Genomic DNA, 56,298 nt, shown 5'->3' on the forward strand with positions numbered 1-56,298 from the left:
GCCGATGCGCGAACCGCCGACGACGCCACGCTCGGCGCGGGCATCTCCGGCGACGACACCGGCTGCGTCACGGCATCGTCCAGTGGCGCCCTGGTCGCATGGGCGCGGCGGCCCGAGGCGCTGGCGGACGATTGCGAGCGCGCGGCGCTGATCGTGACGATCCGGCAACCGCCAGCCGCCTGCGGCGCCTCGGTGATCGACGGCGAACGGTTGGGGCGGCAGGGCGCGCTGGCGCTGCGGCGTGGCCGTGACGGTTTTGTCGTCGACGCCGTCAAACCCGGAGGGATCGACCGTCCCTGGTCAAAGGCGATCGCCGAGGATGGCGAGACCGACAGCGCCGTCCTTGCGCCCGCGCCCCGCGCCGTCGATGCGACGCCGTCGGACGCGGATCTGCAGGCGGAAGAGTGAGCCGCACCGCATCAATGCTCGCTCGGCGCGGGACTCGTCGGCAGCTCAAAGGCGCCGAGGTGAAATTCCTCCGGCGCCTCCGGCTCCGAGGGCAGGTTGACCAGCGTGAAGGCGGCCTCAGGATACTGCCGCCAGATCGCGAGGTCGTCGGCGCTCACCGTCAGCCAGCCGAACCTGAACATGTAGCGGCCCGGTTCGGTGACGCGTCCGGCGCGTTGCCAGGTGACCTTGTTGACCACTGTTCGCTCCCCCATGGATCGACATGCCTCCGCCGGCCGCGACCGGCGGAGCATTTCATCGGAAGAACTCAACCGATGAAAAACGATGTCGTCGTAGCGGTTGCGGCGGCCGCGGGCGCGCGTTCCGCAGCCGGCTGAAGCACCGGCAATTGCAGCACGGTGACGCGCTGGCCTTCGCACAACTGCGTCACCAGCACGCGGCTTCCGTCCGGAAATTCGATCGCGTCGTGGTGACGATCGGGTACATCAGGCTCGATCTGGTTGAACTTGCCGACCCGCCAGCCGAGCGTTCGCATCCAGACCCAGCGCTTGTCGTATTTGACGTCCTCAGCGAACGCCAGTTCGGTGCCGGGAAGCATGCAGACCGCCATCGCGGGCGCGAGTTCTGATGCAAAGCCGCGGGTCGACGTGCCGCGGAAGGTGGTGGTAATCAGCGTCTCTCCGACTTTGGCGGGGCGCGATGCCACGGCGTGCAGACTATAGTCACACATCGGATGGCTCCCTCGATTGAGATAGCTGACCCGTGTCTGCGGGAGGCACAGGCCTCTATCAGATTGGACATTGACGGCGAGTCTCGCCCGCCTTCGGGGCAATTCTACGACTCCCGCGTCAGCGCTTCCATCACAAATGCGCTAACGCGTCCTGGTTCCATATCCGCAACAAAAAACCCCGGCTGAGAGCCGGGGCTTTGCTTGAGGTCGACGGTGCCGCTCGACCGGAGCCGATCAATACTTCCGGTACAGCCCGATCAGCTTGCCCTGAATCCGGACCCGGTTCGGCGGCAGGATGCGGACCTCATAGGAGGCGTTGGCGGGCTCGAGCGCGATCGAGGCGCCGCGGCGGCGGAAGCGCTTCAGGGTGGCTTCCTCCTCGTCGATCAGGGCCACCACGATATCGCCGGTGTCGGCGGTCTCGTTGCGCTGGATCAGCGCCATGTCGCCGTCGAGAATACCGGCGTCCACCATCGAGTCGCCGCGCACTTCGAGCGCGTAATGTTCGCCGGAGCCGAGCATGTCGGGCGGAACGCTGATGGTGTGGCTGCGAGTCTGCAGCGCCTCGATCGGCGTACCGGCGGCGATCCGGCCCATCACGGGGACGGCAACCGGGCGATTGCTGTCCTCCTCGGCGGCGGCGCTGGCGGTGCGGACCTTGCCCAGCGTGCCCTCGATGACGCTCGGGGTGAAGCCGCGGCGGCCGTTGCCGTTACCGGCCCCGGAGAGTTCCGGAAGCTTGATGACCTCGATGGCCCGGGCGCGATTCGGCAGGCGGCGGATGAAGCCGCGCTCTTCCAGCGCGGTGATGAGGCGGTGGATGCCGGACTTCGAACGCAGGTCGAGCGCGTCCTTCATTTCGTCGAAGGAGGGCGGCACCCCGGCCTCCTTGAGCCGTTCGTTGATGAAACGCAGAAGTTCGTACTGTTTGCGCGTAAGCATCGCGAGCATTCCCCCGGTTGACGGCGTTCGTCCGGTTTCGAGACTTCAGGTCCGGATTGCCGAGAGTTCCGAAACTCCCGCTTGTAGACACTAATTCTCGAAACAAATCATGAACGGACACTATATGTTCGATATGTGTTCCGCAACCACTTAATTTCCGGTGAACATGGGGAGGGATTTGGCAGCAGGTGTCGCGCGCGGCCTCACTCCGGCAGCCGCAAGAACTCGCAAGGCGCCCCCTTCGGGGCGGCGGCGGCAAACGGCGGACGTATCACAAGTGCCCGTGCCGCAGCGAGATTTCCAAGCAGCGACGAGTCCTGCTGATTGACGGGCACAGCCGTCGGCGTGCCGTCGGCGCGCTCCTCGAGGCGGGCGCGCAAATAGTCTTCGCGCTGGTCGTTGGCGCCAAGATCGCGGCCGAGCAGGGCGGTCTCGCGCGTGTGATGGATGCTCTTGCGGCCCGAGAGCGCGCGAATCAACGGCACCAGAAACAGGTAAGCGCAGACGTAGGACGAGACCGGATTGCCGGGCAGGCCGATCACCCGCATCCCGCCGAGCCGTCCGTGCATCATCGGCTTGCCCGGGCGCATCGCGATCCGCCAGAACGCCATGGTGACGCCCTCGGCCTCCAGCGACTGCTTGACGAGGTCATGGTCGCCGACCGAGGCGCCGCCCGTGGTGATCAGGATATCGGCGCCGGAATCGCGGGCGCGGCGGATGCCTTGCGTGGTGGCGGCAACCGTGTCGGCGGCAATCCCGAGGTCGACGGTCTCGGCGCCCTCGGCGCGCGCCAGCGCGCGCAGCGCATAGCCGTTGGAATAAACGATCTGCCCGGGGCCGGGGATGTTGCCCGGCATCACCAGCTCGTCGCCGGTAGCGAGCACGGCGACCTTCGGGCGGCGGCGGACTGCAAGCTCCGGATAATTCATGCCGGCGGCGAGCGAGAGATCGCGGTCGGTGAGGCGGCTGCCGCCCGCAAGCAAAACGTCGCCCTCGCGGAAATCGACTCCGGCCGGGCGGATATGGCGCCCCATGACGGCGGCTTCGGTGATGCCGATGTGGTCGCCTTCGACGCTGGTGTCTTCCTGGATGATGACGGCATCGGCGCCGTCGGGAACGACGCCGCCGGTGAAAATCCGCACCGCTTCGCCGGCTGCGACAATTCGCTCGAACGGGCGGCCGGCGGCGACCTCGCCGATCACCTTCAGCCGTGCGGTGAGGTCACGGGCGTCGGCGGCGCGCACCGCATAGCCGTCCATCGCCGACATCGCCTGCGGCGGCTGGGTGCGGCGCGCGGCGACGTCGCGCGCCAGCACGCGATGATAGGCGGTATCGAGCGCGGCCATTTCCTCGGGCAACGGGTCGGCGCCCGCCAGAATGGCGGCAAGCGCGTCGGCAACCGGCATCAAGGCCACGGGCGAAACTCCCTCAAATTCCAGACTTAAATCCCGGGTGCGGTAATCCCGAGTGCGGTGAGTGCTTTTGCCACGTCATCCGTCGATGTCACGTGGACAGCAGCCAGGCCGCGCGCCCGCGCGCCCTCGATGTTGGCGGCGACGTCGTCGAAGAACAGGATTCGCGACGCCGGCACGCCGATCGCCTTTACCACATGATCATAGGCCTCGGCGTCGGGTTTTCTCAAGCCGATGGTCGAGGACAGGAATATCTCGCGGAAGTGGCCGAGCACGTCGGAATACGTTCTCGAGAAATGCGCGACGTGGGCCGGATTGGTATTGGAGAAGGCATAGAGCGGCATCCGTTTGGCGGCGTTTGCCAATAGCTGCGCGATGCCGGGCATCTCGCCGGCGAAGATCGCGTTCCAGCCCTCGAGAAACTGCTCGTCCGTGATGCCGATGCCAAGCGACGTGCGCAGGTTGTGGAAGAACGCGGCGTCGTCGATCCTTCCGACCTCGTGGTGCCTGAAACTGTCATCGACGACAAAGCGGCTGGCAAGCTCCGCCGGCGTGCAGCCGGCATGACCAGCCCAGCTTGCCATGACCTTGTTGAGATCGATGTCGAGCACGACGCGCCCGATGTCGAACAGCAGCACGTCAGTGGAGTGGGGGGCGAGCGGGGCGGTCATGGCAGTCGTTTACAAAACTGGACCATTCCGGGCAACGCCGGGGTGGCGTCAAGGGCGTCAGCCCGAACAATCCGGCGCTTAAGCCGGCGCGCGACCTGTGCTAAGCGTTGGCAAATTTGAGGAGAGTGATCGCATGACAATCTTGAGCCGAGTCTTCAGCCGGGTTCCGGGCCTGGTCGCCCTGATCGCGTTGCTGGCAGTCGTCATGATTTTGCCCGCCTCGGCGCAGGACAACCACGTTCAGAGATACGGCGAGAAAGACACGGAAAAGTCCGCAACCGAAAAAGCCGCCGAAAAGGAGGCCCAGAAGGCTTACGAGCGGTCGCTGGGCAATATCCCCGCGCAAAAAAGCACCGACCCGTGGGGAATTGTGCGCAGCGACGATGCGCCAAAGGCCGCCAAGGCCGCACCGGCGAAACCCAAGGTCAAGAATGAGGCCGCCAAGACCGACGCGACAAAGTCGGCCGACAGCAAGACCGGCGCCGCCGCGAAATAACAGAGAAGACGCTCCCGGCCCTGTGCCGGGCAATGCTGTCACCCGCGGGGTCCGGGGCGTCGAGTTGCGCAACCGTATCGTGGTGCCGCCGATGCACCAATATTCGGCCATCAAGGGCTTTCCGACCGACTGGCACCTGATGAACGCCGGCAAGTTCGCCGCCGGCGGCGCTGGCCTCGTGGTGGTGGAATCGACCAAGGTCGAGCGGCGCGGCTGCGGCACCGTCGGGGATCTCGGCATCTGGGACGATGCCTTTGTCGAACCGCTCAGCCGTCTCGCCAAATTCATCAAGCAGCAGAACTCGGTCGCCGGTATCCAGCTCGGTCATTCCGGCCGCAAGGCGCGCGCAACGCGGCCGTGGGAAGGCGACCGGCCGCTGCAGCGCTCGCCCGATATCGAGGATTGGGATGCCTGGTCGCCGGTGGCGCCGAGCGCGATCGCCCATAGCGAGAAATGGCCGGTGCCGAAGGCGCTGGAACGCCATGAGGTCAAGGATCTCGTGCAGGCCTGGGGCCACGCGGCGCGGCGAGCGCATGAGGCCGGCTTCGACGTGCTGGAGCTGCACGGTGCCCATGGCTATCTCGTGCACCAGTTCCTGTCGGAGCGCTCCAACCAGCGCAGCGACGAATATGGCGGTTCCGAAGCCAACCGGATGCGCTTCATTACCGAAATCACCGAAGCGGTGCGGACGCACTGGCCCGATCACAAGCCGTTGTTCGTCCGCCTGTCGGTCGAGGACAATGCCGGGTGGGGACCGGAACAGAGCGCGCGGCTGGCGAAGACGCTGAAAGCCAAAGGCGTCGACGTCATCGACTGCTCATCGGGCGGCATCACCGAGATGGCCCCGATCCTGGGCAAGGAAATCAAGTACAGCTACCAGGTCCCGCTGTCGGAATACGTCAAGCGCCACGCCGATATTATGACCATGGCGGTCGGCCTCATCATCCATGGCGACCAGGCCGAGCAGATCCTGCGCGACAAGCAGGCCGATCTGATCGCGGTGGGCCGCGAAATCCTCAACAACCCGAACTGGCCGATGGACGCTGCGCTGAAGCTCGGCGTCGACGGGCCGTTCCGCAACGTGCCGCCGCAGTTCGGCTATTGGCTCGGCACCCGCGCCAAGCGCGGTTTTGGTACCCAGCCCTCGACCTGGCAGAACGGGTTGCAGGAGGCGGGCAAGGCGATCCCGTAATCCCGCAGGATGGGTTGAGCGTAGCGATACCCATCACTTTCCGTCGACGCAAAATTGATGCGTTTCGCGAAGGGCTTAACCCTGTCCTGCGGCCTGAACGGATGCTGCTATCCGTCGAGGCCCGGCCGTCCGCCGGGACCTCCCAAAAGGTCCGTAATGGCCCGGTCATGAAGCGCCTTGATCCGACCAAAATGACGTTGTGTGCTCCGCCCGCCGGGTCAGGACGCCGATTCATGGGAATCGAGGCCGTTCATACCGAAAAGGACCGCTCGCGATGCGCAAGAACATTACCTTTCTGCTGGGCACGGCCACGGGCGTTTGCCTGACCCTTCTGGTCGCCGGACCCCAGCAACTGGCAACGGCGGCCAAGGCTGCGGTCGAGTCCGGCACCTATTCGAAACTCAATCTGTTCGGCGACGTGTTCGAGCGGGTCCGCTCCGACTATGTCGAGAAGCCCGACGACAGCAAGCTGATGGAGGGCGCCATCAACGGCATGATCTCCTCGCTCGATCCGCATTCGCGTTACATGAATGCGAAGGGCTGGAGCGACATGCAGGAGACCACGCATGGCGAGTTCGGCGGACTCGGCATCGAGGTCACGATGGAAGACGGCTTCGTCAAGGTGGTGACGCCGATCGACGATACGCCTGCCGCCAAGGCCGGCATCATGTCGGGCGACGTGATCACCCAGATCGACGACGACGCCATTCAGGGCCTCACGCTCGACCAGGCCGTGGCCAAGATGAAGGGCCCGGCCGACAGCAAGATCAAGCTGAAGATCGTACGCAAGGGCGCCGACGCGCCGGTCGACGTTGCGCTGGTGCGTGAAGTGATCCGGGTGAAGCCGGTGCGCTACCACACCGACGGCGGCGATGTCGGCTATATCAGGATCACCAGCTTCAACGAGCAGACCACCGACGGCCTGCACAAGGCGATCGCGGAAATCTCCAAGGAAATCCCGCAGGACAAGCTCGCGGGTTACGTCGTCGATCTACGCAACAATCCGGGCGGACTGCTCGATCAGGCGGTCTCGGTGGCGAGCACCTTCATGAACCGAGGCGAGGTGGTCTCGACCCGCGGCCGCACCCCGGAGGAAACCCAGCGCTTCACCGCGCGCGGCGGCGACCTCACCAAGGGCAAGCCGCTCGTCGTGCTGATCAACGGCGGATCGGCTTCCGCCTCCGAGATCGTGGCGGGCGCCTTGCACGACCACAAGCGCGCCACGCTGATCGGCACGCGTTCGTTCGGCAAGGGCTCGGTGCAGACCATCATTCCGCTGGGCTCGGGCAACGGCGCATTGGCGCTGACCACCGCGCGCTACTACACGCCGTCTGGACGTTCGATCCAGGCCCAAGGCGTCGTGCCCGACCTCGAAGTGCTTCAGGTGGTGCCGGACGAGTTGAAGACCCGCGCCGAACTGCAGGGTGAGGCGTCGATGCGCGGACATCTGGCGGCAGCCGAGGGCGCCGAGCAGACCGGTTCGCAATCCTACGTGCCGCCGTCTGAAAAGGACGACAAGGCGCTGACCGCCGCCTTCAACCAGCTCCGCGGCGTCACCGTGAACGCCAACGCGCCGACGGCGGCGAAGCGGCCGGTGCCGAACTAGGTCGTGAACCGATAAATCCGCAGGGCGGACGCTGCATCAAGGTCCGTCATGCCCCGATCACCTGCATGGCGGCGAAACGACGTTATGCGCTACAACCGGACGTCATTCGATCACTTCGTCGGCCCGCACCAGAAACGATTCCGGAATAATTAGTCCAAGCGCTTTTGCCGTTTTGAGGTTGACAACCAATTCGAACTTTGTCGGTTGCTGAATTGGCAAATCGCTCGGCCTTGTACCTTTTAGAATGCGATCGACATACCCGGCGGCGCGTTTGTACAGTTCGATGTTATCAAACCCGTAGGACACCAAGCCGCCCACCGTTGCGAAATACCGGAGTGGGTAAACCGCTGGCAGGCGGTGCAAAGCTGCGAGAGCAACAATCTCTACGCGATAAGTGGCAGTAAATGCATTAGGCAGCACGATCATGCCGCCATTCGCCTCTTTGGCAAACTCCCCCAGCCCGCGCTCTACCTCTGCGATTGTGCGCGCGCCAATCGGAACCATCTGCACACCCACCGAGCGGGCGAAGACTTCGCCTTCTCGCAGGTATCCGGCCGATGACGGATCGTCAGGGCTGTGAACCACCGCCACGCGCACGACCTCAGGAGCAATCTCCTTAACGGTCGCCAACCACTTCCCAGCCGTTGCATATTCAAAGCTTGTGAAGCCGGTGATATTGCCGCTCGGATGCGCGAGACTGGTAACCAGTCCACTACCTAGCGGCTCGACCACTTGAACAAAAACGATCGGAATGGATTGGGTCGCCCGCTGCATTGCCACGAACGCAACTGTAGTGACGGCCAGAATGATGTCCTGGTTGAGCTCAGCCAGCTCGGCCGCATAGGTCCGGGCGGCGTCCGCATCGCCTGCGGCCCAACGCACCTCAATTTGTGCGTTCGAGCCATCAGTCCAGCCCAACGCCTGAAGCCCCCGAAGAAAGGACGTGAGACGGGCTTGCCCCTCGGCATCGTTGGCGACCCCCATCAACACGCCGATGCGCTTCATCCGCCCGGGCTGCTGTGCGCCCACCCTGACGGGAAGGAGGGTTGCCGCGACAACACCGGTGATGAACTTGCGCCGTCGCATGGAGTCCTCGGATGAAACGCCTCATCAAGGTCCAGAGCCTAGCATTTTGCTATAGGACAGCCGGTAATAATGGGCAAGCAATCGGACCCGCACGCTGGAACCTAAGTCCGCTCCGGGGCAATCGCTACCGGGACGAACCGGCGGCCTGCGCCCTCTGATTTCGAGGGTGAGGTTTTCTTTCAAGCCTCGGGCGGATCACGCCGCGAGAATGGTTTCCGCTGTCATCGTCCGCCTTGTGCGCGATTGCGCACTGGGGCGGACGATCAAGTATTCCAGAGACGGCAGTGATGGAATCGATGAGCCGCGGCGTACTGGATCCCCCGCATGCAAGGGGGACGACAGTCGTGTGTGAGGAGATGGATTGCTGCCGCCTTCGCTCGCAATGACGATCATGCTCGACGCGACCTCAAGCGCTGCGTGCGACCGGCTTGCGCTTGCGGGCCGGACGCGCGGCCAAAGGGTCTTGCCGGTGCGTCGTCAGCAATGGCCTGATGTCGGCCGCGGGCTTCGGCGGACTGAACAGGTAGCCCTGCATTTCCGAACAACCGAGCGCACGCAGCAATTCGCGCTGCTGTTCGGTCTCGACGCCTTCGGCCGTTGTCGTCATGCGGCGGTCGGCGGCGATGTTGACCACGGCCTGGACGATCGAGGACGAGCCTTCCGGCGACGCGAGGTCGGTGACGAAGCAGCGGTCGATCTTGATCTTGTCGAACGGAAAACGCTGCAGATAGCTCAGCGAGGAATAGCCGGTGCCGAAATCGTCGAGCGCGATCCGCACGCCGATGTCGCGAAGCTGGTGCAGGATGGCAAGCGCGGCATCATCGTCGCGGATCAGCACGGCTTCGGTGATTTCGAGTTCCAGCCGGCTGGCGGCAAGGCCCGATGCGGCCAGTGCGGTGATGACCTTCAGCGCCAGCGTGCCGCTCTTGAACTGCACCGGCGAGACGTTGACCGCGAGCTTGACATGGTCGGGCCAGGTCGCGGCCTCGCGGCAGGCGGTGGTCAGCACCCATTCGCCGAGCTGGTTGATGAGGCCGGTTTCCTCGGCGATCGGGATGAAATCGGCCGGCGAGATCATGCCGCGCTGCGGATGGCGCCAGCGCAGCAGCGCCTCGCAGCCGGTAATGCTGTTGTCCTGCAGGCTGAGGCAGGGCTGGTAGTAGACCTCGAAGCCGCCATCCGTGATCGCCTGGCGCAGGTCGGTTTCCAGGACGCGGCGGGCGCGGACCTCGGCTTCCATGGCAGGTTCGAAGAAACGGGAGGTGCGGCGGCCGGCGGCCTTGGCTGCGTACATCGCCAGATCGGCATTCTTGAGGATCTGATCGAGATCGGATCCGTCCTGCGGCGCCAGCGCGATGCCGATAGAGGCGTCGGTGGTCACCTGATGGCCGAGGCATTCATAGGGCGTACGGATCGTCTCGAAGATGCGGTTGACGAGTTCGCTGACGTCGGCGGCGCTCTTGACGCCGGTCTGAACGATGGCGAACTCGTCGCCGCCGAGCCTCGCCACGAAATCGGTTTCGCGCACGCAGGCGCCGAGGCTGACCGCCACCGATTTCAGCAGTTCGTCGCCGATCATGTGTCCGAGCGAGTCGTTGACGCTCTTGAATTCGTCGATGTCGATATAGAGCACGGCCAGTTGCTGGCCGGGCGCGGCATGCGGCAGTTCGCGCTTGAGCTGTTCGTGGAACAGCGCGCGGTTCGGCAGGTCGGTCAGCGCGTCGTAATGGGCGAGGTGGGTGATGCGTTCCTCGGCGCGCCGGCGCTCGGTCACGTCTTCATGGGTCACCACCCAGCCGCCGTCCGCGAGCGGCTCGTTGACGACCTGGATCGAGCGCCCGTCGGGCGTGGCGATGACCATCACGTTCCGGTGCGCGACGTCGCGCAGCACCAGCCGGACATAACGGTCGACATCGCCGTCAAAGGAGCCGGTCTGCTCGCGGTGGGCGATGACGTCGTGGAAACTGCAGCCCGGCTTGATGACCTCGGCCGACAGGCCGTACATCTCGATATAGCGCTGGTTGCAGATGACGAGCCGCTGGGCTGAATCGAACAGCAGCAGGCCTTGCGTCATGTTGTTGACGGCGGTGTCGAGACGCTGCTTTTCCAGCGTCAACCGCTGCTGCGACGCACGGTGTTGCTGCGAAAGCTTGCGCACCGCCAGAAACAGCAGCGCCGATATGGCCAGCACCGAGAGGCCTGCCACCACGATCAGCATGGTGATCTGCTCGCGCCAGTCTGCGAGGGCCGCGGCGGTCGTCGTCGCCGCGACGATCACAATTGGAAAGTTCGTCAGCGCGCGCGAGGAAATCAGCCGGTCCTTGCCGTCGATCGGACTGGTGAGGCGGGACGTGCTGTGGGGCAGATCGAACACCTGCAGCTGGCTGGCCGCGCCGGCCTTGAAGTTCTTGCCGATCATCTCGTCGACATGGGGATAGCGGGCAAGCAGCGTGCCGTCGCGGTGGTGCATGGCTATGGCCGCACCGCTTCCGAGCGCCACGCTCGCGAAGAATTTTTCGAAATTGACCGGTTCGATGCCGCGCCCGATGACGCCGAGGAACTCGCCGTTGGGAGCGCTGACCTTGCGGGCGATCACTGTGGTCCAGACGCCGGTGATGCGGCTGTAGACCGGCTCGATCAGCATGGCGGGCGATTGCGGGTCGGACTTGAAGGTCTTGAAGTAGGACCGGTCCGCGACGCTGACCGCGGGCACCGGCCAGGCGGCCGAGGCGTTGATCAGTCTGCCGTCGGCGTCGAAGACGTTGACGCCGCCGACATAGGACAGCGCATCCATCTTGGACTTGAGCATCAGGTGGATTTCCTGGCTCGACATCCGGCGCTGGTAGTTCTCCGCGGTAGCGATACCGCTGGCCCGCATGAAGGTGATGAGGTCCTTCTGGACGACCTCGAAGTCTTCGAGCTGCTGGTCGAAATGGCGGGCCAGCAGCAGCACGGTATTTTCCAGTTCGCGCTCGCTGTTACGCAGCGCGCGCTCGCGAAAATTGCCTGCCATCAGGGTCGCGCCGATCGCAATCGCTGATATCAGCAGGATGCCGCCCAGGATCAGCCAGCGGATCGGGCCGCCGCGGAAGGCGGCAGCAATCTTGAAAGAACTTATGCCGGTCGAATCCATCGAAAGGGTCGCTGTCTGGAGGGAACTCCGGCAGCAGAGTTCTCTCAGCGTCCGGCCCGTCATCAACGTAGCGCGGCGAGATGGAGTTGACGTTAGCAAGTCTGGTTAATGAAACGTTATCCCGGTTGCCGCTGTGGCTTTGCGGCCCGCCTGCCATACAGGACCAGCGTCGTCACTGCACGCGGGGCGTGGATGCGCGCGATCGCTTCCTGACGACGCCGGCCGTTGGGTCGGCGCCGGCGATAGCGTTGCCCTGGCTGAGGCGGCGCTGATAGTCGCCGGTGTAGGGATTGCCCGGTCCCTTGTTCTGGCAATTGGCGTTTGGATAGAAGAACGCACAGTAGCCGGGCTCGGAGATAACCTGCTGTGCCGTCGCGGGTCCGGCGATCACGGCTAACGCGGCGGCGACGCTGAGAAGCCTGCAAGTAGACATCGGATTTCTCCTCGTGAAGGTCCACAAGAGACAACAACCCCGCCGGCGCGTGCGGCATTCCGCGCTGCGCCGGTCACACAACCGTTACAAGGCTACTTGGCTCGCGCGGCCGTAGCGCTCGCCTGCGTCTTTTTCTTCTTCGCGGCCTTTTTCGGCGCTGTAGGGGACGGAGGTGCCGCTTCCTCCGGCTTGCTCTCCGCGGCAGGGGCGGTGACCTGCGGCGTCGCCGGCCCGATGCTATTGCAATCGGCGTTTGGGTAGAACTGGGCGCAATAGCCCGGTTCGGGGTTGGCAGCCTGCGCCCGCGCTTCCGCCACCATCGCAACCGATAGCACCGTGAGCGCGCAGAAAAGGGTCAATCGGGTCATATTGCGTTTCCTTGCCTTCTTAGTCTGCCGCGCCGTTTATTCGCCGGCGCGGTAATGCCCGGACTTGCCGCCCTTTTTCTCGACGAGGTGAATACCCTCGATGCGGACGCCGCGTTCGACCGCCTTGATCATGTCGTAGATCGTGAGACAGGCGACCGATACCGCGGTCAGTGCCTCCATCTCGACGCCGGTAGGCCCGGTGACCTTCACGGTGGCGCGGACGATGCAGCCGGGCAGCTTGTTGTCGGGCGTGATGTCGAGCGTCACCTTCGACAGCGCCAGCGGATGGCACAGCGGGATCAGGTCCGAGGTGCGCTTCGCCGCCATGATGCCGGCGATGCGGGCGGTGCCGAGCACGTCGCCCTTCTTGGCGTTGCCGGAAACGATCAGGTCCAGCGTCGCCTTGCGCATGACGACGCGGCCTTCGGCGACCGCAATGCGTTCGGTTGCCGGCTTGGCCGAGACGTCGACCATTCGCGCTTCGCCCGAGGCGTCGATATGAGTGAGGGTGGTGCCGCCTTTGGAAGGGTCACCTCTGGAAGGCTTGCGTGCCATCGTCTAGCGGGTTCCGGTGGCGCGGGGCGTGTCGGTGCGGGCCAGCAGCGCACGGGTTGCCGCCGTCACGTCGGCCTGCCGCATCAGGCTTTCGCCGACCAGGAAGGTCGACATCCCCACGCGCGCGAGTCGGGCGAGGTCGGCCGGGGCAAAGATACCGCTCTCGCCGACCATCAGCCGGTCTTTCGGGATCAGCGGCGCCAGCGCCTCGCTGGTCGACAGCGTGGTCTCGAAGGTGCGGAGGTTGCGGTTGTTGACGCCGATCATCGGCGAACGAAGTTTCAGGGCGCGATCGAGTTCAGCGCGGTCGTGGACTTCGATCAGCACGTCCATGCCAAGCTCAATCGTCGCGTCCTCGATATCCCTGGCCACGGCATCGTCGAGCGCTGCCATGATGATCAGGATGCAGTCGGCGCCGTGGGCGCGGGCTTCCACCACCTGATAGGTGTCGAACATGAAATCCTTGCGCAGCACCGGCAGATGGGTCGCCGCGCGGGCCGCCACCATGAAGTCGAGATGGCCCTGGAACGAAGGCGTGTCTGTCAGCACCGACAGGCAGGCCGCGCCGCCGGCTTCATAAGCTTTGGCCAGCACCGGCGGATCGAAATCGGCCCGGATCAGCCCCTTCGAGGGCGAAGCCTTCTTCACTTCCGCGATCAGCGCATAGTCGCCGCGCGCGAGTTTTTCGCGAATCGCGCGCACGAAACCGCGCGGCGGCGAGGCGGTTTTGGCACGTGCCTCGACCTCGGCCAGCGGATGCGCGCGCTTGGCGGCGGCGATTTCCTCGCGCTTGTACGTCTCGATCTTGGTGAGGATATCGGACATGTCAGGCGCTCCCGCGGTCAGCCGTTGGAAACCGCGATCAGGTGTTTGAGCCGTGCCGCCGCGGCACCGCTGTCGAGCGACGTGGTGCCGAGCGCCACGCCTTCCTTCAAATCCTTGGCGCGGCCGGCGACGATCAGCGCCGCCGCGGCGTTCAACAGAGCGACGTCCCGATATGCGCTCGGCTTGCCGTTGAGCACGCCTTGCAGCGCTACCGCGTTGGCATCGGCGTCGCCGCCCTTGAGGCCGTCGCCGCCGGCGCGAGCAAGGCCTGCGTCCTCCGGTGTCACCTCGAAGGTGCGGATGTTGCCGTTCTCGAGGCTCGCTACGAAACTCGGGCCGGTGAGGGTGATCTCGTCGAGCCCGTCGGAGCCATGCACCACCCAGACGGATTCGGAGCCGAGATTCTTCAGCACCTGCGCCAGCGGCTGCACCCAGTGCCGGGAGAACACGCCGACCATCTGCCGTTTGACGCCGGCCGGATTGGAGAGCGGCCCGAGCAGGTTGAAGATGGTGCGGGTGGCGAGTTCGACCCGGGTCGGACCGACGTTTTTCATGGCGGGGTGATGTGAGGGCGCAAACATGAAGCCGATGCCGGCCTCCCGCACGCAGTGGCCGACCTGTTCCGGCGTCAGGTCGATCTTGACGCCGAGCGAGGCCAGCACGTCGGCGGCGCCCGAGCGCGACGACAGCGCGCGGTTGCCGTGCTTGGCGACCGGCACGCCGGCGCCCGCGACGATGAAGGAAGCGCAGGTCGAGACGTTGACCGAGCCGGAGCCGTCGCCGCCGGTGCCGACCACGTCGACGGCGTTCGCGGGCGCCGTGACCCGCAGCATCTTGCCGCGCATCGCCGACACCGCACCGGTGATCTCGTCGACGGTTTCGCCGCGCACCCTGAGCGCCATCAGCAATCCGCCCATCTGCGAGGGCGTCGCCTCGCCGGACATCATGCTGTCGAAGGCGGATGCCGCTTCGTCACGCGACAGCGTCGCGCCGGTGGCAACTTTTCCGATGATAGATTTGAAGTCGTCCATCACGTGCTTTCAGGCAAATGCTTTCGGGCAAGTTCTTGCAGCATTGCGTCAGTTGTTGGCGCCCGTCACCTGCGCGAAGGCGGCCTGATTGATGGTGGTGCCGATTTCAGATTCGATCTTGGTGACGTATTGCGCGACCTGTTCGTCGGTCAGTCCGCGCTGCAACGTCTCCTTGAGCTTCTTCATCTCGTCGGAATTCGCATCGACCTGCGGCACGCTGACATCGGTGACGCGGAACACGATCCACGCGCTGCCCCCGGCGTCAGGCGTCTGCCCGACGCCGTCCTTGGGCGTGCGGAAGGCGGCTGTGACGACAGAGGAGGGCACGCCGGTCGGCGAGGCGTCGCGGCGGAAACCCGTGGCGGTCTCGACCTTGGTTCCGATCGCGCTTGCCTCTGCGGCCAGCGTGGCGCCTTGCTCGAGCTTTTGCACGATCTCGGTCGCCTTCGCCCGCAGCTTTTCCGAGATCTGGTCTTCGCGCCATTTCGCTTCGACCTGGTCCTTGACCTCGTCGAGGCTGCGCTCGCGCGAGGGCGTGACGCCGAGCACGTCGTACCAGACATAGCCGCCGCGGAACTGGATCGGGTCGTTGTCGACGCCGATGTCGCTGTTGAAGGCCTGCGAGACCACGTCGAGACCCTGGGGAATATTGGCCACAGGCTGTCCGGTCGGCAGACGGCCCGAGCGATCGACGGCGTCGATCGTCACGGCGGTCAGCCCGAGCTTCTGCGCGGCTTCCACCACGTTGGAGCCGCCGCTGCGCTCGTCTTCCATCTTGTTCTGGATTTCGGCGACCTTGACGCGCGCGCGCTCGGTCGCGAGTTCCTTCTTCACCTGGGCCGCCACACTCTCATAGGTCGGCGTGACGCCCGGTTCGATCTTGCCGATCTTGACCAGCGCCACACCGAACCGGCCCTGCACCGGCTGGCTCACTTCGCCACTGGGCAGCGCGAACGCAGCGTCGGCAATGGCGGGATCGATGATCGCGGATTTCGTGATCAGGCCGAGGTCGACGTCGGACAGATTGAGGTTGCGCTCCTTGGCGAGATCGTCGAACGACAACCCGCCGGTGATGCGGCTGCGTGCTGCCAGCGCTTCGTCGGCATTGGGAAACACGATCTGCGACACTTCGCGCTTCTCCGGCGTGCCGATCTTGTCGCGACGCTGCTCGAAGACCTTCTTCGCATCCTCGTCGGAGACGTCGCTCCATTTGCCGATCTCTTCGGGATTGATCACGACAAAAGCCAGCTTGCGATATTCGGGCGCGCGGAACTGGGTCTTGTGGTCCTCGAAATAGGCGGCCAGCGTCTCGGGCGAGGGCGCCTCGATGGTGCCGGCCTGCGCGGCATCGAGCTTGAGATAGTCGATCGAACGCTGCTCGTTCTGGAAACGGGTCAGTGCATCCATCATCAGCTTCGGCGGCTCAAGGCCTGCGGAAATCGTACCCGCGATCTGGCGCCGCAGCCCGACGCGCCGCTGTTCGGCGAGATAGCGCTGCTCGGTGTAGCCGAACTGCCGGATCGCGGCCTGGAACCGCGCCGGCTCGAAGGTGCCGCCCAGCCCCTTGAAGTTGGGGTCGGCATAGATCGTCCGCATGGTTTCGGCCTCGGACTGGCCGAGCCCCATGCGCCGGGCTTCCTCGTCGAGGGCAGCTTCAGCGATGGTCTGCTGCAGCACCTGACGGTCAAGCCCGAAGGCGCGGGCCTGGTCCATGGTCAGGGGACGGCCGAAACTGCGGCCAAGCTGCTGCAGCTTGTCGGTGTAGATCTGGCGGAACTGCTCGGTCGAAATCTCGGTCTTGCCGATCTTGGCCAGGGAGGACTGTCCGAATCCCTTGAAGATGTCGGCGATGCCCCAGACCCCGAAACTGACGATCAAAACGCCCATGACGACGCTCATGATCGCCTTGCCGAGCCAGTTTGATGAGGCCTTGCGTATTCCTCGAAGCATGGGTCCGTCTTCTATCTAGAAATTAAGGGGCTGATTTTATTCGCTTTTTCGGTTTCCCGCCCGCACCTCAGCCATAAGTGCGGGAATAGATGTTCTATTTTCAGTCTCGGCACGGTCTAACTTGCCGATAGCCCCCGCGGCAAGCCTGCCTCGGTGCGCGCTTTTGGCATATTGAGGGTTGCGATCCGTCCCCCTGACCCGCCAAAGATTGCCTTGAACGCGCGCTCCGTAGCGCCATTTTCGGCCCCCCGGGTCGCAGCGGCCTTGCGCGTGCGGGAAGTCTTCTCAGCCACGCCGCCAACCGCTGATGCGTCAGCAGCCGCCCACGGGTTCTCTTCCCGAACAGTCCAGGAAGCAGGAGCCCACGCACTCGCGTGCCGTCCCACGAAATCGCGCGATGGAGTTTGATACGCCAAGGATGCCATTTTCCACTCTCGCCGTGGTTCTGACGCGACCTGCGTCCGGAACAGTGACGTCGACCTGAGCTTGAGCCGAGGTAGCGCACAGTACGGCCATGATTGCGAGGCAACGGAAAGCAAGTCTCAAAGCTTCCTCCTCGAATTTTCCTGCCGAGACGTATCGTAGACTGGGCATCCGATTAGTGCGAGATTTCGCTACCTTGACCATTCCGAGGCGCCGGGATTGCCTCGCTTATCCAATTTCGTCGGTGTCGCCGTGGAAAAAAAAGCAATCGCACTCAATGCCGTTCCCGCCTGGCCCGGTATCAAGGATGATTTTATCCTTCGCTACGAAGGGCACGAGATTGGCCGCATCCGACGGCTTGCAGGTGTTTGGGAATGGGCCATCACCATTCCCATGGCGATGCCGACATGGGCGCAAGGAAGCACCGACAATCTTGAGGACTGCAAGAAGGCGTTCGCAACCGCCTGGGGACGGATTATGAGTACGACCAACCCGGAGCGGCTCAATCGGGCCTGGGAACTGGAGCGCGCCGTCGAGGCAAGGCGACAGCGGATCGACGCGACCTCGCAAGGTGGTAAGATAGAGCCCGGTTCAGGCGACCGTTGATCACCACCCCCTAACCGTCAGTGAGTTGTCGATGGCGACTTTCATTTCGTTGGTGAGAGGCGACGCCAGCTCGGGATACACGGCGTCCGTTCCGGACTTTTCCGGATTCGCGGTGCAGGCGACGACCCTGGATCATGTTTTGGCCAAAGTGCGCGAAGCGCTTGCCGCGCACATCGAGCGCCTGCTTGCGAACAACGAAACCGTCCCCGTTCCGACGTCCGTCGACGCGATCAAATGCGATGAGGCATTGCTGCTGTTTGCCGTTGAGATGCCGGACGATATCGGCGCCGTGCGTGTTGATCTGCCCATTCCGGCGCTGGCGCTCGCCCGAATAGATTCCTTTGCCGGCCGCAACGGTCTCACGCGCGCTTCGTTGTTCGTCAGCGCCGTCGATCGCTGGATCGTTCAAGAGACCTCGCCGCGCCAGGGGATGCGCGAGAGGTCAACCGGGCCGACCCTGTTCGACTTTATTACTCCGCCCGAACTCAAAATGGAGACGGTGACAACGAATATCGATCGGCCCGGTGAAACCGCAGTCGAACGGAGCGAGGTCAATCCCGCTGACGATATCGACGTGAAACGCAGCGTCGACAATATTACCCAGGAGCTGGAGCGTTTGCTGGAGGAGAGTTCGCATCAGCAGCCAGCGTCGGGTGGCAAAAAAGACGACTAGGACATTCGGCAGAACTTCATCTGGAACTGGCCGCATGCCTCTGCTAGCGCATCCCTGATGCTGACATTTGCGAGAATTTTGACATGACCGACGCCATCCGGCCGCTGATCGCGGGCAACTGGAAAATGAACGGCCTGAAATCGGCCCTCGCCGAATTCGATGCCATGGTCGCAGGCGCCGCGGGTTTGGCCGCCAAGGCCGATTTGCTGGTCTGCCCGCCGGCGACCTTGATCGCAGGCTTCGCCGATAGAGCGCGGGGCTCCAAACTCGCCGTTGGTGCCCAGGATTGCCACCCGAAAGCCTCCGGCGCCCATACGGGCGATCTCTCGGCGGAAATGCTGGCGGATGCGGGCGCCGGCGCCATCATTGTCGGCCATTCCGAGCGGCGCGCCGACCACGGCGAAACCGATGCGCTGGTGCGCCAGAAGGCCGAAGCCGCCTGGCGAGCCGGGCTAACCGCCATCGTCTGCATCGGCGAGACCCAAAAGCAGCGCGATGCCGGGCAAACCTTGGACGTCTGCGGCGGCCAGCTCGCGGGATCGCTGCCTGATGGTGCGACCTCGGCCAATCTGGTGGTGGCCTATGAGCCGGTCTGGGCGATCGGGACCGGGCTGACGCCAACAACCGGAGATGTCGAGCAAGTTCATCGGTTTATCCGGGGAGTGCTCACCGATCGATTTAAGGCCGAAGGCGGCAAGGTCCGCATTCTCTATGGCGGTTCGGTCAAACCCTCGAACGCCGCGGAGCTGATGGCGGTGGCCAACGTCAATGGCGCCCTGGTCGGCGGCGCCAGCCTGAAGGCTGCGGATTTCCTGGCGATCGCGGCGGGCTGCTAGGCCGTCGCCCGCTCGTTCAGCCGCTTCCAGTAGATCAACGTGCCGGTGAGGCCGCCATGCGGCTTCAGCGCGTAATCCGGAATGACCCCGGTCAACTGGAATCCCAACCGCTCGTATAATCCGGCGGCGCCTTCATCCTGGGCGGTATCGAGCACCAGGAGCCAGCGACCGCGTTCGAGCGCGATGCGCTCGGCTGCGCGCAGCAACGCCGTCGCGACGCCGCGATGGCGGTGACTGAGGCGTGTCATCATCTTGGCAATCTCGGCGCGATGCGGCTGGTTCGGCGGCAGGTTGAGCAACAGCGTGACGGTGCCGATCAGATGATCGCCGTCAAAAGCGCCGAGCACGATCCTTTCGCCGCGTGCCGCCGCGCGGAGCGAGTCGTGCCAGAACGCCTCGGCAGCTTGCAACGGCATCGGGTGCATGAAGCTGACCGAACCGCCATGCGCGACCGTCTCCACCAGTATTTCGCTCAATGCCGCAATCGTGTCCGGCGAAGCCGTGAGGGGTACAATTTGGATCGGCGGCATGGTGTCAGCTCCGGGCGAGGGCAACGACGTAGACACAAGGTGCCGAGGTCTCGTTGGCAAAGGTGGTTTCCGCGGGCGGGCCAAAACCGAGGCAGTCGCCGGTACCAAGTTCATGCCGCTCGCCGGCCTCGATGATGACCAGCGCGCCTGACAGTACCCACAGGGTTTGGCGGATACGGGCATAGGATGAAGCTGGCAGTGTTACCTGCTGCTTTGCCGGCATTTCGACCCTGACGATCTCGATCGGGTTATCGGGACGGCTGAACACCTGCCGGCGCAGGTAGCCGGTCTCGGGATCGCGCCACACTTGTTGGTCGGCCGCCCGCGAAAGGCGCTCGCCCTGGCCCTCGGCGCGCAGCATCAGACCCGCCAGCGTCAGGTCGAAGGCGCTCGCCAGCCGCACCAGCACGACGGCGGTCGGGCTGACCTCGGCGCGCTCGATCTTGCTGATGGTGGCCTTCGAGACACCCGAGCGTTCGGCGAGATCGGCCAGGGACCAGCCGCGGCTGTCGCGCTCAAGCCGCAGCCGGTGGGCGAGGCGGTTACTGAGGTTGTCTATAATAGTATTCATATGTCTATTATAAGAGAAATTCGGATGGCCTCAAGCCTGAATTGAACGGATCAGGCTGGGCCGAATTCCTTGTCCCCAAAGGTTGCGGCAATTATCTCCCGGCCAGCGGTTGGGGGTGACAATGCACCGTCCGATCGTGTAACACCGCGCAACTTCAGGAAAACCCGCAAGCCCCATATGCAGCCGAAGTCCGGCGCTGTCAGCTTGTGACGGAAGGTTAGAGATGCAGACCGTCATTATCGTCGTTCACCTCATGATCGTTTCCGTGCTGATCGGCGCGGTGCTGCTGCAGAAGTCCGAAGGCGGCGGCCTCGGCATGGGTGGCGGCGCCGGCTTCATGTCGAGCCGCGGTACCGCCAACCTGTTGAGCCGGACCACGGCGATCCTGGCGGGCCTGTTCTTTCTGACCAGCTTGGGATTGGCCTGGATAGCGGGCGTAGACCGCAAGCCAAGCTCGATTCTCGGTACCGCGCCGGCGACGCAATCGCAGCCCGGCGGCGCTTCGCCGATCACCCCGCCGACCAGCGGCGGCCTGCTGGATTCGCTGAAGAAGGTGGATGAACAGCAGGGCCAGCCGCCGGCACCGTCGGGTCCGCAGGCGCCGCGTTCGCAATAAAGCAGGGTGGCTATGCAGGACGGCGTCTACTGTCCTGCATCAGAACTTCCCATCAATGCTCTGATATCGCTTTAAATTTCACGTCACCCACAGCCCGGCAAAATGTTTGCCTTGGTATGCGATTCGTTTTTGCGAATCGGAGCAGTGGCCTTAAAGGTTGAGTCCCATGGCGCGGTACATATTCATCACCGGCGGCGTGGTTTCTTCGCTCGGAAAGGGTCTGGCTTCAGCGGCACTCGGTGCCCTGCTGCAGTCCCGCGGGTACAAGGTCCGTCTCCGAAAGCTCGACCCCTATCTCAACCTCGATCCCGGAACGATGTCGCCGTATCAGCACGGCGAAGTGTTCGTGACCGACGACGGCGCCGAGACCGATCTCGATCTCGGCCATTACGAGCGCTTCACCGGGCGTCCGGCCACCAAGGCCGACAACATCACCACCGGGCGTATCTATCAGGACATCATCACCAAGGAACGCCGCGGCGACTATCTCGGCGCGACCATTCAGGTCGTTCCGCACGTCACCAATGCGATCAAGGAATTCGTGCTTTCGGGCAACGAAGAATACGATTTCGTGCTGGTCGAAATCGGCGGCACCGTCGGCGACATCGAGGGCCTGCCGTTCTTTGAGGCGATCCGCCAGCTCAAGAACGAGCTGCCGCGCGAGCACGCCGTCTATATTCATCTGACGCTGCTGCCGTTCATTCCGAGCGCCGGCGAATTGAAGACCAAGCCGACCCAGCATTCGGTCAAGGAACTGCGTTCGATCGGTATCCAGCCGGACATCCTGCTGTGCCGCACCGACCGCGAAATCCCCAAGGAAGAGCGACGCAAGCTTGGCCTGTTCTGCAACGTGCGCGAAAGCGCCGTGATCGAGGCGAGGGACGTCGACAACATCTACGCGGTGCCGGAGGCCTATCACGCTGCCGGTCTCGACGACGAAGTGCTGGCCGCGTTCGGCATCACGCCGAAGATTCCGCCGGCGCTGCAGAGCTGGAACGTCATCAACGAGCGCGTGCGCAACCCCGAAGGCGCGGTGACGATTGCCATCGTCGGCAAGTACACCGGCATGAAGGACGCCTACAAATCGCTGATCGAGGCGCTGTCGCATGGCGGCATCGCCAACAAGGTGAAGGTCAATCTCGACTGGATCGAGAGCGAGGTATTCGAGCACGAGGATCCGGCGCCGTTCCTCGAACACGTCAACGGCATCCTGGTGCCCGGCGGCTTCGGCCAGCGCGGCGCCGAGGGCAAGATCCGCGCGGCACAGTTCGCCCGCGAGCGCAACGTGCCGTATTTCGGCATTTGCTTCGGCATGCAGATGGCTGTCATCGAAGCCGCGCGCAATCTGGTCGGCATCGAGGCCGCGAACTCGACCGAGTTCGGACCGACGAAAGAGCCGCTGGTCGGCCTGATGACGGAATGGCTGCGCGGCAACGAGCTCGAAAAGCGCTCGAAGGCCGGCGACCTCGGCGGCACCATGCGGCTCGGCGCCTATCCGGCGGCGCTGAACCGCGGCAGCCGGGTTTCGCAAGTCTATGGCGGCGCCACCGAGATTTCCGAACGCCATCGCCACCGCTACGAGGTCAACACCGCCTACAAGGACCGGCTCGAGCAGCACGGATTGCGCTTCTCCGGCCTGTCGCCCGACGGCGTGCTGCCGGAGATCGTCGAATACGAGGACCATCCCTGGTTCATCGGCGTGCAATTCCACCCCGAACTGAAGTCGCGGCCGTTCGAGCCGCATCCCCTGTTCGCGTCGTTCGTTCAGGCGGCGGTGGTGCAGTCGCGGCTGGTTTGATGCCGGCCGCGCGCAGCCTTTGACGAACGCGCCAATTGTTGCGACAAACCGCTCCCGTGACCTGCAAGAACAAATAAATTGAGGGAGTGCGTTCGATGATCTACGAGATGCGCGTCTATCGTTGCCTGCCGGGCCGTCTGCCGGCGCTGCTCAAGCGTTTCGAAAACACCACGCTAAAACTGTGGGAAAAGCACGGCATCAAGCAGGCCGGGTTCTTCACCACGCTGGTCGGCGAATCCCATCAGGAACTGACCTACCTGCTGGCGTGGGAATCGCTGGCCGACCGTGAAAAGAAATGGACCGCGTTTCAGAGCGATCCGGACTGGATCACCGCGCGCGCCAAGACCGAGGAAGACGGCCAGATCGTCGGCAATATCGTCAACCAGATGCTGGTGCCGACCGCGTTCTCGTCGGTGAAGTAACCGGCGGCGCAACCCTGATATTCAGGGGCTTTACGGGGTTGATCCTGATTGCGCGGACCGGCATGGTCCGCGCCTGAAAAGGAAAATACCTTGAACGCGAATCTCAAAGCAGCTCCGGTCGTCACCGTCGGTTCGGTCAAATTCGGCAACGATCTGCCGATTTCGATCATCGCCGGACCGTGCCAGCTCGAGAGCCGCGCGCATGCGCTTGAAGTGGCGGGCGCGCTGAAGGAAATCGCGGCGCGGCTCAAGATCGGCCTCGTCTACAAAACCTCGTTCGACAAGGCCAACCGCAGCAGCGGCACCGCCGCGCGCGGTATCGGGCTCACCCAGGCGCTGCCGATCTTTGCCGAGATCCGCTCCTCGCTGGGATTGCCTGTTCTCACCGACGTGCACGAGGCCTCACAATGCGCCGAGGTGGCGCAGGCGGTGGACGTGCTGCAGATCCCGGCCTTCCTGTGCCGGCAGACCGATCTCCTGCTCGCCGCGGCTGCGACCGGCAAGGTCGTCAACGTCAAGAAGGGGCAATTTCTGGCGCCGTGGGACATGGCGAATGTCGTCGCCAAGATCACGGGCGGCGGCAATCCGAACGTGCTGGTCACTGAACGCGGTGCGTCGTTCGGCTACAATACACTGGTGTCGGACATGCGTGCGCTGCCGATCCTGGCGCGCACCACCGGTGCGCCGGTCATTTTCGACGCCACCCATTCGGTGCAGCAGCCGGGCGGCAAGGGCACCTCATCCGGCGGCGAACGCGAATTCGTGCCGGTGCTGGCGCGTGCGGCGGTCGCGGTCGGCGTGGCCGGCGTCTTCATCGAAACCCATCCCGATCCCGACCGCGCGCCGTCAGACGGACCCAACATGGTGCCGCTGCGGGACTTCGAGGTGCTGATCAAAACCCTGATGGGGTTCGACGCGCTCGCCAAGAAGCCGTTGAGTTGATGACGCGGATACGATCGTGACCGCGTCGAGCCGCCTGCCGCCGGCGCTCAACATCATTACGCTCGCGACCTTTGCGGCCAGCCTGTCGGCGCGCGCCCTCGATCCGGTGCTGCCGCATGTCGCCGACGATTTTGGCGTCAGCATTGCGACCGCCGCCGCTTTCGCCTCCGTGTTCGCCTTCACGTTTGCGATCATCCAGCCGGTGCTTGGGGCTGCGGCCGATCTGTTCGGCAAGGCGCGGCTGATGGTGGTGTGCCTGATGCTGCTCGGCGTTGCCAACATCCTCGGCGCGATGTCGACGTCGTTCTGGCTACTGTTCGCATCGCGGATTTTGGCCGGTATCGGCTCCGGCGGGGTATTTCCGGTGGCGCTCAGCCTCACCAGCGATCTGGTCGGCCCCGAGAAACGTCAGATCGCGATCGGCCGCACGCTGATGGGGTCGATGACCGGCAACCTGCTCGGGGCATCGGTCTCGGGTTTGATCGGTGACTTTCTGGGCTGGCGCGGCGTGCTTGCCGTGCTCGGCGTGCTGGTCATTGTGGCTTCGGGCGCGGTTCTCATCGGCTTTCGCGGTGCCGCGCTGACACAGCCGCCCAAGACGAACCTGGCGGCGCTCCGCCACGGCTACCGCACGATCTTCGCCAATCCCAATGCGTTTTGTTATGCGGCGGTGTTCATCGAGGGCTGCTGCGTGCTCGGCCTGTTTCCCTACATCGCATCGTTCCTGTTCGATCTCGGCGAGACTTCGCTGTCGATCGCCGGTGTCGTGATCGCGGGCTTTGCCGTCGGCGGCCTGGTCTACACCCTGACGGTTTCGCGGTTGCTGCCGAAGATCGGCGTCAACGGCATGATGATCGCGGGTGCTGCGCTGGTCGGGCTGCAGCTCATGGCGGTCGCGGCGGGACCCGGATGGAAGCTGCAAACCCTAAGCCTGATCTTCATGGGCTGGGGTTTTTATATGATCCACGGCTGCCTGCAGGTGTTCGCCAGCGAGTTGTCGGTGGAGGCACGCGCGACCGCGCTGTCGCTGCATTCGTTTTTCTTCTTCATGGGCCAGACCATCGGGCCGATCGCCTACGGCTTCGGCATTCTGCACGCCGGCAAGACCCCGACCTTGCTCGTCGCCGCGACCATCATCATCGCGCTCGGCTTTGTCTGCGCGAAGCTGTTGCGCCAGACGCGGCCGGCGGACGCGGCGGCGAGGCCGGACGTCGAGCCGTAGAGAGCGCTACTTTCCGATCGCCTCTGCCAGCAGTGCCTGCGCCTGCTTGGTAGCTGCCGCGAAGGATGACTCTTTGGGTGCGCGCTGGCTGAAGCAGCGCGCGTAGGCCGCTTCGCTCTTTTCGCGGACATTTTCGTCCATCGGCTCGGCCTTCTTCTGGGCGATGCAGGCCGCAACCTTTACCTTTGGCGCAATCGATCCTTCGGCGACATAGACCTTGCCGTTGGCGATGGCGGCAACGATCACCTCATCCGCGGCATCGGGAATTTCGGATTGGGTCCGGCCTGCCAGCATGGCGTAGGCAAACGTGGCGCCGTAAGGTTTTGCGATCGGCAGCGAACTGAACTTAACGACCGCCGAGCCGTTTGAGATCGCCTGGGTGTAGAAGCTTTCGTCGCTGAGCGCCTTGGCCATCTGCTGGGGGACGTTCTTGATGTTCTGGCCCCACCAATCCTTATGGGCGCGCAGCCAGCGCTCGAATATCGTCTGTGTGGTAAGGACGATATGCGACTTCGGCTCGACGTATTTTTCGTCTTTGCCGGTGCTGCCCGCTTTCTGCCCCTTCTCGCCGAGGAGGGAGTCAAAGCGAAGGCCGTCAAGCGTGCCAAAATCCTCGTCGCCCTTGTAAAAACTTCCGAGATTGAGCTTGGCCGAGCCAAAACCCTGTCGATCGGGTTCGGTCAGGATAGCCTTCATCTGTGCGAGGAGATCGGTGGTGGCGGCCTCTTCGGCCTTGGTGGCCTCGTCGCCCTTGCTATCGTCGTACAGCTTCGAGATTGTCGCGATCGCTGCGTCGCGCGTAGCGATATAGCGATCCTCGGATGAAGCTGGCGCGGCATTGGCGTTCGAGAGCATCCCGAACAGGCCGAATGCGGCGGCAAGCCGGATGACGGCGGAGGCTGAATTTTTCATGTGCGGTGGTCGGAATGACCGGCCGCTCGGTTCAACCGCGGCCGCGATAGGGCGCAACGCCCTGGTCGGGCATCCACATGCCCTTGGGCAGCTTGCCGGTCTGCCAGAACACGTCGATCGGGATGCCGCCGCGCGGATACCAGTAGCCGCCGATGCGCAGATATTTCGGCTTGATCTCGGCGGCGATGCGCTTGCCGATCATGACCGTGCAATCCTCATGGAAGGCGCCGTGGTTGCGGAAGCTCGCGACATAGAGTTTCAGCGATTTGGACTCCAGCAGCCAGCGGTCCGGCACGTAATCGATCATCAGATGCGCGAAGTCCGGCTGCCCCGTCACCGGGCAAAGCGAGGTGAATTCCGGAGCGGTGAAGCGGACCACGTAATTGGTGTCGCCTTGCGGATTGGGAACGCGGTCGAGTTTCGCCTTTTCGGGGCTATCCGGCCATTCCACGGCGCGGCCGAGTTGCAGGTCTGGCGATTTGGCGGATTTGCGGGGCATTTTCGACATCAGGGACTCTCCGTTGCCGCGTTATTAGACAATTCGGCCGCCAGCGTCACGGGCGAGGGCGGCCTTTTCCGCATCGCAACCTTGCTGTAGAAGCAGCGCCAAATACCCTCCCTGCCAATCCCATGAGGCTCCCATGACCGCCATCGTCGACATCATCGGCCGCGAAATTCTCGATAGCCGTGGCAATCCCACCGTCGAAGTCGATGTGGTGCTGGAAGACGGCTCGATGGGGCGCGCGGCGGTGCCCTCAGGTGCCTCGACCGGCGCCCATGAGGCGGTGGAACTGCGGGACGGTGACAAGAAGCGCTATCTCGGCAAGGGCGTGCAGAAGGCGGTCGAGGCCGTCAACGGCGAAATCTTCGAGGCGCTGAGCGACCAGGCGGTCGAGGAACAGGTCCAGATCGACCAGATCATGATCGACCTCGACGGTACGGCGAACAAAAGCCGGCTCGGCGCCAACGCCATTCTCGGCGTTTCGCTGGCCTGCGCCAAGGCGGCCGCCGAATCCTTCGACATGCCGCTCTATCGCTATGTCGGCGGCACCTCGGCGCGGACCCTGCCGGTGCCGATGATGAACATCATCAACGGCGGCGTGCACGCCGACAACCCGATCGATTTCCAGGAATTCATGATCCTGCCGGTGGGGGCGGCGAGTTTCGCCGAAGCGCTGCGCTGCGGATCGGAAATCTTCCACACGCTGCGTGGCGAACTGAAGAAGGCCGGTCATAATACCAATGTCGGCGACGAGGGCGGCTTTGCGCCGAACCTGCCGTCGGCGGACGCAGCCCTCGAATTCGTGGTCAGCGCCATCGGCAAGGCCGGCTACGCCGCGGGCAAGGACGTCATGCTCGGGCTCGATTGTGCCGCCACCGAGTTCTTCAAGGACGGCAATTACGTCTATGGCGGCGAGAACAAGACCCGCTCGCGCTCCGAGCAGGCGAAGTATCTCGCCGATCTGGTGTCGCGTTATCCGATCGTCTCGATCGAGGATGGCATGTCGGAAGACGACATGGACGGCTGGAAGAAACTGACCGACCTGATCGGCGACAAGTGCCAGTTGGTCGGCGACGATCTGTTCGTCACCAACGTGACGCGCCTTGCCGACGGCATCAAGAACGGCCGCGCCAACTCGATCCTGATCAAGGTCAACCAGATCGGCACGTTGACGGAAACCCTGTCGGCGGTCGAGATGGCCTACAAGGCCGGCTACACCGCCGTGATGTCGCACCGCTCCGGCGAGACCGAGGATTCCACCATTGCGGACCTCGCCGTCGCCACCAATTGCGGCCAGATCAAAACCGGCTCGCTGGCGCGCTCCGACCGCACGGCCAAGTACAACCAGCTGCTGCGCATCGAGCAGCAGCTCGGCTCGCAGGCGAAATATGCCGGCAAAGCGGCCCTGAAGGCACTGGCGTAACGCGCCGGCGCATCCAAGATATAACAAACACAAACGGGAGGATTTGCGATGAGTGACGGCAAGACCGGGCTGCAACTGCGCTCGCTGCTCAAGAAGAGCGGCGAACTCGAACTGTCGCTGGTGAATATCCCGACGCCTGAACCCGCCGAGGACGAAGTCGTGGTCCGCGTCGAGGCGACGCCGATCAACCCGTCCGACCTCGGCCTCCTGATCGGTCCGGCCGACATGTCGACCGCGGTCGTTTCGGGCTCGAAAGACGCTCCCGTGATTACCGCCAAGATGCCGGAAGCGGCGGTGAAGATGATGGGCGCGCGGCTCGATCAATCCTTGCCTGTTGGCAATGAGGGCGCCGGCACCGTGATCAAGACCGGTTCGTCAGATGCCGCCAAGGCGCTGATGGGCAAGCTGGTCTCCGTCATCGGCGGCGCGATGTATACGCAGTATCGCACCGTGAAGGCGAGGGACGTCATGCCGCTGCCGGCCGGCATCACCGCGGCCGATGGCGCGTCCTGGTTCGTCAATCCGCTGACCGCGCTTGGCATGACCGAGACCATGCGGCGCGAGAACCACAAGGCGCTGGTGCATACGGCGGCCGCGTCCAACCTCGGGCAGATGCTCAACAAGATCTGCATCAAGGACGGCATCGGCCTCGTCAACATCGTGCGCAGCAAGGAGCAGGCGGACATCCTGCACAAGATCGGCGCCAAGCATATCGTCGATTCCACCGCGCCGACCTTCATGGATGATCTCACCGCGGCCCTGGTCGAGACCGGTGCCACGATCGCGTTCGATGCCATCGGCGGCGGCAAGCTCGCCGGCCAGATCCTGACCGCGATGGAAATCGCGGCCAACAAGACCGCCAAGGAATACAGCCGTTACGGTTCGAACGTGTTCAAGCAGGTCTATATCTACGGCAGCCTCAATACAGGTCCGACCGAGTTGAGCCGCGCCTTCGGCCTGACCTGGTCGGTCGGCGGCTGGCTCTTGACGCCGTTCCTGCAGAAGATCGGCCCGGCCGATATCGGCAGGCTGCGCCAGCGCGTGGTCTCCGAGCTGAAGACGACCTTCGCCAGCCACTACACGCAGGTGGTGTCGCTGCCGGAAGTGCTGCAGATGTCCAACATCGCCGTCTACAACAAGCGCGCCACCGGCGAGAAATTCCTGATCAACCCAAACAAGGGCTGACGGCTCTTGGTGATCCCGACGACTTCGCAGGCCGCCTGAAAAGGCGGCCTGTTTGTCTTGGGAGCAGATTCTTGGGGGGCAAGATTATTCTCCGGTAGCCGCCGCAAAGGCTTGATGGATGCACTTGCATCCATCTTCCCGATCTGGCTTAAGTGCGCCGGGCGTTTCAGCTTCAACAGGGAAAACTCAATGGCCACCCATACCATCGTCACCATCGCGGGCAGTCTTCGCAAGGAGAGCTTCTCGCTCAAGATCGCCAACGCACTGGCCAAGCTGGCGCCGGCGTCGCTGAAGCTCGAGGTCGTGACTCCGCACGGGATTTCCAACTTCAGCCAGGACGAGGAAGCCGCACCCCCGGCCGATTGGCTCGCGTTGCGGGAAAAGCTGCAAAAGTCGCATGGCGTCCTGTTCGTGACCCCCGAATATAACCGCTCGATCCCCGGCGTGCTGAAGAACGTCATCGACGTCGCTTCACGCCCCTATGGCAAGAGCTCATTCATGGGCAAGCCGGTCGGCATCATCTCGAATTCCCCGGGCCCGCTCGGTGGCGTCAACGCGGCCAAGCATCTGCAGAACATTCTGCCGGGCATCGCCGGCCCGATCATGGGGCAGCCCGAAACCTACCTGAACGGCGTCGGTGACGCCTTCGACGACAAGGGCCACCTCATCAAGGAATCGCTGCAGAAGGTGCTGCAGCAGTACATCGACGCCTTTGCGGCGTTTGTTGAAAAGCAGAACCGCTGAGGCGGGTGTCGTCTCTCCCCGTCATTGCGAGCCAACGGGTCGCGCGCATGCGCGCCCGATGACAGGCTCAGCGAAGCAATCCATCTTTCCGCCTGGGAACATGTGGATTGCTTCGTCGCCTTCGCTCCTCGCAATGACGGTATCTCTGCCTGTTTTTCGGTCAGGGAGACGGTCTTAGGATTCCCTTAACCAGACCGTCGCATCTTGGCGCTATGGTCTCCCGCACCCGACTGAAATCGCTGCTTACCGGGCTCGCCCTCTACACGATGGCGGCGCTGATTGTCGGCTATTTCGGCGTCAACGCCTATACCGGCAAATACGGGCTCAACGCGCGCCAGGAGCTCGATCAGGAGATCATCGCGCTGACGTCGGAACTGGCGCGGCTGAAGCGGGAGCGGATGCAGGGCGAGCAGCGGGTTTCGCTGCTGAGGTCGGATCGGGTCGACCCCGACATGCTGGACGAGCGTGCGCGCTTTCAGCTCGATTACGCCAATCCGCGCGACCTCGTCCGGACCGTCACGCCACGCTGACGCGCGCAAGCGCGTGCACTTCAGGATCGCGCCGAAGTCTCGTCCGCAAATTTCAAAAACCTGCAAAATCAATTTCGAAAATGTCGCGTCTCGTTGCACTGCGGCATAGCAATATTTTCGCCGGCGCACGCAATCCTTCCACGGCGGTTTGAGTTGGGATAGAGAGGGTTGATCGTCTCTCTCATCCGGAATTGCCATGGCCGCACCCAAGAAAAGCGTTGAGAAGGAAGCAGGGCAGGAGAAAGCAAAGGGGTCCCCTCCGGAATTCACAAAAGCACAGGAATTGGCGGCGCTCCGGGACATGCTGCTGATCCGCCGCTTTGAGGAAAAGGCCGGCCAGCTCTACGGCATGGGTGCGATCGGCGGCTTCTGCCATCTCTATATCGGCCAGGAAGCCATCGTGGTGGGTATGCAGATGGCCCTGAAAAAGGGCGATCAGGTCATAACCGGATACCGCGACCACGGCCACATGCTCGCCTGCGGAATGGAAGCCAACGGTGTGATGGCCGAACTGACTGGCCGCCGGGGTGGTTATTCCAAGGGCAAGGGCGGCTCCATGCACATGTTCAGCAAGGAGAAGAACTTCTACGGCGGCCACGGCATCGTCGGCGCCCAGGTTTCGCTCGGCACGGGTCTGGCATTTGCCAATCGCTATCGCGGCAATGATTCCGTCAGCGTGGCCTATTTCGGCGACGGCGCTTCCAACCAGGGCCAGGTCTATGAAAGCTTCAACATGGCGGAGCTGTGGAAGCTCCCGGTGATCTACGTTATCGAAAACAACCGTTACGCCATGGGCACGTCCGTGACGCGTTCCTCGGCCCAGACCGATTTCTCCAAGCGCGGCGCCTCCTTCAACATCCCCGGCAAGCAGGTCGACGGCATGGACGTTCGCGCCGTCAAGGCCGCGGGCGATGAGGCCGTCGCCTGGTGCCGCGCCGGCAAGGGACCGTACATCTTGGAAATGCAAACTTATCGGTACCGTGGTCACTCGATGTCGGATCCGGCCAAGTACCGGACCCGTGAAGAGGTCGAGAAGGTCCGCCACGACCAGGACCCGATCGAGCAGGTGCGCAATCGCCTGCTGGCGGCCAAGGTCCCCGAACAGGAATTGAAGGCCATCGACGCCGAGGTGCGCGAGATCGTCAACGCGTCGGCGGATTTCGCCCAGCGCGATCTCGAGCCGGATCCGTCCGAGCTCTGGACCGATATCTACCGCTAACTCTACCGCGCAGACCAAAACGAGAGACTGACTTCGGGAGTCGATATGCCCATTCAAGTGCTGATGCCTGCGCTGTCGCCCACCATGGAAAAGGGCAACCTTGCCAAGTGGCTGAAAAAGGAAGGCGAGACGATCAAATCGGGCGATGTCATCGCCGAGATCGAAACCGACAAGGCGACAATGGAGGTCGAGGCGACCGATGAAGGTACGCTCGGCAAGATCCTGATCCCCGAGGGGACGGCCGATGTTGCCGTCAACACCCCGATCGCAACCATTCTGGCTGACGGAGAGACCGCCGCCGATCTAGGCAAGGCACCGGCTGCCGCGCCGCCGAAACAGGAGAAGGCCGAGGCTCCCGCCGCCGCCAAGACGGAAGCGCCCGAACCGTCCCATAAGCCACCGGCCGCAGCCGTCGCCGAGCCCGATCCGGAAGTCCCTGCAGGCACCGAGATGGTGACGATGACCATCCGCGAGGCTCTGCGCGACGCGATGGCCGAAGAAATGCGGCGCGACCCTGACGTGTTCATCATGGGCGAAGAGGTCGCGGAATATCAGGGCGCCTACAAGGTTACGCAGGGACTTCTGCAGGAATTCGGCGACAGGCGCGTCATCGATACGCCGATCACCGAGCACGGCTTTGCCGGCATTGGGGTCGGTGCGGCGATGGCGGGACTGAAGCCGATTGTCGAATTCATGACCTTCAACTTCGCCATGCAGGCGATCGACCAGATCATCAATTCCGCGGCCAAGACGCTGTACATGTCCGGTGGCCAGATGACCTGCCAGATCGTGTTCCGCGGTCCAAACGGCGCGGCGTCCCGCGTCGCGGCTCAGCATAGCCAGGACTACTCGGCCTGGTATTCGCAAGTTCCTGGCCTGAAGGTGGTCGCGCCGTATTCGGCTGCCGACTACAAGGGGTTGTTGAAGGCCGCGATCCGCGATCCCAATCCGGTCATCTTCCTCGAAAACGAAATGCTGTACGGCCACACCGGCGAGGTGCCGAAGCTCGACGATTATGTGGTGCCGATCGGTAAAGCGAGGATCGTGCGAACCGGCGGCCATGTCACGCTGATCTCGTGGTCGAACGGCATGTCCTATGCCTTGAAGGCTGCCGACGAACTCGCCAAGGAAGGCATCGAGGCCGAGGTGATCGACCTGCGCACGCTGCGTCCGATGGACACCGAGACCATCGTTGCCTCCGTCAAGAAGACCGGCCGTGCGGTGACGGTGGAAGAGGGCTGGCAGCAGAGCGGCGTCGGCGCCGAGGTCGCCGCCCGCATCATGGAACAGGCCTTCGATTATCTGGATGCGCCGGTGGCGCGGGTATCTGGCAAGGATGTGCCGATGCCGTATGCCGCGAACCTCGAAAAGCTCGCATTGCCGACGGTGGCCGAAGTGGTCGCGGCCGCCAAAGCCGTGTCGTATCGGTAAAGTTCATGGCTGGTCCCAACGAACAGCCACTGCCGCCAGACGTTATCGGCCGCGAGGACGCGATCGAAATATTGCGTGCGTTCGTCGTCGATGGCGGGCTCTCGATCGCATTCCAGCGCGCGTTCGAGGAGCCGGATATGTGGGGCCTGCTGCTGGTCGATATCGCCCGCCACGCTGCACGCGCCTATGGGCGCGAGGCCGAATACACCGAGGACGAGGCGCTGGGGCGCATCGTCGACATGTTCGAAGCCGAAATCAATCGGCCGACTGACGTGGGCTCGACCACGCCTCGGTCGCAACAAGGTCACTGACAATGCCGATCAACATTTTGATGCCTGCGCTGTCGCCCACGATGGAAAAAGGCAACCTTGCCAAGTGGCTCAAGAAAGAGGGCGACAAGGTCAAGTCCGGCGACGTGATCGCGGAGATCGAGACCGACAAGGCGACGATGGAAGTCGAGGCGGTCGACGAAGGCACGATCGCGAAGATCCTGGTGCCTGAAGGCACGCAGGATGTGCCGGTCAACGATATCATCGCGGTCATGGCCGGCGACGGCGAGGATGTGAAGGCAGCGGGATCCGGTGCCGCACCGGCGCCGAAGGCCGCCGCGGCACCGGCCGCGCAACCGGCCCCCGCGGCAGCGCCTGCCGCTGCCGCGCCTGCGCCGAAGCCTGCTTCCGCCGCGCCGGCTCCCGCGCCGCAAGCGGCTGCACCGGCGGCGCAAGCCAACGGCCATGCCCGGGTATTTTCGTCGCCGCTGGCCCGTCGTCTCGCCAAGGAAGCCGGCATCGAAATCGGCCGTATCAACGGCTCCGGTCCGCATGGCCGCATCGTCGCCCGCGACGTCGCGGACGCCAAATCTGGCAAGGGCCTGAAGGCGCCGGCCGCCGCGCCGTCGGCCGGTCCGAGCATTGCGCCATCGATGTCGGACAAGCAGATTCTCGCGCTGTTCGAACCGGGCTCGTACGAAGTCATCCCGCATGACGGCATGCGCCGCACGATTGCGCAGCGGCTCACGGCGTCGATCCAGACCATTCCGCATTTCTACCTGACGATGGACTGCGACATCGGCAAGCTCTTGGCCGCGCGCGAGGAGATCAATGCCGCGGCTCCGAAGGACAAGGAAAAGAAGCCGCTCTACAAGCTCTCCGTCAACGATTTCGTCATCAAGGCGATGGCGATCGCGCTGCAGCGGATTCCGAACTGCAACGTCAGCTGGACCGAAAGCGGCATGCTCAAGCACAAGCATTCCGACATCGGCGTCGCCGTGGCGATGCCGGGCGGCCTGATCACCCCGATCATCCGCAAGGCCGAAACCAAGTCGCTGTCGACGATCTCGGCCGAGATGAAGGACTTTGCGGCGCGGGCGCGGTCGCGCAAGCTCAAGCCGGACGAATATCAGGGCGGCACCACGGCGGTGTCGAACCTCGGCATGTACGGCATCAAGGACTTTACGGCGGTCATCAACCCGCCGCACGCGACGATCCTGGCGGTCGGCACCAGCGAGGAGCGCGCGGTCGTGCGCGCCGGCAAGATCGAGGCCGCGCACATCATGAGCGTGACGCTGTCCTGCGATCACCGCGCGGTCGACGGCGCGCTGGGGGCCGAGCTGATCGGCGCCTTCAAGATGCTGATCGAAAACCCCGTCATGATGATGGTGTGACGTCAGTCATTGCGAGCGCAGCGAAGCAATCCATTTCACCACCGGAAGTATGGATTGCTTCGTCGCAAGTGCTCCTCGCAATGACGGAAGCGAACTGTCCGGTTGAACGATGAGAACGAGCGCATAGCCATGGCCGACACATCCTTCGACGTCATCATCATCGGCTCCGGCCCCGGCGGTTACGTCACCGCGATCCGCGCCGCCCAGCTCGGCTACAAGACCGCGATCATCGAGAAATCCTATCTCGGCGGCATCTGCCTGAACTGGGGCTGCATCCCGACCAAGGCGCTGTTACGGTCGGCCGAGATCTACCACTACATGAAGCACGCCAAGGATTACGGGCTGTCGGCCGACAACGTGTCGTTCGACCCGAAAGCCGTGGTGGCGCGCTCGCGCGGCGTCTCCAAGCGCCTCAATGACGGCGTCGGCTTCCTGATGAAGAAGAACAAGGTGACGGTGATCTGGGGCGACGCTTCGATCGACGCGCCCGGCAAGGTCACCGTGAAGAAATCCGCCGTCGAGGCGCCCAAGGGCGCGCTCGGCGAGGGCGCCTACCAGGCCCAGCACATCATCCTCGCGACCGGCGCGCGGCCGCGCGTGCTGCCGGGGCTGGAGCCCGACAAGAAACTGGTCTGGACCTATTTCGAGGCGATGGTGCCGGACAAGATGCCGAAGTCGCTGTTGGTGGTGGGCTCCGGCGCGATCGGTATCGAGTTCGCGTCGTTCTTCCACACTATGGGTGCTGCCGTCACCGTGGTCGAGGTGCTGCCGCAGATCCTTCCCGTCGAGGATGCGGAGATCGCGGGCCTGGCGCGCAAGCAGCTGGAGAAGCAGGGCATCAAGATCCTCTCCAGCACCAAGGTCACCAAACTCGAGAAGAAGGCCGACAGCGTCGTCGCCACCATCGACGACGGCAAGGCGCCCCAGACGGTCGAGTTCGACCGGGTGATCTCTGCGGTCGGCGTGGTCGGCAATATCGAAGGCCTCGGGTTGGAGAAGCTCGGCGTCAAGACCGACCGCGGCTGCGTCGTGATCGACGGCTACGGCAAGACCAACGTGCCCGGCATCTACGCCATCGGCGATGTCGCGGGGCCGCCGATGCTGGCGCACAAGGCCGAGCATGAGGGCGTGGTTTGCATCGAGGCCATCAAGGGTCTGCATCCGCACGCCATGGACAAGAACCTGATTCCGGGCTGCACCTACTGCCAGCCGCAGGTGGCGTCCGTCGGCCTCACCGAGGCCAGGGCGAAAGAGGGCGGCCGCGAAATCCGCGTCGGGCGTTTCCCGTTCGTCGGCAACGGAAAGGCGATCGCGCTCGGTGAGGACCAGGGGCTGATCAAGGTGATCTTCGACAAGAAGACCGGCCAGCTGTTGGGCGCGCATATGGTCGGCGCCGAGGTCACCGAACTGATCCAGGGCTACGTGGTCGCGATGAATCTGGAGACCACCGAGGAAGAGCTGATGCACACGATCTTCCCGCATCCGACCTTGTCCGAGATGATGAAGGAAGCGGTGCTGGATGCCTATGGGCGCGTGCTGAATATGTAACCAGCTCGTCATGCGCGGGCTCGACCCGCGCATCCATCACGCAGGAAATGCCTTGTTGATGGATGGATTGCCGGGAGCGCAGACAAGTTTACGTAGTCTGCGCAAGGCAGACCACTATCCCCGGCAATGACGGCATAAAGAGAAAGACCCTTCCGTGAAAGACAATGACAATCTGACCATCGAACGTCCGACGTTCGTGACCCATCTCGAATGCGCGATGGAAGGCGACCACTATCCCGCCGACCAGATCCACAACCTTTCGAAAGCGGGCAAGCCGCTGCTGGTGCGCTACGATCTCGCGGGCGTGAAGAAGGCGCTGACAAAGGACGCGCTGGCGCAACGGCCCGCCGACATGTGGCGCTACCGCGAGATGCTGCCGGTGCGGAAAGTTTCCGACATCGTCAGCCTCGGCGAGGTCATGACGCCGCTGATCCGATTGCCGAAACTCGGCAAGAAACTCGGCGGCGGCGAGATCATCGTCAAGGACGAAGGCCGCCTGCCGACCGGATCGTTCAAGGCCCGCGGCCTGGTGATGGCGGTGTCGATGGGCAAGGCGCTCGGCATCGAGCACATGGCGATGCCGACCAACGGCAATGCCGGCGCGGCGCTGGCGGCCTATGCGACGTCCTGCGGGATCCGGACCACGATCTTCTGCCCGGCCGATACGCCGGAAGTGAACGTCAGCGAGATCGAATTGCAGGGCGCGACCGTCTATCGCGTCAACGGGCTGATCGACGATTGCGGCAAAATCGTCGGCGAGGGCAAGGCAAAAGCCGGCTGGTTCGATACCTCGACCCTGAAGGAGCCGTACCGGATCGAAGGCAAGAAGACGATGGGGCTGGAACTCGCCGAGCAGCTCGGCTGGGAAGTGCCCGACGTGATCTTCTATCCGACCGGCGGCGGCACCGGCCTGATCGGGATGTGGAAGGCGTTTGCCGAACTCGAGGCGATCGGCTTCATCGGCTCCAAGCGCCCGCGCATGGTCGCGGTGCAGGCATCGGGCTGCGCGCCGATGGTGCGCGCTTTTGAAGCAGGCACCGAGCACGCGCCGCGCTGGGAAGATGCCCACACCATCGCCTCGGGCATTCGCGTGCCGCAGGCGGTCGGAGATTTTCTGATCCTGCGCGCGGTCCGCCAGAGCAAGGGTTTCGCCATTGCGGTCACGGATGAGAAGATTACTGCTGCGCTCAACGAAGTGGCGCGCGAGGAAGGGCTGTTGCTGTGTCCGGAGGGCGCTGCGACCTACGCCGCCTACAAGGAAAGCCTCGCCGATGGGCGTGTCACGAAAAATGATCGCGTGATGCTGTTCAATTGCGCGACAGGGCTTAAGTATCCCTTGCCGCCGGTCACGCGTACGCTCGATCGCCACAAGCCGATCGACTACGCGAACCTGTGAGGTCCTCATCCTGAGGAGGCGCAAAGCGCCGTCTCGAAGGATGGCGGCGAGTTCGGTGGCCTTCATGGTTCGAGACGCGCTTCGCGCTCCTCACCATGAGGAGCAGACACATGCGTCGGAGGAAGCAGATGCGAAGATTTGTTCTGGCCGCCCTGTTCGCTACTTTTGCGTTCGCGGCTTCAGCCTCTGCCGAGAACTACCCCTCGCGTCCCATCACCATCATCGTGCCGTTCGCCGCCGGCGGGCCGTCGGATGCAATGACGCGGATTCTTGCCGAGCGGATGAAGATTACGCTTGGTGAAACCCTGCTGGTCGAGAACGTGACCGGAGCGGGCGGTTCGATCGGCGTCGGCCGCGCGGTACGATCGGCCCCGGACGGCTACACCATCTCTTTCGGCCATCTCGGCACCCACGTCGCCAATGGTGCGATCTACAAGCTCGGTTACGACCTCGTCACCGATCTTGAGCCGGTGGCGCTGCTGCCGAGCAATCCGATGATCATCGTCAGCAAGAACGCGGTGCCGGCGAAATCGCTGAAGGAGTTTCTGGCCTGGCTGAAGGCGCAGCCGAAGCCGCCGACCGCGGGCACCGCCGGCGCCGGCTCCGGAAGCCACATCGCCGGGCTCTACTTCGAAAACATCACCGGCATCAAATTGCAATACGTGCCGTACCGCGGCACGGCCCCCGCCATGAACGATCTCGTCGCCGGCCAGATCGACCTGATCGTCGACCAGACCTCCAACTCGATCGCGCAGGTGCGCGCCGGCAATATCCGCGCCTACGCCGTCACCGACGACAAGCGCGTCGAGTCCGCGGCCGACATCCCCACCGTGGACGAGGCGGGGCTGCCCGGATTTCACATGACGCTGTGGTCCGGCCTCTGGGTGCCCAAGGACACGCCCAAGGAAATCGTCGCGAAACTGAATGCCGCTGTTGTCGATGCCCTCAACGATCCGGCGGTGCGCAAGCAGCTTGAGAACCTCGGCCTGCAGATGCCGCCGAAGAACGAGCTCACGCCGGAGGCGCTGGGCGCCTGGCAGAAGGCCGAGATCGCGAAATGGTGGCCGATGATCCGTGACGCCAATGTGAAGGTCGACTAGGGCCGGGCGCCAGCCCCGACCTTCCCGCCGGCGCGCCGGTGCGGCGTCTATGACGATTCAAGCCGGCCCCGATGCCCGCCGCGGGCGTCTCCCCGGTCCCGCGCTTGATCTGGAACCAGGTCTCCAATAGCAATTGCAGTGATTTTTCTCGCCGAAGTGAGGAATTCACGATGTGGCTGTTGTTTGTGTTTGCGTGGTTAGCGCTTTTGGCAGCGATTGCGATCGTTACGCAGCAGGCGTTTGGTTACGATCTCAGCCGGATTTGGGCCCATTTCCTTGAACTGCCCCCGGGGCAGCGTCTGGCCGCAGCCGTCATTGTCGTGCTCGCTCTGGTGCTGATTGGGGTCAGCATCTTTCTTTCCCGCCGGATGTCGCGCCAGGAAGACAATCTGAGGCTGTTGCGCACCCGCCTCAAGGTGGCCCGGGACGACATGGTGGTCGCGCACGGCCTGCAAAATCATTTCGGCGAGGTGGTCCAGCACCTGGTCGACAGCAACCCGCAGGAGGCCCTTGCCTCGCTGCAGAAGCGGCTGACGGAGACCGAGCAGAAGGTTGCATTGCAGCAGAGCCAGGACGTCGCCACCGACATCCAGGAACAGCTCGACGACATCCGGCGGCGCCAACAGGCCCTTCGAGAGACGGTCGGCGAGGTCGCCGAGAAGCGCCGGGTCACCGAGCCGGTATTCGCCGAAATCAAGGATCGCCAGCGTCAGCTCGAAAGGTCGCTTTCGAAACTTGAAGTCGACGACAACAAGCACAATCTGGCCGACCGTTTGCAGGAAATCGGCATGGAGGTGCTGGCGATTCAGAAGCGGCTGGCCGTGCTTCAGGAGTCGCTGGTGGCGCTGAACCGGCTCAAGGACGATCTCGACAAGACCAACGCCGAGCTCGGGCCGCTGCAGGCGCAGGGTGTCGGCATCTATGCCGTGATCGATGAACTGCGCCCGGCCTATGAAACGTTGAGCAAGAGGATCGATGAATTCGAGTTGAAGGACGGCGAAACGATCAGCAGCCACGTCGAAGCGCTTTCCAGAAGCAAGATGGAGATCGAGCAGAAGGTCGCGCGTCTCGATGACTGCTTCCATATTCTCGAAACGCTCGATCTGGACTTTGGCGAGCTCAGGCAGCGCCAGGTCCATCTGGAGCGTTCGATTGCCGACGTGGAGACGGATTCGAACGGCAAGAGCCTTGTCGATCGCCAGAACGCGCTGAACGAATTTATCCTTCAGGCGCGATTGCGCCTCAGCACGCTGGAGTCCTCATTCACGACGCTGAACCGGTTCAAGGAAGAACTGACGAAGGCGCAGGCGGACCTCGTGCCGCTGCAGGCCCCGGAATTCGGGATCGAGTCCCTGATCGGTGAAGTGCATACCGTTCGCGAAATCGTGCTGAAAACCCTCTCCGAAATCGAAGCGAGCGGCGACAATAGTCTTGGATCGCGCCTGGAGCGGCTTTCCTCGAGCAAGCACGAGATCGACGAGAGACTGGCGCAGGTCTTCGAACATTTCAGCAAGCTGGATTCCATCAGAAAGGATATCGGCGGGATATTCATGTCGATCAGAAGCGCCCTCATGAAGGTAGGGTGAGCAGGTTGACGGTCATGAAGGCCTGGCAAGTCGCGCGCGAATGGTCCATCGACGGCCTGGAGCTGGTTGAACGGCCCGCGCCGGAGCCGCGTGCCGGGGAAGTCGCGGTCCGGATGCGCGCCGCCTCGCTCAATTACCGCGACCTGCTGACGGTGCAGGGACGGGGAGGCGCCTACAAGCTGCCGCTCATTCCGTTCTCCGATGGTGCGGGGGACGTGATCGCCGTCGGCGATGGCGTCACCCGGGTGTCGGTCGGCGACCGGGTCTGCCCGATGTTCTTTCAGTCGTGGTTCGACGGCAGGCCATCGGCCGCCAACCGCCGTCTGGCGCTGGGAGGAACGCGTCCGGGCGTGCTGCAGGAGGTGATGGTCCTGAACGCCGAAGGCGTTACCCGCATTCCCCGACACCTGAGCTTCGTGGAAGCCGCAACGCTGCCGTGCGCCGGGCTGACCGCCTGGCGCGCGCTGTTCGAGGAGGCGCGTCTTCGCCCGGGCGAGACCGTGCTCGTGCAGGGCACTGGTGGCGTATCGATCTTCGCCCTGCAATTCGCAAAACTCGCCGGCGCGACCGTGATCGTGACCTCATCGAGCGACGACAAACTCGAACGCGCGAAGGCGCTCGGCGCGGACCACACCATCAACTACCGATCGGTTCCCGAATGGGGCAAGGCCGCCGCCGACTGGGCCGGCGGCGGCGTCGACCACGTCGTCGAGGTCGGCGGCAAAGACACGTTTGGTCAGTCGATCGAAGCGGCGCGGGTCGGCGGCACCATCCTGGTGATCGGCGTGCTGTCGGGATTCGCTCAGGAGATCGCCATACCGAGCCTGTTCAGCAAGAACCTGCATGTCATCGGCCTGTCGGTTGGCAGTCGCAAGATGTTCGAAGCCATGGCTTCAGCCATTGAGCGCAGCGGGATCAAGCCGGTGATTGACCGCACCTTCGATTTTGGCGCCGTGCCCGAGGCATTGAGGTTGATGGAACGCGGCGGTCATTTTGGCAAGATCGCGATCGGGTTCCCGCAAGCCTGAACTGCGCTGGCGACACGGCAGAGAAATAGATGACCGATAAACAACGTTGGGCGATGTGTCGGATGGCGTCGCCGCCATCCGTCCTTGGCAGGATCGGTTCCGCACGGCAGGAGTTGGTCAACATCACTCCAATCCGCAAGGAGCTCCATCATGACCTCGATCACGCCCTTCCTCTGGTTCGACAACAACGTTCCCGAGGCCGTCGCGTTCTATAAATCGGTCTTTCCCAACGCCAAAGTGGAGGTCGTCAACGACTTCATGGCGAGCTTCGAGCTCGAGGGACAGAAATTCAATGCGCTGAATGGCGGGCCCAAATACAGGTTCAACGAGGCGATCTCGTTCTTCATCAGCGTCGAGACTCAGCAGGAAGTCGACTATTTCTGGGACAAATTGACCGCTGACGGCGGGGAGGAATCAAAGTGCGGCTGGCTGAAGGATAAATTCGGCCTGTCCTGGCAGGTGGTGCCCAAGGCGCTGGGCCGGTGTCTCGGCGATCCCGATCGCGCCAAGGCCGACCGGGCCATGGAGGCGATGCTGAAGATGCAGAAGATCGTCATCGCCGATCTTGAGAAGGCGTTCGCCGGCTGACCGCAGGCAGAACACAGATCTAAAAAAATTCGGGCGCGGCTGGTGTCAGCCGCGCCCGAACGTCGTTTTGCCGGATCAGGCAACGATATCGAAGCGATCCGCGTTCATCACCTTGGTCCAGGCGGCGACGAAGTCACGCACGAACGACGCCTTCGCGTCGGCAGAGGCATAGACTTCCGCAAACGCCCGCAGTTGCGAGTGCGAACCGAAGATGAGATCGACACGGGTGCCGGTCCACTTCACGGCGCCGGTTTTGCGATCGCGTCCCTCGAACACATCCTGGGCTTCCGAGACCGGCTTCCACGCCGTGCTCATGTCGAGCAGGTTGACGAAGAAGTCGTTGCTCAGCGTCCCCGGCTTCTTGGTGAAGACGCCGTGCTTGGACTGCCCAACGTTGACATCGAGCACGCGCAGGCCGCCGAGCAGGGCGGTCATTTCAGGTGCCGTCAGCGTCAGCAGTTGCGCCTTGTCCACCAACTGTTCTTCGGCGGAGACCCGCTGCTTGCCGCGGCTGTAGTTGCGAAAGCCGTCCGCGGTGGGCTCGAGCGGCGCGAACGAATGCGCGTCGGTCTGTTCCTGTGACGCGTCCATCCGGCCCGGCGTGAACGGCACCTTGACGTCGTTGCCGCCGTCCTTGGCGGCTTTCTCGATTCCGGCGCTGCCGCCGAGAACGATCAGGTCGGCGAGCGAGACCTTCTTGCCGCCCTTCTGCGCGGCATTGAACTCCTTCTGGATCGCTTCGAGCTTCGCCAGCACCTTGGAAAGCTCGGCCGGCTGGTTGACTTCCCAGTCCTTCTGCGGCGCCAGGCGGATGCGGGCGCCGTTCGCGCCGCCGCGCTTGTCGGAGCCGCGGAACGTCGAGGCAGAGGCCCAGGCGGTCGAGACCAGTTGGGACACCGACAGTCCCGAGGCGAGGATCTTCGCCTTCAAGGCCGCAATGTCGGCTTCGCCGATCAGTTCATGATTGATCGCCGGAATCGGATCCTGCCAAAGCAGTTCCTCTTTCGGAACCAGCGGGCCGAGGTAACGCACGATCGGGCCCATGTCGCGGTGCGTCAGCTTGTACCAGGCGCGGGCGAAGGCGTCAGCAAACTGGTCCGGATGCTCGTGGAAGCGCTTCGAGATTTTTGCGTAGGCCGGGTCGATCCGCAGCGAGAGATCGGTGGTCAGCATCGACGGGGAGTGACGCTTGGACTTGTCGTACGCGTCTGGCACCGAACCCGCGCCGCCGCCGTTCTTCGGCGTCCACTGATGCGCGCCGGCCGGGCTCTTGGTCAATTCCCATTCGAAGCCGAACAGGTTGTCGAAGAAGTTGTTGCTCCACTTGGTCGGCGTCGTGGTCCAGGTGACCTCGATGCCGCTGCTGATGGCGTCAGCGCCCAGGCCCTTGCCGTAGGAGCTGGCCCAGCCCAAGCCCTGCTGCTCAATGCTGCCGCCTTCCGGCTCCGGGCCGACCAGCGTCGCATCGCCGGCGCCATGGGTCTTGCCGAAGCTATGGCCGCCGGCGATCAGGGCGACGGTTTCCTCGTCGTTCATCGCCATGCGCGCGAAGGTCTCGCGGATATCGCGCGCCGCGGCGAGCGGATCGGGCTTGCCGTTGGGTCCTTCCGGGTTGACGTAGATCAGGCCCATCTGCACGGCGCCGAGCGGGTTCTCCAGATCGCGGTCGCCGCTGTAGCGCTCGTCCGCCAGCCACTTGCCTTCCGAACCCCAGTAGATGTCCTCTTCGGGCTCCCAGACATCGGCACGTCCGCCGGCAAAACCAAAGGTCTTGAAGCCCATCGACTCCAGCGCGACGTTGCCGGTGAGGATCATGAGGTCGGCCCATGAGATCCTTTTGCCGTACTTCTGCTTGATCGGCCACAGCAGCCGGCGCGCCTTGTCGAGGTTGACGTTGTCGGGCCAGCTGTTGAGCGGCGCGAAACGCTGCTGTCCGGCGCCGGCGCCGCCGCGGCCGTCACCGATGCGGTAGGTGCCTGCGCTGTGCCAGGCCATGCGGATGAACAGCGGCCCGTAGTGGCCGAAGTCGGCCGGCCACCACTCCTGCGAGTCGGTCATCAACGCGTGGAGGTCCTTCCGCAAGGCCTCGAGATCGAGCTTCTTGAACTCTTCCGCGTAGTTGAACGTCTCGCCCATCGGATTCGAGAGCGCGGAGTGCTGATGGAGAACGCTGAGGTTCAGCTGGTTCGGCCACCAGTCGCGGTTGGCGTGTTGGCTGCTTGCCCCGTGCATGACCGGGCATTTGCCGGCGTTCTTGCCATCATTTCCGTCCATATATCTCTCCGATCGTGGCTTCGTTGACTGAACTGCTGTGTGGACGGTGCCCGTGACGCCGGGGTGACGTCGGCTACGCGTCCCCAATTTGAAGGGTTCTAGCACGGCCAGTTCATCAGATTAAGTGTGATTTACTGATTGCCGTGATAAGCTGACATTATGAACAATCTGACCTTCAAGCAACTGCGTTACTTCGAGGCGCTGGCGCGGCATGGCCATTTCGGACGCGCTGCGGACGCCTGCGCGATCTCGCAGCCGGCGCTGTCGATGCAGATCAAGGAACTGGAGGGTGAACTGGGCGCGGCGCTGTTTGAACGCGGTGCGCGACAGGTCCGCCTGACCGGGTTTGGCGAAGCGTTCGCACTACGCGTGCGCGACATCCTGCGTTCGGTCGATGAACTGCAGGACCTGGCGCGCGTCTCGCAGGACGGGCTGGTCGGGCGGCTGCGCATCGGCGTGATTCCGACGGTTGCGCCCTATCTGCTGCCGGCGATCATCGGCAACCTCACGCGCACTTACGCCGGCCTCGACCTTCACGTCCGCGAGACCGTGACGGGAACGCTGATTCAGGAGCTGGCGGAGGGGCGGATCGACGCCGCCATTGTCGCGCTGCCGGTGTCGGAGCCTTCGTTCGCCGAAGTGGCGCTGTTTGCCGAGGATTTCGTGCTGGTCCGGCCGGGCGAAGACGAGGGCAAGCCGGTGCCCAACGGCGAGACACTCAGCAAGATGCGGCTGCTGCTGCTGGAGGAGGGCCATTGTTTCCGCGATCAGGCGCTGTCGTTCTGCAACCGGCATTCGGCGCTGCCGCGGGAGTTGCTGGATGGCAGCTCGCTGTCGACGCTGGTGCAAATGGTCAGCGCCGGCATCGGCGTCACCCTGATTCCGGAAATGGCTGTTACGGTGGAGACGCGCTCGGCGTCGGTCTCCGTCGCGCGGTTCGAGAATCCAAAGCCATCGCGAACCATCGGCATGATCTGGCGCAGAACAAGCCCGCTCGCCAGCCAACTCTTGCAGATTTCCGAGGTGGTGCGCCGCTCGGCTGCGGCGTTGCGCAAGCAGCAAGCGCCGGCCGCGTCGCGCAGGCGCTGAGACCGGTCGTTGGCAACCTGGCCGGCAGCTACGGTCGATCCGAAGGGTCATTGGGACTATTGCTGTCAGCCCTGATCGGCTAATCTGCGCGAGTATGGGGGCATGACATGAGATCTTCGGTTGTGCAGGAAGTGCAATTTCCAAAGCAGCCGGCGCTGCAGTTGATCTATGACACCGCGCCGATCGGCCTTGCCTATCTCTCGCCAGACTGCCGCTATCTGCTGATCAACCAGCGCCTCACCGAGATCTGCGGGATCTCGGTCGAGGGGCATCTCGGGCGCACGGTGCGCGACTGCGTGCCGGGGCTCGCAGACGCGGTCGAGGCCATCGTGCGATCGATCATGGAGACCGGCGATCCCGTGACCGGCATCGAGGTCAACGGCCAGCGCACGGGCCAGAATGAGGATCGCTGCTGGATCACCTATTGGCATCCGCAGCGCGGGCCGAACGGCAACATCGTCGGCGTCAATGTCGCCGCCGAGGAGATCACCGAGCGCAAGCGCAGCGAGCGCGAGATCCGCGGCGCGCGCGATGCCGCCGAGGCGGCGCTGCACCATTTGCAGGAGACCCAGGCCTCGCTGATCGAGGCGGAGAAGCTCGCAGCGTTAGGCCGGCTGGTGGCGGGTGTTGCCCACGAGATCAACAGCCCCGTCGGCACCAGCCTGACGGTGGCGTCCGTGCTGGAGCGCAAGTGCGCGGCGTTCGCGGCCGAAGTCGCCCGCGGCGGCTTGAAGCGATCGAGCCTGAACGAGTTCATCGAAGTCGTCGAGGATGCATCGGCGCTGCTGGTCACCAATCTCAATCGCGCGGCCGAGCTGGTGCAGTCGTTCAAGCAGGTCACGGTGGATAGAAGCTATCTGGATCAGCGCCATTTCGATGCCGGCGAGTTCACGGTCGAGGTGCTGGCCGGCCTGCGTCCGGCGCTGCCGAAAAACAACGTGACGCTCCATGTCGACTGCGAGCCCGGCCTGACCGCGGACAGCTATCCCGGCCCCTACGGTCAGGCGTTGACCAATCTCTTTCTCAATTCGGTGATGCACGCCTTTCCGGACGGCAAGGGCGGCAATATCAATGTCGGGCTGCGGGCTTCGGGCATGGACCATATTGAAATCATGTTTGCCGACGACGGCTGCGGCATGAGCCTCGAGGTGCGCCGCCAGGCCTTCAATCCGTTCTTCACCACGCGCCGCGACGGTGGCCGCATCGGGCTCGGCCTGCATATCGTCCACAACATCGTGACCAACCGGCTCGGCGGCGAGCTTCACCTCGACAGCGCGCCCGGCGAGGGCACGAAAATCAGCATCGTCCTGCCGCGCGTCGCGCCGGGACGGCCGCCGGCGGGCTGACCTCGTCCAGTTTATGAGGCCTGCGCAACATCGGCCTGTGGGCCCTGATTTTCCTCTGCCAGCAGCGCATCGAGATCGACAAGCAGCGGGTCGTCGTGCCCGGGTTCGCCTTGGGCTTCGCTGCCATGGAGATGCATCAAGGTCTGCACACGCCGGGCATTGAGATAGTCGGCATGGTGGTGCCGCAGCGCGACCGGCAGCAGGTGCTTTGGCAACCCGACCATCGCAAAGGCCGGAACCCTGCGCGTCTCGTCGCCCTCGCGCCAAAGCAGGGGGTGCAGGGTATAGATCATCTGCCGCTCGATCTCTGCCGGCGGCGGCTGCTCTGAAATGGACGCGGCGGGGCTTGCCATGTTGGCGTTGCCGGCGCGGGTGCGCACCGCGGAAGATCGCAGCTCCCAGCAGATCAGGTCGGCCGCCGACAGGACCTCGCGACGCACGGCTTCCACGCTGGTCGAGAACCTGGTTGCTTCCGGTATCGATGCCGAGTGTTTGGTGACGGCTTCGATCAGCGCGGTCGCACTGGCTTGAAATCCCGGTGCGGCCCGTTCAATGGCCGCGGCCATTGTCTCGATCTGGTCCGCGATCAGGTTGCGGTCGTGCTGCGCCTTGGCATCGGCCAAAGCGCGCTCGGCCGAGGCCACCTGTTCGTCAAACTCCGCCAATGCGGCACGCATGGTCTTGGTGCGGTCTTCGACGGCACGCATATGGGCTTCCGCGCGATCAAGCCGGGCATTGGCGGCGCCGGCCACCGCCAGCCGTTCGGCCGCGGTGCGTTTTTCTTCAAGTTCCTTTTCGGAGAGGCTCAACCGTGCTGCGAGTTTTTGCCGCGCCGCCAGCTTGTCCTTCAACACGCTCTCGAAGCGCTCGACCGGACCAAGCTCGCGCTTGAAAAATGCCATGGCAGTCACCTCGTGCTTTGCAATTAACAGCCGAATCGGCCGACGGATTTGTTACGCGCGAGAGCTAGTCGGAAACTTGGATAACATTGCGGCCCGAGTCGCTGCAGTCCTTTTCGTCACCGCCGGGTCCAATGCGCCAAAACCCGCGCGCCTGTCCGCTGGCGTGTCGGCAGCCAGTTGTGGCGCAGCGCGTGGGGCAAATAGGACATGAAGGCTGTCCCTTGGTATTGGCCTTAATTAGATGCTTTTTAATTTTTAGACTTTAGCGATTGATTCGAGCTCGCGGCGGCGTCTGTCTGGTTGGGTGCAGGACGGAGCGACTCCAATGCGCGTTGCGTTCATTATTGCAGCGTCAGTTATTGCGTCGATATCAGTGTTGACGACACCATCGCACGCTTCAAGTTCTTGCATGAGCAAGAGCGAAGCGCGCCAGCATTATGGCTCGGTGCACATCTACTGGCATGGACCGGATCATTGCTGGGACGCGACGCCGGGCCGGCATCGCCAGGTCCTCAAAAATCAGTCAAATACCGATCGACAGGTTCAGCGTGGACGCAGTGGTTCCGATTGGCGTCAGGCCATGTCGGAAATGCTTTCGGGTGACGCTCCCGTTCAGGTGTCCGACGCGCGCGCGGCGGGCGGTGCTGCTTCCGCAAACTGGCTGGATCGCTGGATCGACATCGCGCCGGTCGCGCCGCGCCCCTCAACCGAACGTCAATCCGAACCCACGATGGCGCCGCCGGTTCTTGCGGCCGAGCCGGAATCCGGCGGCATGCCGCACGCTGTCGTCATCCTGGCGTTCTTTGCCTTCTTGCTGATATTCGCGACCATTGAAATTCTGCTCCGCAACGACGAGCAGCAGAAGTAGGGGGCGCGCACGCGGGATCTTCATCCAAGGTTGCGACAAAGGTCAGAGCGTTGAGACAGGGACCGGACCTCACCGGTCAGCCGCCGCCGCGGATAACGGAAGCGGTGATGCGTTCGTCTTCTCCTGCGTCACGACGCGCTGCTCGCTCTTCGCCGCCACCGCGGTGCCATCCTCGAAGCGAACGCGGTAAACCAGCAAATTCTCCATCACGCGCTGCACGTAGTTGCGGGTTTCGGAAAGTGGGATGCGTTCGACCCAGTCGACCGGGTCGACCCTGGGATCCCGGGGATCGCCGAACGCCTTGAGCCACTCCCGGACGCGGCCGCGGCCGGCGTTGTAGCCGGCAAAGGTCATGATGTGATTGCCCTTGTATTCGGATAGTAGCGCGCTCAGTTCGCCGGCACCCATCTGCGTGTTGTAGACGGGATCGGAAACCATCCGGTCCCAGTCGTAGCTCACCTTGAACCGTTTGGCGGTATCGCGCCCCGCTTCCGGCGTGACCTGCATCAGGCCGACCGCATTGGCCGGCGACTTGTCGCGCTGGTCGAACCCGCTCTCGGTGCGCGCCACCGAATAGATGACGCTGCGCTCGATCTCCGGGGCAATCTGGGTATGCGGCGGAATCCCGATGATCGGGAACGCGTAATGGTCGAGCGCAAGTCCGCGGCCGAGTGCGGGCTTGCCGACCTGCAGCATCGCGCGGGCGTCGTTGCGACGGCCGGTGAGTTCGCCAAGCGCTTCGAGCACCGCCACGTCGGCGCTTTGTTCGGCGAGGTCGGCGACGAAATACAGCACGGTGTCACGCTCGCCGAGCTCGTAGAGCATATCGGCGGCGCGCACGCGTTCATCCACCGGCACGGCGGCGTTGGCGGAGGCGAGCATGGGCGAGGGCGCGTGCAATTCGATCCGGTCACGTCCGAGCGCGGCGCGCGCAAGCTGACCGTAATAGGCGGTCGGGTAGCGCGCCGCCGCTTCATAGCTGGCGGTCATCGCATCCTTGTCGCCAAGGGCTTCGGCGGCGCGCCCGCGCCAGTAATTCGCCCGCGCCAGCACGATCGGATTGGTCGCGCCGTCGTCGATGTCAGCGAAATGCGCTCGCGCGCTGGCGGGCTCGTCGAGGTAGCGCAGCGCGATCCAGCCGCACATGAAATGGACGTCGGCGCGGTAGTATTCGTTGGCCGGCGGCGCGGCGGGGCGGATGACCTGGTAGGCCGTCAGGAACTTGCCCTGATCCATCAGCTTGCGGGCGAGCGAACGCCGCTCGCGCCACCATTGATCGGTGTCCTGCTGCGCCATGGTTTCGGGCGCCGCGGCCAGCATCAGGCGGGCCGCGTCGTCGATCTTGTTCTGGGCGAGCATCCACTGAATGCGGCACAGGGTATAGCCGAGATCCTCGCGCGCCTCGGTCGCGACGGCGTCGAGCGCATCCAGCGCCTTGTTCGCCTTGCCCTGGACCGCGGCGCAGGCCTTCACGATCGCGGGCGCGTCGCCGCCGAGGAGCTTTGCGGCGCGTGTGGCGCCCGCAAGATCCCTGGCGCCGATCCGCCGGTCCATGCGCGCGCGGTGGTCTTCGGGGGTGAGAAGGTCGCGGAACACTTCCAGCACGTCGGCCTCGACGCGATCCGACAATTCCTCCGATCGCCAGGCGTCGCGCACCAGCCGGCCCGCACCCTCGCGGTCGCTCTCGCGGAGCAGCACGCGCGCGAGCGCCAATTTGCCTCGGGCGCTGACGGGCTGGTCGCCGGTGAAGCCGCGAACCATGGCAGCATCGCTGCGCTCCTGCCACAAGCGGGCCTCGGCCCGCCGGCGCAGCAATGAAGCGCTCGGCCATTCCGGATTGGCGGCGATGAACGCGGCATAGCGGCTGAAATTCGCCGTGGTCTCCGAGTGGCGGAGGATGAACCATTCGACGAGTTTTTGCGCCGCCGGGTCCGATATCCTGTCGCGTGCGGCGGTCGCCTCGTCGGTCTTGGCCTTGCGCGCCAGATCGATGGCTTCCTTCACCAGCGCCAGGCCGCCGGTCAGCGCGGGCCTGGCCTCTTTGCGGGCAGGCTCATCCTTCGTTCGCTTCGACCCGTTTTCCCGATCGGCATGCTTGGCGTTCCGGCGCTTTGCCGCCGCAGCGGTGCGGTGGGGCCGGGCCTCCTTGGCATCGTGGGTCTTCTTCGTCTCGAGCGTCTTTCTCGCGTGCGGCTGTTTGGCGTCGGCTCGCGCCATCGCCTCCGGCGAGAAGAGGGCGAACGCGGCGACGGTGACGAGACAGGACAGCGAATGGAAGCAAGGCTTCATTGCTTGGTCCTCCTGTGAACCACTTACCGGACGGTCGCACGCAATGCATGCGGCCCGAGCCGTCCGAAAGCTAACACGCCGCCGATTGAGCAGTTGTCGCGCCAGGGCAACACCGCGGGGGAAACATGTGGGCGAATGGAACAGGAAACTCACGGCAGCGCGGCTTGCGCGACCCGCGCGAGGTGATCCCCGCCTTCGCGGGGTATGACCGCTAGGGCTCTTGCGGGCGCCCTTGCGGCACACCGCTGAAACGCAAGCAACACGCTGTGAGCCTTCGGCACGGGAACCGCGCATGGGCTTTCAGGCAGACTTCGCCAGCCACGACTACTTTCGACGCCGGACCGGTGTCAGGTCTTCAAAAGTCAGTCAGCCGCGCGCTCGGCCGAAACAATCGGCGAAATCCGAGCATTTGCGCTCAATGCGCCACCTATTTGCGAAACTCAGGCTATGCACAATCCTAAAAGCATCATGCTCTAGTCTTCGTCCGGCTCGCGCACGACCGGCTGCTCGTCGCCGCGATCCTCTTCCTCTTCGTCCTCGTCCTCTTCGTCTTCATCAGGATCTCGGGGCGGCATCGTGTTGCCCATGATCACGAAGGGACTCCAGTCGATCAACCTGGTGGAAAATTCCTCGGGGATATGTGGGGTCATGTCGTGGTTCCTCGGGTGTGGACCCTTGGGGATTTTACCCCTTCTGATCCGATTTCCGCATGAGGGTTAGCGCCGCACCGGTTGCCCGGCATGCCAGCGGTCGTCAGTTGCGGCGGCTCGTCAACATGACCGTGCCAATCGTGACCATGTCCATGCTGCGAATAGGTTCCCGGATCACGGGCTCGTTGAACGCATCATCGAGGCAGTCGCGCCGTGTTAGCGGCGGCCTCTGCCAACATTGCCTCCAACTGCGACTTGGTGAATTCCTCAGGTTGCCTCACTCCTGGCTTGCGCGTAGACATTATCCTATCTACCGGGCGGGCACAGGCCGCCAACAGCGCTGGCTTCCGCTTCGGCACCGGCCTTATCTTGGGTTTTGCAGTTGGCGGCTTGTGACCCCGCTTCAGGCCCAAACGAGTTAGCTTGGCGCAGACCGCGTTACGGCTACACCCAAGACGTCGCGCGATCTGCGCGGCGCTCTGTCCGACGGACCAGAGTTTTTTGAGCAGTGCTACGTCGTCTGCATCCCAACCCATGGGAGATGCTTATACGCCGACTGCCAACTACAGGCTAGTCGACATCGGATAGCTAGGAGCATCCCAGCGCGGCACTCACGGGGCTGCAACCAGCCGCTAATCTCGTGGGCGGGACACCTGACGTCGACCGAGATACCCAAGCGAACTGTCCAACGATCGCCATGAACGCCGGTAAGTTTGGGCGGACGAACCAGTCGGACCACCATGACCTCCAACTCCAACACCAGTATCGCCAAGAAAGCTCGCACCAAGGCCGAGGCGGATTTTGCCACCTGGCTCATGATGGCCAAGCTCGGTGGTTTCGATGACCTTTCATCAAACGCACAGAACTTTCTGACTAACTATCGAACCCGACTGGAGACGATGAGCGAGGCCGAGTCGACGTCCGTGGCCGTTCGCGAGGTCTACAGCGCTTATTACAACGAGATGGGAGGCGTGGGCGCGGCGCCGGAACCAAAGGCTCGCACACAAACGACAAAGGGCAAAGTCGTGCGGCTTCAGAGAGGGTCTAAATCTCAACCCGGTCTATCGGCTGCGCGCCATTCGACGAGGCCAATGATCCGAAAATCCCTCTCGGCGCTGCTTATTTTCGTGAGTATGGTGGCTCTGATTGTCGCATATAGAATTCTGACGCGGTAACACCGATATCCGCGACGTTCACTTTTCCCCTCATAGCGACCAAAGAGCGGACATTGCGCACTTCGCTTTTGTGAAGAGACTAGTGCGCTGCGCAAATTTCCAAAGGGACAGCGTCCCTGACGCTAGTCACCTAAATGGCGCGCCAATAGAGGAGGCGGCTTAGCGATGCCGATCCGGAAATCTTTGCGCCAGACCACATGGCAAAGAAGTTTCAAGCCGTCATCCGGCATTATTAATATAAATGTCGCTGGGATTTCCCTTTGATCGGAGAACTCGATAGCTGCGCCAGTGGTCGATAGGTCGCGGACTGTACAAGGAATTTTGTAGCCGCCGTACTCGATCTTGGCAGGCTTCATCACACGGTAACGAGGTGCAATCCGAGTTTAGGCCATTCAAATAGCTCCCAAATCAAAAGAGAATCGCCGCTCGAAATTGGCGCATCCCGCACCGGCGGGGCGATGTCCGTTCGGGGGGGCATTTTCAGACCTCGGCATGCATCTGATTGATGTCCACTAAAGGTCGCGCTTGATTTCTCAATGTGTGTGAAGTTGAGGCAGATGACGCTGTTCCGAATCGGCCGCCGCCGCGTTCTTGCGCGATTTATAGAAACGAAGGACTGTCCGTGACGTCTCGGTGTTGAGGCGTGAAAACTCTTCTCGCATATGATCCAGGTCTAACGCAGAGATCCGATGATCTTTTGCAGCAAGAAAGAGAAGAGACATCGTCGTCACCCACTCAAAGTTGAGGGCTTTGCCGAGGATCATAATCATCTCTCGGCTACTATCAAGAAGCGCTCGCTCCACCACGTCCACCGGCAAAGAGCATAGTATTGAAAGTCCAACTGTGGTTTCTTCGAATTTGTGGAAACGGGCATATTCCAGAATGCTGCTTTCATTCAAATCGCCACGTCCATGCCGGGCCGCTACGAGCTTCTTTGCATTAAAGTAGCTCATCGAAGCCGGGCCGAACTTTGACTGGAGCGCCCCGGTGACGTCGATTACCGAGGTCTGAATTTGGCCCAATAGATCTGGACGCTCCCACTCAAGTTTTCGCCTTACATCGTCCGATGCTTTTGCAATCAATTGCTGGAAAATATGTCTCGGAATGTCCTTCCGAAGGCCGAGTTGTTCGGCGAGAATTGAATCGGCCTCTGAGCGCTTGATCATATGCAAAAAGCCGAAATCAGAAAACCGAGCACCGTCGTTCGTCGCAACTGAATTCACGACTTCCCGGTTGCCGCGCGTTACAAGTTCGTCCGTTACCACGACGGGAAGAGAATGTCGTTTGGTGATTGCTAGAAGGTGCGACTGGCTTTTGGTTCTGATATTTGAGACCAACGTCTTGGCATCGAGCCGAGTGGAGTGCTGAAGCATCGGGCCAGCAACTTCAATGGAATTGTCAAAAGCAAGTTTCTTGACGAGGTTTATGGAGGCATTGTCGGTGCGGAGCAGTCGCTTGGCGAGCTGCGCTCGAGCGGCCACTTCAATTTCTTCTGCCAATCGTCCGATGACCTCGCCGAAAATCCAAATCTCGTCCTCAGTATACCGGCCGGCTATCAGCAAATCGGTCGCATGCCAAAGCGCTCGCAGCCGGCTCTCGGCCGATCCTCGCGAGACGGCCTCCTCTAAGTCCTGCAGAAATGACCCTGATTCAATCATTTGGCCCAGCATCCAAGAATGCGTCGGCCGTTCCAATTTCAGGGGGGAGCCAGCCGAGAAAGCTTCCGCAAATAATCGCTTCAAAAATCGTATTAGCCGCCGAAGCAGCCGTGCAACCACAATCTCTTGCTTGATCTTGACCGCCAAAGGTAATGTTTGGGTAAACGTGACAGGGGCCAATGACCGCCCGGCCTTCTAGGTTAATTGCTCGTGAAAACCGCGCTGACCGGAGCCGCGGTCGATTCGCGGCCTGATATCGAGCAAGCGATCAAGCGCGCCATGTCCGTTCGGGGTCATTCGCGACGGGGTGGGGACAGCAGGATGTCGACCCATGTCCGCTATTCCCTGTTACTGTTGAAAAAGTCTTTTGGGGGCGGCGGACGAAATTTTCTAGAGCCGCTGATGCGCTTCGTGCGCGACGATGTGAGGGGCCTCGTCGCATCTCTGAAAAACGACCACGGCCTTTCGTATCGGCGCTACGGCGCTTCTTAACGATAGAGTTGTCCAAAAATCAGCATTTGCAAGATTTTTGGGGTCGTTCGATTTTCGACTTTTTCAACAGTATCCCCTGAAAGCGGAAGTAAATTCATAGCTCTGGACCGATGCTACCGAACAAACCGCGTGGCGTTCCGCGTGTAAACGACCGACGCATACGCAATGGCATCTTCTGAGTCCTGCGTTCCGGTGCGCCATGGCGCGACCTGCCCAAGAATTAGGGGCCATGCGCGACATGCAAAAATCGCTTCGTTCGTTGGCGGCGGGCTGGCGTCTGGGACCAGATCAACTCGCTTGAATATCGCTTGGAGGGATGGATTCAATGCTAAGAATTATTCTGTTTTCGCTTTCACTAGCTGCCGCTACGGGGCTTTCAACCATGCCAACATCATCCAGAGACCTTAACGCGAGCTCTCGTGGCGGCGGACGGTCGGTCGAGTTCTTCGATCAGATCAATAAAGCATCGATCATCATGCTGGATGAGGGCGGGCTTGTACCTCATCCGATGGCCGCCAGGATTGCTGATGGAATCGAGCAGGTGATCGCCAAGGAGAACGCTTCAGGCGCCGCACGCTCGGCCGACTACCTGGATTTCGAACCCAAGCTGATTGCCGCAGTTGGTCAGGATGCATCGCGGCTTCACATGGGGAGAAGCCGGCAAGATATCGGTGCGACCATCGCACGAATGTCTTTGCGCGACGGGTTGCTCAGGGAATACCAAGCTTTGGTGGCCTCGCGTGAAAAGCTGCTCACGATTGCGGATCAGAACAAGCAAACCATCATTCCAGCGTACACCCATGGTGTGCAGGCGCAACCGACCACGTTTGCCCACTATCTGCTTGCCTGGGAGGCTGCGGTGGTCCGCAACTGCGAGCGGCTGCAACAGGCCTACCAGCGGATCAACACGAGCCCGCTCGGGGCCGCTGCGTTGGGTACATCCAGCTTTCCGATCGACCGAAAACGGCTCGCCGGCCTGCTGGGCTTCGATGGACTGGTCGAGAATTCCTATGACGCCAACCATGTTGCTTCGGCGGACAGCAGCCTTGAGGTGGCGAGCGCATTGCAAATCTCCGCCATCCAGTTGGGACAGTTCGCGCAAGACCTCCACGCGCAATACGCCGCGCCGTCGCCGTGGTTGATGTTGTCGGAAGGAAAGCTCACCGGGGTCAGCAGCATCATGCCGCAGAAAAGGAATCCGGCCGCCCTGGAGCAACTTCGAA

55 protein-coding genes and 2 pseudogenes (2 of these 57 running past the window's edge) are annotated in these 56,298 nt (G+C 63.1%); 33 read left to right on the forward strand and 24 right to left on the reverse strand.

The features are described 5' to 3' along the window. Positions 1-408: pseudogene (locus tag BLR13_RS35815) on the forward strand (ComEC/Rec2 family competence protein); its annotated part reaches 666 nt to the left of the window's first position; the annotation flags it as partial. An 11-nt stretch (positions 409-419) separates the two neighbouring features. On the opposite strand, the gene BLR13_RS35820 reads toward BLR13_RS35815, so the two are convergent. The 5 genes from BLR13_RS35820 to BLR13_RS35840 form a co-directional block, all read right to left on the reverse strand. Further along, on the reverse strand, positions 420-662 hold the full coding sequence (locus BLR13_RS35820) for a hypothetical protein (protein WP_074830393.1): 243 nt from the start codon (positions 660-662) through the stop codon (positions 420-422). Between the two features lie 53 nt (positions 663-715). Beyond that, a complete protein-coding gene (locus BLR13_RS35825) occupies positions 716-1,138 on the reverse strand; it encodes a hypothetical protein (RefSeq protein WP_074830391.1) in 423 nt (140 codons plus the stop codon). 234 nt (positions 1,139-1,372) lie between these two features. Beyond that, entirely contained in the window at positions 1,373-2,080 is a 708-nt protein-coding gene (gene lexA, locus BLR13_RS35830) for a transcriptional repressor LexA (RefSeq protein WP_074832376.1), read from the reverse strand. A gap of 203 nt (positions 2,081-2,283) precedes the next feature. After that, entirely contained in the window at positions 2,284-3,495 is a 1,212-nt protein-coding gene (locus BLR13_RS35835) for a molybdopterin molybdotransferase MoeA (RefSeq protein ID WP_074830389.1), read from the reverse strand. 26 nt (positions 3,496-3,521) lie between these two features. Further along, positions 3,522-4,163 (reverse strand): HAD-IA family hydrolase, encoded by a 642-nt coding sequence (locus BLR13_RS35840; RefSeq protein WP_074830386.1) that lies wholly within the window; start codon positions 4,161-4,163, stop codon positions 3,522-3,524. A 133-nt stretch (positions 4,164-4,296) separates the two neighbouring features. Between BLR13_RS35840 and BLR13_RS35845 the strand changes: the two genes are divergently transcribed. From BLR13_RS35845 to BLR13_RS35855, 3 genes are all read left to right on the forward strand, one after another. Further along, positions 4,297-4,659: a hypothetical protein gene (locus tag BLR13_RS35845; protein ID WP_079587290.1), complete on the forward strand. Its 363-nt coding sequence runs from the start codon at positions 4,297-4,299 to the stop codon at positions 4,657-4,659. 22 nt (positions 4,660-4,681) lie between these two features. Beyond that, positions 4,682-5,851 (forward strand): NADH:flavin oxidoreductase/NADH oxidase, encoded by a 1,170-nt coding sequence (locus BLR13_RS35850; protein ID WP_074830384.1) that lies wholly within the window; start codon positions 4,682-4,684, stop codon positions 5,849-5,851. 274 nt (positions 5,852-6,125) lie between these two features. Continuing rightward, positions 6,126-7,457 (forward strand): S41 family peptidase, encoded by a 1,332-nt coding sequence (locus tag BLR13_RS35855; protein ID WP_074830381.1) that lies wholly within the window; start codon positions 6,126-6,128, stop codon positions 7,455-7,457. Positions 7,458-7,559: 102 nt separating this feature from the next. Here the strand turns inward: BLR13_RS35855 and BLR13_RS35860 are convergent, their stop codons facing one another. The 8 genes from BLR13_RS35860 to BLR13_RS35895 all read right to left on the reverse strand — a co-directional run bounded on the left by BLR13_RS35860 (position 7,560) and on the right by BLR13_RS35895 (position 16,838). Beyond that, complete coding sequence (locus tag BLR13_RS35860; protein WP_074830379.1) at positions 7,560-8,543, reverse strand: ABC transporter substrate-binding protein; 984 nt, start codon at positions 8,541-8,543, stop codon at positions 7,560-7,562. A 406-nt stretch (positions 8,544-8,949) separates the two neighbouring features. Then, positions 8,950-11,676 carry a bifunctional diguanylate cyclase/phosphodiesterase gene (locus BLR13_RS35865; RefSeq protein WP_074830375.1) on the reverse strand — a complete coding sequence of 909 codons (2,727 nt, stop codon included), beginning with the start codon at positions 11,674-11,676 and terminating at the stop codon, positions 8,950-8,952. 172 nt (positions 11,677-11,848) lie between these two features. Beyond that, on the reverse strand, positions 11,849-12,109 hold the full coding sequence (locus BLR13_RS35870) for a hypothetical protein (RefSeq protein WP_074830372.1): 261 nt from the start codon (positions 12,107-12,109) through the stop codon (positions 11,849-11,851). 92 nt (positions 12,110-12,201) lie between these two features. After that, the gene (locus tag BLR13_RS35875; RefSeq protein WP_074830369.1) at positions 12,202-12,477 is read right to left on the reverse strand and encodes a hypothetical protein; all 276 of its coding nucleotides are present in this window, start codon (positions 12,475-12,477) and stop codon (positions 12,202-12,204) included. A 36-nt stretch (positions 12,478-12,513) separates the two neighbouring features. Continuing rightward, positions 12,514-13,032, reverse strand: a complete 519-nt coding sequence (moaC, locus tag BLR13_RS35880) for a cyclic pyranopterin monophosphate synthase MoaC (RefSeq protein WP_074830367.1) — start codon at positions 13,030-13,032, stop codon at positions 12,514-12,516. Positions 13,033-13,035: 3 nt separating this feature from the next. Continuing rightward, positions 13,036-13,857, reverse strand: a complete 822-nt coding sequence (trpC, locus tag BLR13_RS35885; protein WP_074830364.1) for an indole-3-glycerol phosphate synthase TrpC — start codon at positions 13,855-13,857, stop codon at positions 13,036-13,038. A 17-nt stretch (positions 13,858-13,874) separates the two neighbouring features. Beyond that, positions 13,875-14,888 carry an anthranilate phosphoribosyltransferase gene (gene trpD / locus BLR13_RS35890; protein ID WP_074830362.1) on the reverse strand — a complete coding sequence of 338 codons (1,014 nt, stop codon included), beginning with the start codon at positions 14,886-14,888 and terminating at the stop codon, positions 13,875-13,877. A 48-nt stretch (positions 14,889-14,936) separates the two neighbouring features. Then, a complete protein-coding gene (locus BLR13_RS35895) occupies positions 14,937-16,838 on the reverse strand; it encodes a peptidylprolyl isomerase (RefSeq protein WP_074830359.1) in 1,902 nt (633 codons plus the stop codon). A 642-nt stretch (positions 16,839-17,480) separates the two neighbouring features. On the opposite strand from BLR13_RS35895, the gene BLR13_RS35900 reads away from it, so the two are divergent. From BLR13_RS35900 to tpiA, 3 genes are all read left to right on the forward strand, one after another. Beyond that, positions 17,481-17,867: a hypothetical protein gene (locus tag BLR13_RS35900; RefSeq protein ID WP_074830356.1), complete on the forward strand. Its 387-nt coding sequence runs from the start codon at positions 17,481-17,483 to the stop codon at positions 17,865-17,867. A 31-nt stretch (positions 17,868-17,898) separates the two neighbouring features. Next, a complete protein-coding gene (locus tag BLR13_RS35905) occupies positions 17,899-18,540 on the forward strand; it encodes a type II toxin-antitoxin system HicB family antitoxin (RefSeq protein ID WP_074830353.1) in 642 nt (213 codons plus the stop codon). Between the two features lie 83 nt (positions 18,541-18,623). After that, positions 18,624-19,376, forward strand: a complete 753-nt coding sequence (tpiA, locus tag BLR13_RS35910; RefSeq protein ID WP_074830350.1) for a triose-phosphate isomerase — start codon at positions 18,624-18,626, stop codon at positions 19,374-19,376. Here the strand turns inward: tpiA and BLR13_RS35915 are convergent. Together BLR13_RS35915 and BLR13_RS35920 are read right to left on the reverse strand one after the other, a co-directional pair. Next, positions 19,373-19,906 carry a GNAT family N-acetyltransferase gene (locus BLR13_RS35915; RefSeq protein ID WP_074832371.1) on the reverse strand — a complete coding sequence of 178 codons (534 nt, stop codon included), beginning with the start codon at positions 19,904-19,906 and terminating at the stop codon, positions 19,373-19,375. The genes tpiA and BLR13_RS35915 overlap by 4 nt on opposite strands. A 4-nt stretch (positions 19,907-19,910) precedes the next feature. Then, positions 19,911-20,477 (reverse strand): helix-turn-helix domain-containing protein, encoded by a 567-nt coding sequence (locus tag BLR13_RS35920; RefSeq protein ID WP_074830348.1) that lies wholly within the window; start codon positions 20,475-20,477, stop codon positions 19,911-19,913. Positions 20,478-20,700: 223 nt separating this feature from the next. On the opposite strand from BLR13_RS35920, the gene secG reads away from it, so the two are divergent. The 5 genes from secG to BLR13_RS35945 all read left to right on the forward strand — a co-directional run bounded on the left by secG (position 20,701) and on the right by BLR13_RS35945 (position 25,477). Beyond that, positions 20,701-21,093 (forward strand): preprotein translocase subunit SecG, encoded by a 393-nt coding sequence (gene secG / locus BLR13_RS35925; protein WP_074830345.1) that lies wholly within the window; start codon positions 20,701-20,703, stop codon positions 21,091-21,093. A 166-nt stretch (positions 21,094-21,259) separates the two neighbouring features. Continuing rightward, entirely contained in the window at positions 21,260-22,891 is a 1,632-nt protein-coding gene (locus tag BLR13_RS35930) for a CTP synthase (protein WP_074830342.1), read from the forward strand. A gap of 95 nt (positions 22,892-22,986) precedes the next feature. Then, positions 22,987-23,313 (forward strand): NIPSNAP family protein, encoded by a 327-nt coding sequence (locus tag BLR13_RS35935; protein ID WP_074830339.1) that lies wholly within the window; start codon positions 22,987-22,989, stop codon positions 23,311-23,313. Positions 23,314-23,403: 90 nt separating this feature from the next. Then, positions 23,404-24,255 (forward strand): 3-deoxy-8-phosphooctulonate synthase, encoded by an 852-nt coding sequence (kdsA, locus tag BLR13_RS35940; protein ID WP_074830336.1) that lies wholly within the window; start codon positions 23,404-23,406, stop codon positions 24,253-24,255. Between the two features lie 16 nt (positions 24,256-24,271). Further along, positions 24,272-25,477 carry an MFS transporter gene (locus tag BLR13_RS35945; RefSeq protein WP_074830334.1) on the forward strand — a complete coding sequence of 402 codons (1,206 nt, stop codon included), beginning with the start codon at positions 24,272-24,274 and terminating at the stop codon, positions 25,475-25,477. Between the two features lie 6 nt (positions 25,478-25,483). Here the strand turns inward: BLR13_RS35945 and BLR13_RS35950 are convergent, their stop codons facing one another. Further along, the gene (locus BLR13_RS35950; protein ID WP_074830332.1) at positions 25,484-26,389 is read right to left on the reverse strand and encodes a hypothetical protein; all 906 of its coding nucleotides are present in this window, start codon (positions 26,387-26,389) and stop codon (positions 25,484-25,486) included. 31 nt (positions 26,390-26,420) lie between these two features. Beyond that, the gene (gene queF, locus BLR13_RS35955; RefSeq protein WP_074830329.1) at positions 26,421-26,897 is read right to left on the reverse strand and encodes a preQ(1) synthase; all 477 of its coding nucleotides are present in this window, start codon (positions 26,895-26,897) and stop codon (positions 26,421-26,423) included. Positions 26,898-27,030: 133 nt separating this feature from the next. Between queF and eno the strand changes: the two genes are divergently transcribed. The 14 genes from eno to BLR13_RS36025 all read left to right on the forward strand — a co-directional run bounded on the left by eno (position 27,031) and on the right by BLR13_RS36025 (position 42,332). Then, a complete protein-coding gene (gene eno, locus BLR13_RS35960; protein WP_074830327.1) occupies positions 27,031-28,314 on the forward strand; it encodes a phosphopyruvate hydratase in 1,284 nt (427 codons plus the stop codon). A 48-nt stretch (positions 28,315-28,362) separates the two neighbouring features. Then, positions 28,363-29,499: a zinc-binding dehydrogenase gene (locus tag BLR13_RS35965; protein WP_074830323.1), complete on the forward strand. Its 1,137-nt coding sequence runs from the start codon at positions 28,363-28,365 to the stop codon at positions 29,497-29,499. Between the two features lie 189 nt (positions 29,500-29,688). After that, entirely contained in the window at positions 29,689-30,243 is a 555-nt protein-coding gene (locus BLR13_RS35970) for an NADPH-dependent FMN reductase (RefSeq protein WP_074830320.1), read from the forward strand. Between the two features lie 212 nt (positions 30,244-30,455). Further along, a complete protein-coding gene (locus BLR13_RS35975; protein ID WP_074830317.1) occupies positions 30,456-30,773 on the forward strand; it encodes an FtsB family cell division protein in 318 nt (105 codons plus the stop codon). 196 nt (positions 30,774-30,969) lie between these two features. Further along, positions 30,970-31,992 (forward strand): pyruvate dehydrogenase (acetyl-transferring) E1 component subunit alpha, encoded by a 1,023-nt coding sequence (pdhA, locus tag BLR13_RS35980; protein WP_074830315.1) that lies wholly within the window; start codon positions 30,970-30,972, stop codon positions 31,990-31,992. A 45-nt stretch (positions 31,993-32,037) separates the two neighbouring features. Further along, positions 32,038-33,423, forward strand: a complete 1,386-nt coding sequence (locus BLR13_RS35985; RefSeq protein WP_074830312.1) for a pyruvate dehydrogenase complex E1 component subunit beta — start codon at positions 32,038-32,040, stop codon at positions 33,421-33,423. Between the two features lie 5 nt (positions 33,424-33,428). After that, complete coding sequence (locus BLR13_RS35990) at positions 33,429-33,734, forward strand: DUF5076 domain-containing protein (RefSeq protein ID WP_074830310.1); 306 nt, start codon at positions 33,429-33,431, stop codon at positions 33,732-33,734. 2 nt (positions 33,735-33,736) lie between these two features. Next, complete coding sequence (locus BLR13_RS35995) at positions 33,737-35,086, forward strand: pyruvate dehydrogenase complex dihydrolipoamide acetyltransferase (RefSeq protein ID WP_074830307.1); 1,350 nt, start codon at positions 33,737-33,739, stop codon at positions 35,084-35,086. Positions 35,087-35,215: 129 nt separating this feature from the next. Next, on the forward strand, positions 35,216-36,634 hold the full coding sequence (lpdA, locus tag BLR13_RS36000; protein ID WP_074830305.1) for a dihydrolipoyl dehydrogenase: 1,419 nt from the start codon (positions 35,216-35,218) through the stop codon (positions 36,632-36,634). A gap of 154 nt (positions 36,635-36,788) precedes the next feature. Beyond that, positions 36,789-38,030 (forward strand): threonine synthase, encoded by a 1,242-nt coding sequence (locus BLR13_RS36005; protein ID WP_074830302.1) that lies wholly within the window; start codon positions 36,789-36,791, stop codon positions 38,028-38,030. Positions 38,031-38,158: 128 nt separating this feature from the next. Beyond that, positions 38,159-39,130, forward strand: a complete 972-nt coding sequence (locus tag BLR13_RS36010) for a tripartite tricarboxylate transporter substrate binding protein BugD (protein ID WP_074830301.1) — start codon at positions 38,159-38,161, stop codon at positions 39,128-39,130. A 170-nt stretch (positions 39,131-39,300) separates the two neighbouring features. Beyond that, positions 39,301-40,716, forward strand: coding sequence for a hypothetical protein (locus tag BLR13_RS36015; protein ID WP_074830298.1), 1,416 nt, complete (start codon positions 39,301-39,303; stop codon positions 40,714-40,716). A gap of 14 nt (positions 40,717-40,730) precedes the next feature. Then, on the forward strand, positions 40,731-41,744 hold the full coding sequence (locus BLR13_RS36020) for a zinc-dependent alcohol dehydrogenase family protein (protein WP_074832368.1): 1,014 nt from the start codon (positions 40,731-40,733) through the stop codon (positions 41,742-41,744). Between the two features lie 150 nt (positions 41,745-41,894). Then, complete coding sequence (locus BLR13_RS36025) at positions 41,895-42,332, forward strand: VOC family protein (protein WP_074830297.1); 438 nt, start codon at positions 41,895-41,897, stop codon at positions 42,330-42,332. Between the two features lie 75 nt (positions 42,333-42,407). Here BLR13_RS36025 and katG read toward each other — a convergent pair whose 3' ends face one another. Further along, complete coding sequence (gene katG / locus BLR13_RS36030) at positions 42,408-44,606, reverse strand: catalase/peroxidase HPI (RefSeq protein ID WP_074830294.1); 2,199 nt, start codon at positions 44,604-44,606, stop codon at positions 42,408-42,410. Between the two features lie 159 nt (positions 44,607-44,765). Here katG and BLR13_RS36035 point away from each other — a divergent pair, with 159 nt between their 5' ends. Both BLR13_RS36035 and BLR13_RS36040 read left to right on the forward strand, forming a co-directional pair. Then, on the forward strand, positions 44,766-45,695 hold the full coding sequence (locus BLR13_RS36035; protein WP_074830284.1) for a hydrogen peroxide-inducible genes activator: 930 nt from the start codon (positions 44,766-44,768) through the stop codon (positions 45,693-45,695). A gap of 107 nt (positions 45,696-45,802) precedes the next feature. Next, positions 45,803-47,041: a sensor histidine kinase gene (locus BLR13_RS36040; RefSeq protein WP_074830282.1), complete on the forward strand. Its 1,239-nt coding sequence runs from the start codon at positions 45,803-45,805 to the stop codon at positions 47,039-47,041. An 11-nt stretch (positions 47,042-47,052) separates the two neighbouring features. On the opposite strand, the gene BLR13_RS36045 is transcribed toward BLR13_RS36040, so the two are convergent. Beyond that, positions 47,053-47,943, reverse strand: a complete 891-nt coding sequence (locus BLR13_RS36045; RefSeq protein ID WP_074830279.1) for a hypothetical protein — start codon at positions 47,941-47,943, stop codon at positions 47,053-47,055. A gap of 325 nt (positions 47,944-48,268) precedes the next feature. On the opposite strand from BLR13_RS36045, the gene BLR13_RS36050 reads away from it, so the two are divergent. After that, positions 48,269-48,811, forward strand: coding sequence for a hypothetical protein (locus BLR13_RS36050; protein WP_143039836.1), 543 nt, complete (start codon positions 48,269-48,271; stop codon positions 48,809-48,811). Positions 48,812-48,880: 69 nt separating this feature from the next. On the opposite strand, the gene BLR13_RS36055 is transcribed toward BLR13_RS36050, so the two are convergent. From BLR13_RS36055 to BLR13_RS36060, 3 genes are all read right to left on the reverse strand, one after another. Further along, positions 48,881-51,100 carry a transglycosylase SLT domain-containing protein gene (locus BLR13_RS36055; RefSeq protein WP_074830273.1) on the reverse strand — a complete coding sequence of 740 codons (2,220 nt, stop codon included), beginning with the start codon at positions 51,098-51,100 and terminating at the stop codon, positions 48,881-48,883. A gap of 473 nt (positions 51,101-51,573) precedes the next feature. Continuing rightward, on the reverse strand, positions 51,574-51,750 hold the full coding sequence (locus BLR13_RS41250; protein WP_171945029.1) for a hypothetical protein: 177 nt from the start codon (positions 51,748-51,750) through the stop codon (positions 51,574-51,576). A gap of 194 nt (positions 51,751-51,944) precedes the next feature. Next, positions 51,945-52,286, reverse strand: coding sequence for a GcrA family cell cycle regulator (locus tag BLR13_RS36060; RefSeq protein WP_074830267.1), 342 nt, complete (start codon positions 52,284-52,286; stop codon positions 51,945-51,947). Positions 52,287-52,490: 204 nt separating this feature from the next. Between BLR13_RS36060 and BLR13_RS36065 the strand changes: the two genes are divergently transcribed. Further along, positions 52,491-52,925, forward strand: coding sequence for a hypothetical protein (locus BLR13_RS36065; RefSeq protein ID WP_074830265.1), 435 nt, complete (start codon positions 52,491-52,493; stop codon positions 52,923-52,925). Between the two features lie 122 nt (positions 52,926-53,047). Here the strand turns inward: BLR13_RS36065 and BLR13_RS36070 are convergent, their stop codons facing one another. Both BLR13_RS36070 and BLR13_RS36075 read right to left on the reverse strand, forming a co-directional pair. Further along, positions 53,048-53,302: a PilZ domain-containing protein gene (locus BLR13_RS36070; protein ID WP_283806934.1), complete on the reverse strand. Its 255-nt coding sequence runs from the start codon at positions 53,300-53,302 to the stop codon at positions 53,048-53,050. Between the two features lie 156 nt (positions 53,303-53,458). Then, positions 53,459-54,583, reverse strand: a complete 1,125-nt coding sequence (locus tag BLR13_RS36075; RefSeq protein ID WP_074832365.1) for a DUF2336 domain-containing protein — start codon at positions 54,581-54,583, stop codon at positions 53,459-53,461. 210 nt (positions 54,584-54,793) lie between these two features. Between BLR13_RS36075 and BLR13_RS36080 the strand changes: the two genes are divergently transcribed. The 3 genes and pseudogenes from BLR13_RS36080 to BLR13_RS36090 all read left to right on the forward strand — a co-directional run. Beyond that, a complete protein-coding gene (locus tag BLR13_RS36080) occupies positions 54,794-55,075 on the forward strand; it encodes a hypothetical protein (protein ID WP_143039835.1) in 282 nt (93 codons plus the stop codon). 110 nt (positions 55,076-55,185) lie between these two features. Further along, positions 55,186-55,365 (forward strand): annotated as a pseudogene (locus BLR13_RS36085) (transposase); the annotation flags it as partial. Between the two features lie 35 nt (positions 55,366-55,400). Continuing rightward, positions 55,401-56,298, forward strand: partial view of an argininosuccinate lyase gene (locus BLR13_RS36090; RefSeq protein WP_171945027.1) — the 5' portion only. 626 nt of this gene lie beyond the right edge of the window; 898 of the gene's 1,524 nt are visible here — the first part of the coding sequence; the start codon lies at positions 55,401-55,403; its stop codon lies off the right edge, out of view.

Origin of the sequence: Bradyrhizobium ottawaense (genome assembly GCF_900099825.1) — a bacterium.
Classification (GTDB): Bacteria; Pseudomonadota; Alphaproteobacteria; order Rhizobiales; family Xanthobacteraceae; genus Bradyrhizobium; species Bradyrhizobium ottawaense_A.

Bases quoted from the DNA above. Each gene is read 5' to 3' on its own strand.
- BLR13_RS35990 (WP_074830310.1), top strand. From the start codon at position 33,429: ATGGCTGGTCCCAACGAACAGCCACTGCCGCCAGACGTTATCGGCCGC.
- BLR13_RS36015 (WP_074830298.1), top strand. From the start codon at position 39,301: ATGTGGCTGTTGTTTGTGTTTGCGTGGTTAGCGCTTTTGGCAGCGATT.
- BLR13_RS35995 (WP_074830307.1), top strand. From the start codon at position 33,737: ATGCCGATCAACATTTTGATGCCTGCGCTGTCGCCCACGATGGAAAAA.
- BLR13_RS35970 (WP_074830320.1), top strand. From the start codon at position 29,689: ATGGCCACCCATACCATCGTCACCATCGCGGGCAGTCTTCGCAAGGAG.
- BLR13_RS36040 (WP_074830282.1), top strand. From the start codon at position 45,803: ATGAGATCTTCGGTTGTGCAGGAAGTGCAATTTCCAAAGCAGCCGGCG.
- BLR13_RS35915 (WP_074832371.1), bottom strand. From the start codon at position 19,906: ATGCCGCCGATCCAAATTGTACCCCTCACGGCTTCGCCGGACACGATT.
- BLR13_RS35825 (WP_074830391.1), bottom strand. From the start codon at position 1,138: ATGTGTGACTATAGTCTGCACGCCGTGGCATCGCGCCCCGCCAAAGTC.
- BLR13_RS36055 (WP_074830273.1), bottom strand. From the start codon at position 51,100: ATGAAGCCTTGCTTCCATTCGCTGTCCTGTCTCGTCACCGTCGCCGCG.
- BLR13_RS35920 (WP_074830348.1), bottom strand. From the start codon at position 20,477: ATGAATACTATTATAGACAACCTCAGTAACCGCCTCGCCCACCGGCTG.
- BLR13_RS35870 (WP_074830372.1), bottom strand. From the start codon at position 12,109: ATGTCTACTTGCAGGCTTCTCAGCGTCGCCGCCGCGTTAGCCGTGATC.
- lpdA (WP_074830305.1), top strand. From the start codon at position 35,216: ATGGCCGACACATCCTTCGACGTCATCATCATCGGCTCCGGCCCCGGC.
- BLR13_RS35860 (WP_074830379.1), bottom strand. From the start codon at position 8,543: ATGCGACGGCGCAAGTTCATCACCGGTGTTGTCGCGGCAACCCTCCTT.
- lexA (WP_074832376.1), bottom strand. From the start codon at position 2,080: ATGCTTACGCGCAAACAGTACGAACTTCTGCGTTTCATCAACGAACGG.
- BLR13_RS36050 (WP_143039836.1), top strand. From the start codon at position 48,269: ATGCGCGTTGCGTTCATTATTGCAGCGTCAGTTATTGCGTCGATATCA.
- BLR13_RS35875 (WP_074830369.1), bottom strand. From the start codon at position 12,477: ATGACCCGATTGACCCTTTTCTGCGCGCTCACGGTGCTATCGGTTGCG.
- eno (WP_074830327.1), top strand. From the start codon at position 27,031: ATGACCGCCATCGTCGACATCATCGGCCGCGAAATTCTCGATAGCCGT.
- BLR13_RS36010 (WP_074830301.1), top strand. From the start codon at position 38,159: ATGCGAAGATTTGTTCTGGCCGCCCTGTTCGCTACTTTTGCGTTCGCG.
- BLR13_RS36045 (WP_074830279.1), bottom strand. From the start codon at position 47,943: ATGGCATTTTTCAAGCGCGAGCTTGGTCCGGTCGAGCGCTTCGAGAGC.
- BLR13_RS35930 (WP_074830342.1), top strand. From the start codon at position 21,260: ATGGCGCGGTACATATTCATCACCGGCGGCGTGGTTTCTTCGCTCGGA.
- BLR13_RS35985 (WP_074830312.1), top strand. From the start codon at position 32,038: ATGCCCATTCAAGTGCTGATGCCTGCGCTGTCGCCCACCATGGAAAAG.
- BLR13_RS35965 (WP_074830323.1), top strand. From the start codon at position 28,363: ATGAGTGACGGCAAGACCGGGCTGCAACTGCGCTCGCTGCTCAAGAAG.
- trpC (WP_074830364.1), bottom strand. From the start codon at position 13,857: ATGTCCGATATCCTCACCAAGATCGAGACGTACAAGCGCGAGGAAATC.
- BLR13_RS36065 (WP_074830265.1), top strand. From the start codon at position 52,491: ATGACCTCCAACTCCAACACCAGTATCGCCAAGAAAGCTCGCACCAAG.
- BLR13_RS35855 (WP_074830381.1), top strand. From the start codon at position 6,126: ATGCGCAAGAACATTACCTTTCTGCTGGGCACGGCCACGGGCGTTTGC.
- BLR13_RS35950 (WP_074830332.1), bottom strand. From the start codon at position 26,389: ATGAAAAATTCAGCCTCCGCCGTCATCCGGCTTGCCGCCGCATTCGGC.
- BLR13_RS35975 (WP_074830317.1), top strand. From the start codon at position 30,456: ATGGTCTCCCGCACCCGACTGAAATCGCTGCTTACCGGGCTCGCCCTC.
- BLR13_RS35895 (WP_074830359.1), bottom strand. From the start codon at position 16,838: ATGCTTCGAGGAATACGCAAGGCCTCATCAAACTGGCTCGGCAAGGCG.
- BLR13_RS41250 (WP_171945029.1), bottom strand. From the start codon at position 51,750: ATGACCCCACATATCCCCGAGGAATTTTCCACCAGGTTGATCGACTGG.
- BLR13_RS35905 (WP_074830353.1), top strand. From the start codon at position 17,899: ATGGCGACTTTCATTTCGTTGGTGAGAGGCGACGCCAGCTCGGGATAC.
- queF (WP_074830329.1), bottom strand. From the start codon at position 26,897: ATGTCGAAAATGCCCCGCAAATCCGCCAAATCGCCAGACCTGCAACTC.
- BLR13_RS36075 (WP_074832365.1), bottom strand. From the start codon at position 54,583: ATGATTGAATCAGGGTCATTTCTGCAGGACTTAGAGGAGGCCGTCTCG.
- BLR13_RS36025 (WP_074830297.1), top strand. From the start codon at position 41,895: ATGACCTCGATCACGCCCTTCCTCTGGTTCGACAACAACGTTCCCGAG.
- moaC (WP_074830367.1), bottom strand. From the start codon at position 13,032: ATGGCACGCAAGCCTTCCAGAGGTGACCCTTCCAAAGGCGGCACCACC.
- BLR13_RS35820 (WP_074830393.1), bottom strand. From the start codon at position 662: ATGGGGGAGCGAACAGTGGTCAACAAGGTCACCTGGCAACGCGCCGGA.
- BLR13_RS36020 (WP_074832368.1), top strand. From the start codon at position 40,731: ATGAAGGCCTGGCAAGTCGCGCGCGAATGGTCCATCGACGGCCTGGAG.
- BLR13_RS35935 (WP_074830339.1), top strand. From the start codon at position 22,987: ATGATCTACGAGATGCGCGTCTATCGTTGCCTGCCGGGCCGTCTGCCG.
- BLR13_RS36060 (WP_074830267.1), bottom strand. From the start codon at position 52,286: ATGGGTTGGGATGCAGACGACGTAGCACTGCTCAAAAAACTCTGGTCC.
- secG (WP_074830345.1), top strand. From the start codon at position 20,701: ATGCAGACCGTCATTATCGTCGTTCACCTCATGATCGTTTCCGTGCTG.
- BLR13_RS35845 (WP_079587290.1), top strand. From the start codon at position 4,297: ATGACAATCTTGAGCCGAGTCTTCAGCCGGGTTCCGGGCCTGGTCGCC.
- BLR13_RS35865 (WP_074830375.1), bottom strand. From the start codon at position 11,676: ATGGATTCGACCGGCATAAGTTCTTTCAAGATTGCTGCCGCCTTCCGC.
- katG (WP_074830294.1), bottom strand. From the start codon at position 44,606: ATGGACGGAAATGATGGCAAGAACGCCGGCAAATGCCCGGTCATGCAC.
- pdhA (WP_074830315.1), top strand. From the start codon at position 30,970: ATGGCCGCACCCAAGAAAAGCGTTGAGAAGGAAGCAGGGCAGGAGAAA.
- tpiA (WP_074830350.1), top strand. From the start codon at position 18,624: ATGACCGACGCCATCCGGCCGCTGATCGCGGGCAACTGGAAAATGAAC.
- trpD (WP_074830362.1), bottom strand. From the start codon at position 14,888: ATGGACGACTTCAAATCTATCATCGGAAAAGTTGCCACCGGCGCGACG.
- BLR13_RS36035 (WP_074830284.1), top strand. From the start codon at position 44,766: ATGAACAATCTGACCTTCAAGCAACTGCGTTACTTCGAGGCGCTGGCG.
- BLR13_RS35840 (WP_074830386.1), bottom strand. From the start codon at position 4,163: ATGACCGCCCCGCTCGCCCCCCACTCCACTGACGTGCTGCTGTTCGAC.